Raw genomic sequence first — 57671 nt, forward strand, 5'->3', positions numbered from 1 at the left:
ATTATAAAAGTATTTCATTAATTTTCCGCTTACCTAAAAGCTCTCCTGCGCTACCTACTATCTCTCGTTTTCAGTGGGGCAAAGATACTATCTTACATCAACACAAAACAAATTTATTTAACATAAATTTCATAATAGTGGAAAAGTATATCATTTAAAATACTGATATAAAATCAGTTAAATATGAACTTGTAGTTTTCCACAACAACAGGAAAGGAAGAAAAAATTAAAAATAGCGCTTGAGTAATGCTTTGTATATAAAATATCCTATTAGACAACCTATGGTATCCGCTATTATATCTAAGGTCTCCATAGATCTTCCTAGTTTCATTTCTTCTTGCAGGATTTCTGTAAGGAAAGCATATATAAGGATGATCTGAAGAAAGTAAATAAATTTTATTTTAGGGAAGGCTGAAATGAAAGAAAATCCAAGCATGGCAAATATGGATACATGCAGGAATTTGTCAATTCCATCGAACATAAACCAATATTCATGGTTTTCTTCTCCCGGCTTAAGAAGCATATAAGTAAGAAATGCCCAATAAATGGGCAAGATCTTACTAAATATTTTTGAAATTTTATCCAATGATAGCTTGGTATTCTTCGGCTGAAAGCAATTCAGAATGATCTGCACCTTCAGTAATTTCCAATTTGATGATCCATCCGTTTCCATAAGGATCAGTATTTAATAATTCCGGTTGGTCTTCCAAGTCTGAATTAAATTCAATTACTTTTCCTGAAATAGGTAAGAATAAGTCTGAAACAGTTTTTACTGCCTCTACACTTCCGAAAACGTCTCCTCCGTTTAACTCGTCGTCTACAGTATCTACATCTACATATACGATGTCCCCAAGTTCTCCCTGAGCAAAATCTGTAATTCCGATAGTAGCTGTATTACCTTCGATCTTAATCCATTCGTGATCTTTAGTGTACTTTAATTCTGATGGTGTATTCATTTTTCTATTTTTATATTGTACAAATTTATTCAAAATTCTATAAGGTTCAAATATTAGTATAAAAAATGTCCCTCTATTTTTAAGGGACATTTAATTTATACTGATTATTTTAGAATCCTCCTGAATCGCCAAATGTAAATGTAGCTGAAATTCCGGCTCTGATTGTGGAAAGCGGGAACGCTGTTGAGATTTTATATTTGGAGGTCATTTGCTCATAGAACACTCTTAGATTAAGGTTTTCTGAAACATTATAATCTGCAGACAGTTTAATGTTTAATAACTTCTGTCCACCAGTTACCTGGGAATCATCAAGCAAAATATTGGTAATACTCGTTTTGCTGTCTCTTAAAGAGAAGTCTCCTCTGATATTAAGATCACTTCCTTTGGCTTTGCCTCTTCCCCTTACATTCGTCATACCTAATCTAAAGTTTCGAATGATATATCCTACTCTTACTACATATTCGGTATTGGCATCTTCTGTAAGGGTATGGTTTACCAATCCTAATAACAGCATTCTGTTTCTGTTGTACTGCAATCCGAACTGCATATTGTTTCTCATTGTAACATCTATCCCGACAAGTGGTGAGAACGATTCTACATATCCTACCTGAGAGAATGTAAACGGATTGAAGAAATCGCCATTAACGTCCAGTGTATTTCCTGTGTTCAGACTATTGAAATAATCAATACTTGACTGGATTCCTGTAGCCGTATACGTCGCATTATAGGCATGCAAGATATCGAATTTAGAAAACTGCCCGTTGACAATCGGGATATTTCTAAGTCCTGAATAGGTAATTCTCCAGTTCGGTATAGGCAGTCCTGCTTTTTTGGCATCTCCGATCTGTTTTGGAGATTTCCCTTCTACCGCGGCTCTGAATGCCGGAATCAATACATACGCATTGGCAATACTATGTCCTTCGGTAAATCCATCGGCTCCAAGTGTTCCTCCCAGTTGTTGCGATATGACTTTGGCATTTTCTCTGATAGCCTGATAAATTGCCTGTCCTTCTTTAAATGAAGTTTTAAGAAGTACTACCGAGTTAGAATATGTTATCTGGTCATTCGCAAAAGCAAAATTATGATCTGCGGTATTCAGGTTTTGGATATTATTAAATCCTGATTGCGAGAAGTTCCTGTTATAATTATGTAAAGCATTAATATCAATCCTAAAATCATTAATCGGAACGACCTGTAAATTAGCTCTCAGCTCTTTGGTTGACATCCGGACGTAAGGATCTGTCATGAGATCATTGGTACTCACCCATCCTCTTTCAATAAGTGTTCTTCTTATATCTGCCTGTGAACCTAAAAGGAATCCGGCTGTAGGACCGCCTAACGTTTGTCCGTAACCATACCAGTTAGGAGCAGAAAGCAATCCAGGGATTACAGTACCGTTGTTTTCAGAGTAATTAATATCCAACTGCTTGAATGAAGTCATGAAGAATGCTATGCTCTGAAGCGGTGTCAATCTATTTTTAAACTTGTATTTTTTGTATTTATACCTGTTCTTTTCCCAGGCCTGAGTATATACATTATTCAGAGAGTCGATTTCCTGTTTACGTTTCTGCAGCTTGGTAGAAATATTTTTGAAATATTTAAACTGGCCGAAGAACTTAGGAATATCTGCCGTAGCCGTAGCCTGAATAACATTGGTATTTTGTCCAATAGATCCTAAACTTCCTTCCGGGCTTGAAAGCAACGCCGTAGATCTTGCATTCCAATTATAGGTAAGCCCATACTGCAATTCTGCATCAATGAAATCCATATATGGAAGGTACTGGAACGGTAATTTATAGGTCAATTGTACTCTATGATTATATAGCACCGGTCTTCCTGCTCTGAAAACATTTCCGAAGATAGAATTGTTATCCATTGTATTTACATTCACATTATCATTAAGCGTTCTCATCGTGGAATTGATGTCCAGCTTTAATGATTTTGTAAAATTGAAGCCAACCCCATACTGCCATCCAAAATAGAAGTTCCTGTTTTTGATCGCTGCGAAATCTTCTCCAAAGTTTCCATTTAAGATAGCATCAATATTTCTAAATTCAAGCTCATTGTAGTTTCTGTCAATTTCCGTTCTGAAAGATAGTCTTGTCGGAATCGGATTGATATTGAATTCTTTGATCCATCTCAGATATTTGGTAGATTTGGCCGTATCGCTGATCATTTTATTGAAAGGCTTAATTACCCAAGGTTTGAAAGTATAATTATAATCTATATACCCTCTCAGATACTGTCTGTAATTTCTTTTCGTATAAATATCTCTATAGAAATCATCATTATAAACCGCAGTCACCGAAACGTTTTCTATATCATAGAATTTAGGCTTCCTATTTTGGTTCATTCTTTCCTTGTGCATGTTCACCACTCCAATACTTCTTTGCTGGGTATAGGTTCTGGCCACTTTTTTAAGTTCTTCCCTGTTAGCCGCTTTTTTGAACTCAACATCCGTATCCAAAGGATTATATTTCGGATCTTCGATGGTTTGTGAGTAAGAATAGTTCAATGGAATTTTCACACCACTCTTTTCAGGAAGTAACTTATCCACATTGATCGCTGTATTAATACTGAATGCAGACTGTGTAGACTGATTTCTTTCCGCAGGTTTAGAATCTATATTTCCGAAACCTACGGAGGTATAAGATGCATTGGTATTCACTGTTGCAAAATCACCAAGGTTGAAGTTCAAGCTTGCATTTCCTGCATATCCGCCATCGTTTTCAATTTCCGAAAGACGGATTTCATTGATCCAAAGTACCCTGTCTATTGTTCCTCCGAATCTGCCTTCTGCATTTCTTACCCCCACCATAATGGTTGTAATATTTCCAAGACTCGGACGTCCCTTGATATAGATCTTTTTAAAGGTATCTCCTCCTTCAAAAACAGGATCTAACACTCTTTCGATAATATCATTCGGAGAATTCTTATCTCTTCTGATCTTAGCATCCACAAAGTTCTGAATGTCAAAATCCACTTCGTTTTCAAACGGCCAGATTTCCATAGGTGCCGTTGCGGTTCTCGGAGTAAGTTTCAATGAAGCTTCATATTCATAATAGTTGTCTGTAGCATCGCTACCGAAACGGATAAAGAATTTTGTTTTCTCATCAATCTTACCAATATTCAAATCTCTGTTTTCTGGATCCTGAGCATGTACAAAAAGTTTTAATTTTTTATATCTTCTCATATCCAATGAAGTATTTTTGAATACCCCTCTTGCTTCATTGGTTGCTAAAGAAGTTGCCTTTAAATATAATGATGCTTCGTTCTGTCTTTGTGCTCCTGCATTTCCACTAAGAACCTGTCTGTCGATTCCAGGAGGAAGTACATAAGGTGGCTGGTTTAAAGCATTTTCTTCAATATTTACACTTCCGATCTCAAAATTATTTGGTAGAACATCTGTACTCCCTTCATCTGTAGCAGGGTCAGGTATAGTGGTTCCAAGTTGATATTTTGCAATATTCTTCGGATATCTTCTCCAGTCTGATCTTACCAAATCCATAGTCCCGAATCTCAGTGTAGAAGTTTGTTCAAATCCTGCTAACATTAACCTCGCAAATCTTACATTATTCAATACTTCCGCACTATGATCTCCTTCAGCTCCGGCTTCATTATATTTTGAAACAGGGATTCTGAATAAATACCATTTTACCTGAGAAGTATTTCCGTTCTGGAACTGTGCCTGAACCGTTTTGATATCAACAATATTGTTGTCACCCAGCACTAAGCTTGCAGGATCCAGCTTTACTACATATTCGTTATAGTTTTCACTTTGATCCAGGTTGTAATCTTTATTGATATCTTCTGCATCCGGAGTCTGTGAAGAAACTTCAAGAGAATTGCTCTGAGAATTACCTTCAGGATTTCTGAAGTATTTGTATCTCTGAATAACAGAAGATGCCTGGCTGCCGGTAAATTTATCCGACATATAAAATACGAAATCATCTACAGCAGGGTCAGCAATATTGGTAACCGGGTTTACAAAGGTATTTCCGAACCTCATCGCTTCCTGGTCAGAGCTTAACCCGTCATATCCAAGATCCTGATTGGTTCTTTCCTGTCCTTCACTTGAGAAAGCATAAAGAATAGGCGGTTGTTTTGGTTGTACTCCCCAGTTTGAGTTGGTAGTAGATGATTGTAATGAAGGAGTAGGAAGTCCGTTTTCATATTGCATCAAACCGTCTTTCAATATGTCTTCAGAAACGTTTCCTAGTTGTAACAATAATCTTGGGCTCGATCCTAAAGTTCCTCCATCAGCATAAGGGTCCATTAACCAGAATTCAACATATTCAATATTGGAGTTGATAAAGTTGGATACGCTGATTGGTCTCATGATACCTCCCCATCTTTGTAAAGGTGTTTCTGAACCGGGGTTAACATTATATGGTCCTTTCTCCTGGGGGAAATAGGAAATATCAAATGTATTGGTGAATGTTTGTTCACCGGCAACAAAATCTCTGTTGTTATAAATTTCAGAGTATTGTACTCTTCTTGAAGCGTGGTTGGAGACTGACTGAGGGGTAATTCCGGCAGGGGCTTTCCCTCCCACTCCCCAGAATCTCGGGTCAATATTATACCATGATAATAGTCCTCTTCCGTAACCACTCGTGGTATCATCATTTGGTGGCAGCCCGTTAAAAGGAGCTAGTGAATTTTTCTCAGGTCTGGATGCAAGGCTCCAGGCGGCTGGTTCTTTTAACGATATTTTAGAAGTTGTTTGTTCGAAGTCATCAATATAAGACTGATCATTGGTTCCTTTGTTAAGTCCAGGCAATAAATAAGCAGCTTCCATTTTGAAGTTCACATTGGACGGTGCTTCAGTATTTATCAGTGGGATTTTATCTGTAAGCCTTGTCAGGAAGGGAGCTTGATTATTATACATCAAATTAATCCCGGCCATTGTATTATTTACAGCTTCCTGTCCGTAATTTACTTTCTGGGTAAGCGGTGATTCGGAATAATTGACAACTGTACCCCCCAAAATGAAGTTCTCGCTGAATCTTCTTTCGAGATTTAATCCTAAGAATCTTTTTCTCTGAGTATTAAATGTTAATTGGTTTTCTAATGAGATATTAATGGCTTGTCCGGATTGTTTTACCTGTTCATTAATGATGGTCACTGTTCCAAGCATATAATCCACAGTATAATCAACTCCTTCTGTTAACTGTACTCCATTGGCGGTAACTTTTACAGATCCTTGCGGAACGTTTACAGCACCAAGGGAGATTCCTTGTCCTTGTGTTCCTTTATATCGTCCTTCCATTGTATAACGCTGCGCCAAGTTATTGGAAGAGGCTACCTGTTTTTGTTGTGAATAAAGATCACTGAACACATATTGGGGATTACTACTTCCTAAAACACTTGCCATGTAACTACCGAAAGGCTGAACTTTAGTAAAGATGATTTTTCCGGTTTCCGGCCTGATGGTAATTCCGTTAACAAAGTCAAAAATACCATCTCCCATTGTACCGCCATTATTTTGCAAGTCGCCATTCAAATTCAGACGGTCCCAATTTAAAAGCTTCAATAAATTGGTGTCCTGAACAGAAGTATTCGGGAGATAGTTTACTTTACCTCCTGTTTGTGCATCTCTGTAGAATACATTAAGGATAAAGCCATCCTGATTTACCTGACCGGCATCCAAAGGATAGATATTCTTCATCATCAATTGCCACATCGGCGAGGTAATCTTAGTCGTATTATTCGCTTTTAGCACTTTAGTAACCAGAACAGGGCTTTCCTCCGAGAATTCCCCTACTTTATAAACCTGGTTAGTTCCGTTCACCGTATATGAGTAGGAAACTGCCAAAAGCTGGTTATCGTTCAGCTTCTGGTTCAAGGAAATGTATCCTAACTGAGGCTGAAGGGTATATTCGTTGGCATTTAATCTTCTTGCTTTTTTATTGAAAATAAATTGTTCTCCGTTATCATAGGTTTCGGGTGTTCCTGAAGCATTTGGGAAAGATTGCCCCTGTAACACGTTGGCATAGTTTACCCCTGCATCTCTAGGGGTTCCCATTGTTGTGGAAATACTTGAATAGAGACCGTTTTGTGAGTTATCCGGAAGCCCTGAAGTTCCGTCTCCCAAATCTCTGATCCCGACAATACTTTTCTGATATGCCAAATTACTGTTTCCCTGGTCCAAAACCCAAACTTCCAAACGGGTAATGTTGATTTTGGAATTGATCTGAGGATAGTTCAATAAAGCATTATCATAACTATTTAAGAAATAATGTCCTAAGAAGTAGTGTTGGTTATCTTCATAATCAATCGCATTGATTTTAAAGTTATTCATTACCCCACCTCCCTGAACAACAATATTACGGGCTTCACCCTGTTGTTGTGAAAGTACTAATGTTCCGTATGTTTTTCCTAATTGAAATTCTGTCTTAACCCCGAATAAGGATTGCGAACCACGGATTAAGCTGGTTGAAAGCGGCATGTTTACGTTACCAAATTCAATTCTTTTAATGATCTTATCTTCGCCGCCTGCTCCGGGAGAATTGATATCTCCAAGTCCTTTAGTCTGCAGGTCTTTCCAGCTTCCTTTTGCCTGCCATACAAGGTTCATCCTGTTTTCGAAGGCAAAACCACTTTGGGTATCATAATTGGCTTTAAGCTGTAGGTTTTCTCCTACTTTTCCTAATAAACCCAACTGAATTCTCTGGTCTATATCAAACGTAAAACTCTTCCTGTTCTGAGGAAGAATTAACGGGTTATCTATTTTCTGGTACAATCCGGCAAAGTCAAATGAGGCATATCCTGAAGGAATAATTTCAATTTTATTGCTCCCGAATATGGTTTCGAAAAGTTTGTTACGAATCGTTAATGAAGGAAGCAATCCTTTTTTCTGGGCATCGCTCTTATCTTTTCTGAAAAGAAGACTATACCTGTCTGATTTTTCTTTGTAATAAGCCCTAGCCTGGTTCGCCAGCATGAATTCTTTATATTCTTCAGGAGACATTGCCGTAGGAGGACCTGTGATGGTATTACCGATCTTGGGATACACATAGTACATTCCTGTTTTGATATCATAATAGGCTTCATACTGTGTGGGATCAGCCAACTGATAATCTTTTTTTATAATCGCCGTGTCACGTACCTGCTGCGCAAAAGCGCTTACTGACATACATAAGAACGACAGGAACAAAAATATTTTGAGGTACTTATTATTTGCCACCAAATGTTAAATGTTTTTTAAAATTTGTTTTACCAACTCTTCAACAGAAATATCAGGATTTTGCTTGATTATACGATCTGCAATCTTTTCGCTCATTCTTTTCGGAATCCCCAAAACTTCTAATGCAGATAACGCCTCATCCTTAATTTTATTATTTACAAATGTAGAAATATTTTCCTCCGGATTGCTGAATTTTTGGACTTTATCCTTCAAATCCACTATTATTCTTTCCGCAGTTTTGGCTCCTATTCCTTTGGCTTTTTGAATCAGCGCACTATTACCGGAAAGTATGGCGGAAGCAATCTCATCAAGGCTTAAAGTGGATAATAGAATAAGCGCAGAAACAGCGCCTACGCCGTTAACGCTTATTAACAGATTGAACATTTCTTTTTCTGAACGAGTGTTAAACCCGAAAAGCAAATGGGCATCCTCACGGATAATTTGCTGGATAAAAAGAAAAGTTTCTTTATTTAAAACGAGTTTCTGAGATGTCATCAGACTGATTCCTACGTAGTAACCAACTCCATTGACGTTGATTACAGCATAGGTAGGCGTAAGTTCCTGAACAATACCTTGTAGTGAAAATATCATATTAATTTTTAAAACCACCCAAATATAGTAATTTAAACTAATTAATATTTTCATTTCACACAGGAATGATTTTTAACTTAATTTCTAATGTGATTTTCAAGGATTTCCTATAAAACAAAAAGACTCCAAAATTTGGAGTCTTTTTGTTTTATATTCTGAGTTATCTTATTTTTTTTCTCTTCTCTGAGCGTCGAGAACGGCAATGGTAGCCAGGTTCACGATCTCATCAACACTAGAACGCATCTGCAATACGTGTACAGGTTGTTTCAGCCCCATCAAGATAGGTCCTATCACTTGAGCCACTTTCATTCCCCTGATAATTTTGTAGGATAAATTAGCACTTTCCAGGTTCGGGAAGATGAATGTATTGGCAGGAGTTGTTTCCAGTTTTGAGAAAGGATAATCACTCAAATGGTCTGCATTCATAGCAAAATCCGGCTGAATTTCACCATCCACAACCATTTTAGGGTATTTTTCATGAAGGATGCTTACTGCTTTGGCTACTTTTTTGGAAGTCTCCGAAATGGCAGCAAAATTCTCAAAGCCAAGCATCGCAATTCTTGGCTCGATTGCGAAAGATTTAACGGTAAATTCCGCCATTTTAGCAATATTTACCAAATCTTCTGCACTTGGATTATGATTGATGGAGGTATCTGCGAAGAAAATCGGTTTTTTCTCAGACAGGATCATCATCATAGCTGCAACCTTATCCACTCCTTTATCTTTTTCAATAATTTCTAAAACAGGTCGCAATACGGAAGTATAATTTTTTGAGAAACCAACGATTAATCCATCCGTATCTCCATGCTTCAGCATTAAGGGCCCGAAATAATCCCTTTGACGGACATATCTTTTGGCTTTGTACTCATTCATTCCTTTTCTCTGACGAAGTTTCCAAAGGGTTTCCCTGTATTTTTTCCTGTTTTCTTCTTGGTCATCATCATTAGGATCAATAATCGGAACATTCAGACTGATTCCGAAACGTTCCATCTGTTCTTTGATGTATTTTTTCTCTCCTAAAAGAATTGGATGGGCAATTCCTTCTTCATATAGAATTTGAGCTGCTTTCAATACATTGTATTCTTCTGCATTTCCCAAGGTAATTCTCTTCGGATTGGATTTCGCACGGCTTTGCATCATTCTTACCAGCTTCTCATCTCTTCCCATTCTGTCTAAAAGATGATTTTCGTATTCTGCAAAATCTTCAATTGTTTTTCTTGCAATACCACTATCAATAGCTGCTTTTGCAACGGCACTTGAAACTTTGGTGATTAATCTGTTATCAAACGGTTTTGGGATGAAATATTCTCTTCCGAACTGTAAATTCTGAACATTATATGCCAAAATCACCGCTTCAGGAACCGGTTCTTTTGCCAGATCAGCGATCGCATGAACTGCCGCCAGTTTCATTTCTTCATTAATTCCTTTTGCCTGAACATCCAATGCGCCACGGAAGATATACGGGAATCCTAATACATTATTTACCTGGTTAGGATAATCGCTTCTTCCTGTTGCCATGATCACATCAGGACGTGTTGCAATAGCAAGGTCATAAGCAATTTCCGGATCAGGATTCGCCAATGCAAAAACAATCGGATTTTCATTCATGCTGTTCAGCATTTCCGGCGTCATTACATTTCCTTTGGATAATCCTACGAAAACATCCGATCCCTTTACGGCATCTTCTAATGTTTCAATATCGGTATTGGCAACGAAATCCAGCTTTTCGGGGGTAAGATTTTCTCTTTTATGATTGATCACACCTTTGCTGTCGCACATCAGGACATTTTCTTTTTTAAGGCCTAATGCCACATAAAGTTTAGTACATGCAATGGCGGCGGCTCCTGCTCCATTGACTACCATTTTCACTTCATCAATTTTTTTGTTGGCGATCTGCAATGAATTGATTAATGCTGCAGCCGAAATAATAGCTGTTCCATGCTGATCATCATGCATCAAAGGAATATCCAGCTCCTCTTTTAATCTTTGCTCGATGTAAAACGCTTCCGGTGCTTTTATATCCTCAAGGTTAATCCCTCCAAAAGTCGGAGCAATTCCTTTTACAATGTCAATAAATTTATCCGGATCTTTTTCATCAATTTCAATATCAAAAACATTGATATCTGCAAAGATCTTAAATAAAAGACCTTTTCCTTCCATGACCGGCTTTGAAGCTTCTGCTCCGATGTCACCCAATCCAAGAACTGCTGTACCATTTGAAATTACAGCCACCAGATTTCCTTTTCCGGTGTAATCATAAACCGTTTCGGGCTTTTCATGAATTTCCATACACGGAACAGCCACTCCCGGAGAATATGCCAATGACAAATCTCTTTGGGAAGAGTGTGGTTTGGAAGGAATGACTTCTATTTTTCCTTTGGGTTCGGTTTTATGGTAATCTAACGCGGCCTGATTGAAATTCTTTTCGTCGCGGTGAGTTTTACTTGACATAAATTTTGTTTTTTATTAAAGGATATATTTAATATGGTAGTTGACTAAGCTCTCTATAGGTTTCTGTACAACATGCCCCACATTTAAATTAAGTTCTGCAGCAGCAGAACGCAGTATATTTTCGTAATAGTATGCGATGGAACCAATAAAATTGATTTCAGCGTCTTTTGATTCTTCATAAGGCAGGACCTGGTAGTCGAAGAAATTCATCATTTCATCAAAAACCATTTGTTTAAAGTAAGGATGTTCTTTTCTTTCTACCACAAATTTATTGAAATCTGCCAAATAAGCATTCGGTCTGGTGGTATGATACATGTTTTTTAAAGCCTCATCAATGGTTAACTGATAAGTATCTTCGAATTCCCGGTGAAGATCTTCAGGAAGTTTTTGCATAAAGTATCTGCGTACCAATTGTTTTCCAATGGCACTTCCGCTTCCTTCATCTCCCATAAGGAACCCTAATGAAGGTAGTTTTATTTTTAATTTTTGTCCGTCAAAATAGCAAGAATTAGAACCTGTTCCCATAATGCAGACAATAGCCGGTTTCCCGTTATAAGCTGCATATGCTGCTGCCATAAGGTCTTCTTTCACGGTTATGGACGCATTTCCGAATACTTTACTCAATTCTTCTTCTATGGTTTCACAGTTTTTCTGAATACCACATCCGGAGCCGTAAAAGAAAATTCTGGTAATGGAGTTTTTAACCGTAGCTAAACTATTATTCTTTTCTATTTCGGGAACTATAAGTTCTTTGTTGATAAAATTGGGATTAAAACCTATGGTTTCCGTTTTTAAAAAAACTTTTTTGAAATCATCCAATATTACCCAATCTGTCTTGGTAGAACCACTATCAACAATAGCAACCATATTTTACATTTTAATTTAAGGATGCTAAATTATGAATTTATCTTGAAAAAGAGCTTAACAAACCCTTTGGAAGCGACATCATTGTTTTATATCAGTTTTTTCTTTGTTGAATTGTATCAGCCAGTCTTCTATTTCGTCTTCAAGATAGGAGGTCTGAAGAATCATGGCATTAATAAAATCATCGGGAACAGGTTCTCCCTTAGAATTTTCAAGGTTCCAAAGTTCATTGGACATATTTTCATACTCTGAATATACTCGTTTGAACCGGGTATTTTCTCTTTCCAGAGCTTCAATATTTTTTTGTTGGAGCTGGAATTTTCTGTATTTGTTTTGACGTTTCATACAAATAGTAATATAAAAGGGTTACAAAAAAGGTTTTGGTAGTACGTTCAAACACGCATTACAAGATAGAAAAAACCATCAACACAAATAGTTGAAAATGAATTTATTATCAGGTATATTTTACATCATTCTGAAAACTAAATTTAGAAATATTTTTGAATCTGAAAAAATATTTAACAACTTTTTTTACTGTTTAACATATAGTTATAAATTTGCACATCATATCACTTGAATGAGAGAATTACTAATACGCCAGAAACAAATTTTATTCTTCATTATTGCAGGAGGGCTCAGTGCTGTTGTAGAGATCGGAAGTTTTAAGATCTTCAGCACCTATCTTCCTCATCTTATTTCTCAGGAAACAGATTTTCATGGCATACACTATCCTTTGAGTAATATATTCTCTACGAGTTGTGGAATCATCACCAATTATTTTCTAAGCATCTGGTTTGTTTTTGAAAGGGGGAAACATTCCAAAAGAAAAGAGTTTGCTTATTTTATGATGGTCTCTTTTATCTCGACCTTGCTAAGCCTTGCTTTTTTCCAAATATTTTATAGCTGTATATTTAAAGACAATATCAATTTAATTTTGTATACCTTGAGCCCGGAAATGATCAGTAAGATCGCTGCTATTTTATTGGTTTCCGTCCTTAATTATTCTGTAAAGAAGAAAGTAATTTTTAATGGTTGATTTGTGGTAAAGATTTTAAATTATCTCTGGAGATTCTGGCTGCTGGTGTTAGCCTTTGTACTAACCATCATTTTAGGAGTACCTGTTTATATTCTGTCTTTCAGTAAAAGACACTATAAATATGCTTATCAATTTATCCGCATCTGGTGTTACGGGATGTTCTATGGGATGGGACTTCGTTATGAGCTGATCAACCTTACGGATAAAAAAATCGACAAAAATCAGCAGTATGTAGTTATCTCCAATCATACTTCTATTATGGATATTATGCTCCCCTGCATTCTATTTCCCAATCATCCTCTTTGCTATGTGGGAAAAAAGGAGCTTGTAAGAATTCCTATTTTCGGGACCATCTATAAAAGAATATGTGTGATGGTAGACAGAAGCAGCGCAAGAAGCCGTGCGGATGTTTACAGAAGATGTGCTGAAAAGATGGAGGAAGGCAATAGTATTGTAATTTTTCCTGAAGGTGGTGTTCCTGATGATACTTCTATTATACTGGATGATTTTAAAGACGGGGCGTTCATTTTATCTTCTAAGCATCAATCTCCTATTGCCGTATTTACTTTTGTCGGACTCAAGGAAATGTTCCCGTTTGATAATTCCAAAGGATATCCGGGAAAGGTAAAAGTATATTTCAATGATATTATTGAACCTACTGAATTTCCGAAAGAATCAAGATTGTCTTCTTTTGAGACAATAAAAAATACTTTAACAAATCATTCTTTTTAAAAGAATTAATTATATTTGTTTAAACTAACTGTAAAAATATTTATGGAACATCACAACGAGCAAACCAAATGGTCTCAATTTATATCATTGGTTATTGTATTTTTCTTCTGGGGTTTTGTTGCTGCAAGTAATGATATTCTGATCCCTGTATTCAAAAAAAGTTTCACACTTTCGCAGGTACAGTCACAATTGGTAGCGTGGGCATTTTATGTTGCTTACTTTGTGGGGTCTCTCATATTCTTCATCATCTCATTAAAAAGTGATATCCTGCAAAAATTCGGGTATAAAAAAACCCTTGCTGCGGGATTAATTATATCAGCTGTGGGAGCTTTTCTATTTGTACCGGCTGCCACTTCGCAAAACTTCTGGTTTTTCTTAACGGCACTGTTTATCGTAGGTCTCGGGTTTTCCGTCCAGCAGATTGTCGCCAATCCTTTAGCCATCAAAATGGGGAGTCCAAATACGGGAGCACACCGATTAACACTTGCCGGAGGAATCAACTCTTTGGGGACAACCATCGGGCCAATCTTATTGGGAATAGCCCTTTTCGGGACCGGAAGTGAACATACTGAACTATCGTTGGATGACGTAAAACTACCTTTCATTATTTTAGGAGTAGCATTTATTTTAGTAGCCATTTTCATGCTGTTTTCTAAGATCGAAGATCCTGCCAAGACAGAAGAAAAGAAAATAGAAGCCGGAGAGGAAAAATTCAATCTATTCAAATACCCTCAATTGGTTTTGGGAATGATTGCCATCTTCATTTATGTAGGTGTTGAAGTTTCTATTATCAGTAACCTTCCCGCTTTACTTCATACCCATGAATTCGGAAATGTTTTGGAACACAATATTGCTCCTTTCATTTCTTTGTATTGGGGAAGTTTAATGATCGGAAGATGGAACGGAGGGATCAACGTTTTTGATACTTCAAAAACAACGAACCTGATTTTAAAATTTGTAGTTCCATTTATTGCATTCGGAATTATTTTAATAGCAAATACGCTAAGCGGTAAAGATGTTTCGGCGTTCTATATTTATCCGATCTGGATCATTATTTTTATTCTGATGAGCTTCATTGGAGGGAAAAATGCAGGAAAAACTTTAATGATTTTTGGTGTTGCCGGAGTTATCATGATGCTTTGCGGATTATTTTATCCGGACAAAGAAATTGCAAAATATTTCTTCATTTCCGGAGGCTTGTTCTGCTCTATTATGTGGCCTTCAATTTTCGATTTAGCCATTGCCGGTTTGGGGAAAAATACAGGGAAAGCATCTTCTTTCCTTATCATGATGATTTTGGGAGGTGGAATTATTCCTTTATTACAAGGGTGGATTTGTGACTTCGATAAAGCTAATCCAAGCGGAATTATGGGAATCACGTATACTCACTTCTCCTATATTATTCCTGTATTCTGTTTCTTGTATCTGGCCTTTTACGGATTTATCACTCCGAAGATATTGAGGAAACAAGGTGTTGCTTTAAGTGAAGAAAGTTCTGGCAGTGGGCATTAATAGTATGAAAACATATAAGAAAAAAAGATTTTGGGCAGCTACTTTAGTTGTCCAAATTCTTTTGTTCTATGTCTTCTCGATGTCAGGGATTATGATCTCTCTTTTTGAGAACTTCTTCGAGGTTCAGAAATGGGCTCATCAAATACTATTTGCATGGATTCCATTTTCGATAGGTGATGTGATGTATATCCTATTGGGTCTTCTTATCCTCTATTATTTAGTTAAATGCTGTAAAAAAACCTCCAGAAGCAATGCAGTTTTAAAGCTTCTTTTCATCATCAATATTTTTTATTTCATTTACCAGGTATTTTGGGGTATGCTCTATTTTCAGACCCCGATTATCAAAAAGCTTTCACAGCAGCAAGAGCCTGATCTGAATAAAGCAAAACAACTGGCATTACGATATCTCGATCAATGCAAACTAAGCCGGGAACTGGTAAAAGAAGATAAAAACGGAGTTTTTGTGGTGACCGATTTGCAGGCGGTTCAAAGGGAAATCCTTGCTCAGCAGCAAAAGCTTCCGAAATATATCTCAGACAAGAAAGGGCTTCAGATTAATGCTTTCAAGCCCAGTATCTTCAAAAACGTAATGAGCTTTACCGGCATTTTGGGATATTATAATCCGTTCACAGCCGAAGCGCAGTATAATGCCGAATTGCCATCTACATTCATTCCGTTTACAACGGCACACGAAAGTTCGCATCAATTAGGATTTGCCAGAGAGCAGGAAGCCAATTTTATCGGTTACCTGATGGGAGTACATTCTGAAAATATTGAGCTGAGATACAGCACAGAATATTTTACATTAAAAAGTCTTTTGCGCTTTATTATTGAAAAGGATCCTGACTTTGTAGAATCGGTTCTAAGGAATTATTCTCCTGCCATGAAAAGGGATAGATTATATGAAAAAAGCTTTGTCCTGAAACATCAGGGATGGCTGGATGACTTCTTCGGTATGACCAATAATCTTTTTCTGAAAAGCAACCAGCAGGAAGGCTCCATTACTTATTCTTACTTCATTGATTTGTTACTGAATTACGAAAATTGATAAAAACAAAAGAATCGTACCAGGCGATACGATTCTAAAAACACAAATGATGAAAAAAAATTTATTACCTTGACTTGTTCCCTCATTCAAGGCGATGTAAAAGTACAACATATTTTATAAATACAAAAACATTTTTCGCCTTTTTTAAAACTTTAAGAAAACTTTAAGATTTTTTAAGTTCTGTTGAGTTTAATCACCTTTAAATGACTTATTTATAATCTATTAAACTTGTAAAAGATATTTATATTTGACTTATTTTTAATGTATTTCTTGTACGAAATCAAACAATTGTTTAAAAATGTGTTAATTTTGAAAATCACCGTTATTTTTTCAGGAAAATTTCAAAAAAAATTGTTTGACAACTCTAACTTTTATAAAAAAATAATCCATTTATTGTATTATTGGCAATTCAATATAGCTATCGGTAAACCACTTTATCTCTAAAGGATCTTTTGCATCCGCAATCGTCTCATCACTTACATCTTTTCCTGATCCGTAGTTCACCTGGTATTCCGGAGTTTTATTGACTCCTAACAATACGATCAGCCTGCTGCCCTTCGGTATCTTTTTACCAACGAATGTTGGGTTATCAATAGAAATGGTTTCCACTTTACCTGGTTTCAACAGATGTCTTTTTTCGCGGTTCCTGGTATAGCTGGCTCTTCCTAAGTAATTTGACAGGTAAAAAGCTTCATGATCAGGTTGTATTTGGATCAGGGATATGATAATATCCATATCTTTTTTATTGATCTCAGCTTTAAGCTTCGCCTTAAATGCTCCGTTAAGGATAAGGTCTTTATCCAAAATATCCGTTTGATATACAACGGTATTATTAACTCTCAGGCTATCATTCTTTCCGTATTTGTAATAAATACTTTTCGTATCTCTATCTTTGAAATCAATGATCTGCTTGACAAAGTCATTTTTTGCAGGCTTTACCTTCAGCAACGGCTGGGCTGCATCCGGGCCTTTGGCAAAATAAAGTTTCAACGTATTGTTATGGCTCGCTTCCAGGCTCGGGAAGTGTTGCCATTCATTGGTGTCCATGATCTGAACATTTACTTTATCCTTTAATAATTCAGGTTTCTTTCCATCTTTCATAACATAGTCAAACCAGGAAAAAGCAAGGTCACTGATATTGATTCGAGCCGCCTGATCCACGGTGTAGCCCCTTAATACGTTAGTAGCGTAGCTTTGAGCACCGCCATGATCATAAGGGCCAATAATCATATAATGATTGGGATTCTTATTGTATCTATAGTATTCTTTAAAGTAATATAAAGCCCCTAACTGATCTGCGTCATAAAATCCTGTAGTGGTAAGGACCGGGATATTAATTTTCCCGAACTCTTTTTTATAAGGGACCATACTCTTCCAGTATTTATCATAACCCGGATGGTCTAACCACCGTTGAAAGATCTTATTTTTCTTACCTTCAAAAGTATCCAAAGCCCTGAACGATTTTCCGCTCTTATACCATGCCGTATTTACGGAATCCCATTTCTTATAGTTTCTAAAACCCTCTTCATCGGTAAGATTATTGGTAGTGACATAGGAAATCCATTGCAGCATATAACTCATAAATACATTATTGGTCATAGGATAATCGATACCAATTCCTACAGCAACCTGAGGAATTACGGTTTTTAAAGCCGGATGCATTCTTTTGGTAGCGGCCCACTGACTGAAGCCCAGATAACTTCCTCCGATCATCCCTACCTTACCGTTATTCCAGCTTTGCTTACTTATCCAATCGATAACATCATACAAATCCTCTGCTTCGTGTTCAAAAGGTTCTATTTCATCGGTACTGGTTCTTTTTCCTCTTGTATTGACTACTACTCCTACGTAATTATAGGCTACCGCTCTTTTGCCTAATGCCCCGTCATAATTTCCGGCATAAATATTATTAGTCAATATAGCCGGTAAAGGCTGATTATTATTCCTGCTTCTTGTTACCGTTACACTCACAGTTCCTCCTTTTTTGGTCTTCAAATCCGTAGTCTCCACTAAATATTTTTCCTTTTCTTTACGGGCCAATAGATCCTTCACTCTTTGCTGAATTCCGGAAGAGATTTTATAATCCAAATAGCTGAAGCCTAAGCCTGTTACCGAATTAAGACTGATACTATCGTTTTTTAAAGATTCAAGCGTTTTTTTGAAATTATCTTTACGCATCATGATATTTTCAGCAAATACATCCGCAATACGGAATGAATATTTATCCGGTAAGGTAGCATACTTTATATCGAACGCTTTATCCAATGCCCCCGAAAAATCAGTTTTCTCATTTTTCTCGATGTCTTTGGCCATTGCATATATTTCATAATTGATGAATTTTATGGAAGCACTGTTTTTATCAGCAAAAGCTTCGCGGTATGCCTGTATTGTGGCTACTGATTTTTTGTAATTGCCTGCCAGAATATCAAATTTGAATGCCCTTTCGAGAGAATCCAATCTTTTAGGCTTTTTATAATTTTCAGAAATTTTAGAGGCTATTGTTGAAATATTTTTTTCAAGATTAGCAGAATCTGTTAAGGCTACCTTCGGCCAGAAGAATTTTTGAGCTGAAAGCAGGTTCATGAAGAATAAGGCTGCAAGGATTAATTTTAGTTTCATATTAATATGTATAAAAGGTGTTTATCAAAAATTTGCTCTGTTAAATCAATATTATGTTATCGATTTCTTATTGTTTCTACTATTATTTTTTAAAGACAAAACAAATTTAGTTATAAATTCACTCTGTAAATCAGCTTCATGTAAATATCTCACACTAAAATGAAAAAATATTTGTTTTTTTAAAACATCTCCGTATTTTAGTTTAAAAAAATCAACATGACTTTTGATAAACTCATTCACTATCTTAAACTGGACAAACAGGAATTTCTTTTCCAATTTAATTCGCATCCGAATTATCCTTCTGCACTGGCTTTTAGCGATACTCTAAATTTCATGGGCGTAAGAAATGATGCTTATGAGCTTGACAAAGAGTACTGGGATGAGTTGCCCGAAGAATTTATTGCCATTGTAGAAAACTCATTCTCATTGGTGAAAAAATCCGGGAATAATTATTCGGTTTATTCTGATAAGGCTAAAACTTTAAACCGGGAGGAATTGCATAAAAAATCTTCAGACTTTGTTCTTCTTTTTGAAAAGGATGAAAAATCCGATCATAAATCCATCAGCAATTTCAAACCTTTTATATATGCCATTTTTGCCCTTATAGCAATCTATTCAGTAATCAGCCTGAGTTGGTTTGAAACTGTTTTTACGGTCCTTTCAATCGCCGGGGTCTATATTTCTTTGGAAATCTTCAATCAGAAATTCGGAAGTACATCCACCGTTATTGGCAGTATTTGCGGGGAGACTTCTACCCAGCAGACTACAAATTCCTGCGACAAAATCATTACCCAGGATAAAACCAGCTTTTTAGGGCTTAAATTTTCGGATCTTTCTTTAATTTATTTTATCGGAATTTCAATTTTGAGCTTGTTTTTACCCACCACAGCATTTGTTATTAAAGGATTTACACTAGTCTCCATTATTGCTATTGGGTATTCATTATATATTCAGGCTTTTGTAGAAAAAACATTTTGCAGGGTTTGCCTTTTAATTATAGCTATTCTCACTGCGCAATTATTGATCAGCTTTTTATTTTTTGAAAACTTATTTTTCAGCATATCCACACTTTTATTAGCTGTTATTGTATGGGTGGTGGTATTTTCTGCCGTATTGTCTCTTAATAAAATTCTTACAGAGAAAGAGATTTTAAAAAAATCCAATGCCAAGAACTTGAGATTCAAAAGAAATTACGAGTTGTTTAAAAGAGAACTTACAGAAAAAGAAAAAGTTTACTTTACGGATAATCATACCTTATCATTAGGAAACAAAAATTCCAGGCTGCACATTGCAGTGGTTTCTAATCCATATTGCGGCTTTTGCAAGGGTGCACATGAAATTCTGGAAGGACTTCTCAAAAAATATCCTAATGATATTTCGGTTCAGATCAGATTCAACTATACTTCTGAAAAAGCCAATGAAAAGTATACCGCTCTGGTTTCGGATCTTTTCACCATTTACAAAAACAAGCCTGAAAAAGAATTCCTGGATGCCGTAGAAAATTGGTTTGAATATAAGGATGAAAATAAAATAAAAGAAATAGCAGGAACGAATTCCGTTCAGGAAGACCTGAATCCATTAATTCAAATTGGTAAGGAGAACAGCAATGCGGGGATCAACTTTACTCCGGTATTTGTGATCAATGGCTATCAATTCCCAGACAAATATGACCGTGAAGATATTTGGTACTTTATTGATGAGCTCATGGAAGATGAGGAATTATAAAATAATTCAAAAGTAAATAAAAATTCACTACCTTAGGAAAAATTACAAAATAACTCACATACACCAATCTAAAAAGTTTATTATGAAAAATCTAAAAAAGATTTCTAGAGAAAACCTTCGAATCATCAACGGAGGACTTAGAATGTGTCCGCAAGATGGAAACTGCGGATCAGGATGGTGCTGTTCCAACGGCGCATGCAGATTAATATCCGGAGCAAGTCCATCTACTTATTTGTGTGATGCCATTCCGGTATAATTTATTTCACCAGTACATTTTAAACCAAGTTATTATTATGAAAAATCTAAAGAAACTCAACCGAAATCAACTAAAAGTGGTTACAGGAGGTATTGCTTGCCGGGTTGATGATTACTACTGCCCGGGAACTTCTGTATGTTGTCTGAATGGCGGACCTTTTGATGGCCTTTGCAGAACACCTGAGCAAATGGCAACCCAGTGCCCTTGAAAATAAAAACTAATCGCAAACATCAATAATTACTATGAAAAATCTTAAAAAAATCACCAGAGAAAATCTTAAAACCATTAAAGGAGGTATTACCATGGAATGCGCCCAGACGCAGGCTTCTGCAGTGTATTGTATTCAGAAAACACCACAATGCCCGCCGGATCCGGACGGTTTACTTTGTGTATATGCCTGCAATAAATGGTGTTATATATAATAGATTGTAAAACTTTATCCAAATTTTATTAAATTAGAAATGTCGTCATATTTTTTGGCGACTTTTTAAATGACTATACGTTTTGAAGAAATTTCCTTTTTATAAACAGCCCGATACCAAAGACTGTGGACCCACATGTCTTAGAATTGTCAGTAAATATTATGGCAAAAGTATATCCCTGCAACAAATCCGGACCCTTTCCGAAACTACCCGGGAGGGAAGTAGCTTGTTGGGTCTGAGTGATGCCGCAGAAGATTTAGGATTTCGATCCTTAGGCGTTCAGATAGATTTTAACACCCTTGCAGAAGAAGTTTCTTTTCCGTGTATCGCACATTGGAACAAGAATCACTTTGTGGTTGTCTACAAAATTGATAAAAACAACAGGGTTTATATTTCAGATCCGAGCTATGGGCTTATCACTTATACCCGAGAAGAATTCATAAGATCATGGATCGGGGAAAATGCCAATGAGAATACAGAAGAGGGAATTATCCTGATCCTTGAAACTACTCCGGCCTTCTTTCAGACAGAATTTGATGATGCGGAAAGTAAGGCCAGCTTCTCTTTTCTATCTAAATATTTATTAAAATACAAATCACTTGTTATTCAACTTGCCGTAGGACTTTTGGCGGGAAGTTTATTGTCTCTGATATTCCCGTTCCTTACACAAAGTATTGTGGATGTAGGAATACAAAACCAGGATCTGAATTTTATCTACTTAGTTCTATTAGCTCAAATCATGCTCTTTATAGGAAGAATGGGCATTGAAGTGATCCGAAGCTGGATTCTTCTCCATCTTTCAGCAAGAATCAACATTTCCATTATTTCTGATTTCTTTATCAAGTTGATGAAGCTCCCAATCAGCTTTTTTGATACCAGAATGACCGGGGATATCATGCAGAGAATTAATGATCATCACAGAATCGAACAACTTCTCACCAGCTCTTCTTTAAATACTCTATTCTCGCTGGTTAATCTGATTATTTTCAGTATCGTCTTATTATTCTATGATTACAGGCTATTTATTGTCTATCTGGTTGGGGCAGTTCTGTATGTTGGCTGGATCAGCTTTTTTCTTAAAAAGAGAAAAGAGCTGGATTATAAAAGATTTTCCCAGGTTTCCCAGGAGCAAAGTAAAGTGATTGAACTTATCAATGGGATGCAGGAAATTAAAATGCATAATGCCGAAAAACAAAAACGCTGGGACTGGGAATTTTTACAGGTAAAGTTGTTTAAAATAAGAATTAAATCTCTTTCCCTTGAACAGTGGCAGTCCGTAGGAGGAAATTTCATCAATCAGATGAAAGATATCCTGGTAAGTTTTCTGTCGGCAAAATTAGTCTTAAGCGGCAATCTTACATTAGGGATGATGCTTTCCGTACAATATATTATCGGACAGCTTAACAGTCCTTTACTTCAGCTGATTGATTTCATCAAGCAAACCCAAGATGCCAAGATTTCCCTGGAAAGATTAGGAGAAATCCACGATAAGGAAGATGAAGAAAATAAAGACGAACAATATGTTTCTGAAATTCCTAAAAAAGATATTGAGATTGAAAATGTTTCATTCCGTTATATCGGGTCGGACGTTTTTGTCTTTGAAAACCTTAATTTAACGATTCCTTACCAGAAAACGACAGCTATTGTGGGAGCAAGCGGAAGTGGAAAGACAACACTTTTGAAATTATTGATGAAGTTTTACGAACCCAATGACGGAGATATTAAAATTGCCAACACAAGGCTCAAGAATATTTCACCAAGAAACTGGAGGGATCATTGTGGTGTGGTTATGCAGGAAGGTTATATTTTTAATGATACAATCGCTAATAATATTGCAGTAGGTGAAGATTATATTGACAAGCAAAAGCTACGGAAAGCTGTAGAGATTGCTAACATCAAGGATTTTATTGAAGGGCTTCCTCTGAGCTATAATACTAAGATTGGAAATGAAGGTGTTGGTGTCAGTGGTGGGCAGAAACAGAGACTGTTTATTGCAAGGGCAGTTTATAAATCCCCTGAATACATTTTTTTTGATGAAGCAACCAGCGCTCTGGATGCCAATAATGAAAAAATTATTATGGAAAACCTTGAACAGTTTTTCAAAGGTAAAACCGCTATCGTTATTGCTCACCGCCTTTCAACGGTAAAGCATGCTGATAAAATTATTGTTCTGGACAAAGGAAAGGTTGTAGAGGAAGGAAATCATGCTGAACTGGTAGCTCTGAAAGGCGAATACTACAGATTAGTAAAAAATCAACTGGAATTAGGAAATTAAAAAGATATTTTTTCTTATTTTTATTTTATTAACCAAATTCAAAATGTATTTATTATGAAAAATTTAAAAAAAATCTCAAAAGAGGAATTGAAACAAATCAAAGGTTCCGGATTAGTATGCTCAACCGGTTATTACTGGTGCAAATACACGCAAAGCTGTATTTCTGAGGAAAGAGTTTGTACTTATATTTTATAAAACATCTATTATGAAACTCCTCAGGAAAGTCTCACGACAACATTTAAAGGATGTATACGGAGCAGGTCCCGTACAACCTTCGCCATGCAATTGTTTCTGCTATGTAAACGGAATCAAGGTATGGAATGCATGCAACCAGTATTGTCCGGGTGGAGAAGTAATACCGGGCGTCGAGCCGGGAAACCATCCTAACTGCAGTTACAAATTACCATTGTAACTATTTTGAAAAATTCAATCAAAATCCTCATGATGAGGATTTTGATTTTCACCCCTTAAATTTCACATGGAAAAAGATATTTTAGATAATATAGAACTTCGCTCCGAAAGTGTACAGGATATACTTACACAGCCTCCTCATTGGATGATCCGCTGGGGAAACACCATTATATTTATTATACTTTTACTGATTCTGGTTATGAGTTATATTATAAGGTATCCAGAATTTATTCCGGCCCCGATTATTGTAACCTCACAAAACCCACCGGAAAAGCTGGAAGCCAGAACGAATTCTAAAATTGAAAAAATATTCATTAAAAATCATCAGGAGGTCAAAAAAAACCAAATTCTGATGGTCATGCAGTCAACAGCAAACTATAAAGATGTATTAGAGCTGAAAAAGCTTGTGGATTCTCTTACTCCCGATCAGTTACGTAATTTTCCGATCCGCGAAACATCCAGATTCAAGCTTGGTGAATTGCAGGGAGATTATAATAATTTTGCCAAAGCATTCCAGGATGAGGAGCTGTTTACAAGGTTACAGCCTTATGCGCCGGAAAACCTGGCGGCCAATCAAAGCCTTTCCGAATACCGGGTTAGAATTGCTACTTTAAAGCAGCAAAAAAATCTTGAACTGGCAAAATATGAATTAACAAAGAAAAGTTATCAACGTACACAGGATCTTTATAATCAAGGGGTAATTTCTGCCGTTGAGCTGGAAAATGAAAAAATAAAATATCTTCAGGCACAACAAAGTGTAGAGAATATCAAACTTTCTTTGTCTCAGATTGAAGAAAGTATTTCCAATCTTAATAAAACAAAAAGTGGAACGGCTATTAACAGTGAGAAAGATAAAATTACCTATTCATCACAAACCTTACAATTGTTTGAGCAACTAAGAAAATCATTGAAACAGTGGGAGCAGAATTATCTGATAATTTCTTCCATAGATGGTCTTGCCAGCTTCCAGCAATTCTTTGGAGAAAATCAGTTTGTAAAAACCGGAGATGCCATTTTATCGATTTTACCTAAAAATAAAGAAACATTGGTAGGCAGAATGTTGGTTCCGGCAACAAATTCAGGAAAGATTGTTCCAGGTGAAAAGGTGCTGATCAAACTGGATAATTACCGTTTCCAGGAATATGGTATTGTGGAAGGCAAAGTACAGAATATCTCTCTTTCTCCGGATAAGGATGGAAATTATTATGTAGATATTATACTTCCTAAAGGACTTAAAACGAGTTACAACAAAAATCTTCCTTTTGATAAAGAATTAAAGGGTAATGCTGAAATTGTAACGCAGGATTTAAGACTTATTGACCGTTTCTTCTATCAGATCAGAAAACTTCTTGGATATCAAAGTTAAAAGAGTTTTTAAAAATTATATAAAAAATAAACCGCAACAGAATCTGTTGCGGTTTTCATTTTGTAGCGAAGACGGGATTTGAACCCGTGACCTTTGGGTTATGAATCCAACGCTCTAACCACCTGAGCTACCTCGCCGTTTTGGTGGTGCAAATATATAAATTATTTGTTTTCCACCAAAATTATTTTAGCTTAAAATATTCCAAAACATCGCCTACATGGTCTGGTTTGCTGATTATCTTATTGTTAGCATCTAAAATAAAATACGATGGTGTAGCATGGATATTGTAGGTATCTGTATAACTGCTGTTCCATCCCTTTAATTCGGAATCGTTGATCCATGGGAATGCAGCAATTTTTTTAGTATAAGAATCTTTATCAGTATCTAATGAAAAGCCTATAATCTGAATATTTTTGGTTTTTAAATCATTATACTTCGTCAGAAGTTGGGGGAGCTCACTTTCGCAATGTGAACATGTAGACGACCAGAAAATAATAATCTTCTTATCGGCTTTTACATCATAAAGTGATTTTGCTGTTGAATTGACCGCTGATTGAAATTTATAATTAGGAAATGCCGCCCCCAGCTCTACATTGGCATTAGCTTTAAGGGTTGAAGCAAGCCTGTCGGTAATAGTACATTTAAGATTTTTAGCAAGGCTGAGATACTTGTCCTTAAGCTCTCCCATCTCATAGACATCAAAAATATCAATCAGTTCAGATAAAACAGTTTGCCCACGAGGTGTTTCTACTTTTAATCTATCTAAAAGTTTGTCTACAGATCCCCCAACATTCGCATTGCCACCTGCATTAAGATAAGCAACCAGCACAGGTCTTAATAGCGATGATGTTTCAAGCATATCCCCGGATTTATCCAGGAAGTTGATAATATCATCCTGGCTTGCTTTATTAGTGCTATTATTAGATAAGAACTTATTATAATTTGTATTATAGTAATAAATGAACGGATGTTTTGTCTGGTCTATATCTTCTAATCCTGTTGACAATCTCCCTATTTCTGTCTTTAATGCTTTTCCGAATTCAGTATTATCTTTATAATATTCTTTGATTTGAGTTAAAGCAGGTAAAATCAATTCCTTTTTCTGAGATCCCTCCTGTAGGCTATTCATGAGATTATTTACTTCATCCTGATAAGCTACATCTTTGATCTTATTATTTTGTACATCCAGCTTTATATTTACATTCTTATTCTCAGAAATAAAACTAACGGAGTTATTGGTGTTGGGGAAGTAAACTTTCATCATCCCTGCATAGTTCTTAGGATACTTAAAAGTCCAAACATTATTCTTACTCTGCTCTTTGGTAACAATAATATCCTTAGATCCGTTTAAAGTATATAGAATGGCATCTTGTTCCTTGAAATCTGCAGGTCCCTGAATCGAAACTGTGAATTGTGCCTGCAATGTTAATGCAGATAATACTGCTGATAGTATATAAATCTTTTTCATAAGGTAAAAATAAAAAAACTCCCTGACTAATCAGGGAGTTTAAAATATTTTAATAAAATTTTATATTTTTTGTCTTTTTATCTTTTTCGCAAAAAATACGATGAACAAGATAGCTACGCCTGATAATGCATATATATACATATCAACTGGTGATGCAGGTGCTCCTGGCCCTACTACACCGCCCCCTCCCGGATTCGTAACGGCTTGTGCATTTATTATCGAGACTGCTGAAAGAAAAAAGGCTGACGTGACTAGTTTATTGATAGTTTTCATTAGATTTTTATTTTAAGATTTTAGTGTTAACAGTTTCTCCTTTATCAGAAACAATTTTTACAACGTATGAGTTTTTAAGTGAACCATCCAGTTCAATTACAAAATCTGCAGAAGTATTAACTGCTTTTTTAGAGATAACTAGTTTACCGCTCATATCATAAACTTCAATATCTGCTTTTTTCCAGTTCGGGTCAAATCTAACAATATAGTTAGTAATATCCGGATTGTAAACTACCATTGTTCTTGAAGGCTTAACAGAAGGCGTCTGAGTTGCCAACACATTGTTAGTAGGCTCTCCATAATATAGATCATATTCACTGTTGGTAACCGGAACCGTGTCTCCTTGTTTAGCTTGCATCACAGTGCCGTTAGGCGCTTTATAATAAAAACCAACACCTGAAGATAATTGATGTGTTCCATTAGCAACCAAGGCTGCATTTTCTCTAATTTCAAATTTATAGGATTTAATATTAGAGCTATAATTTACTAATTTAACATTCTTTCCTAAGAAATTGTTTTCATTAGCTTCGTTAATATATAACCAGTAAGAGGAAGTATAGTTATAATCATAACCTCCTGTAGGAGCTTCTTCGAATGTACCTAACGTGTTAAATGCCGAAGCAGTAAACTGAGTGTTAGTATCCGCAGAATGTCCTGTAGTACCGTCAGGATAAACAACATAGTATGTTCTGTCTACTTCTTTTCCATTAGCATCAAGCGCAATAATACCTAATTGTTTTACAGTACCTGTTTTAGCTGTAGCGCTTTTATTAGCTGTTACATTATAATCTGTAGTAGCAGATCTGCTGTAATAATTAAATCTTCTTAAATTAGCAAGATTAAGAGAATTAGCAACACTGTTGTCATTTAGCTTAATGGCAAAAGTACTAAAAGGTCTTACCATTAAGTAATCCACATTTCCTGTAGGAACTCCTGCAGAGAAAGTAACGGCCTGATAAGCAGCTGAGCTAGTTCCTCCGGTTGTAGAACTTACAATTCCGGACGGCTCAAATCTTATTCCATAGATATTGGTCAGGTTAACATTATCACTAATACCTGTTGCCCCAGGTTCAGCTGTCCCAATTAAAGATAAATCCAGGTTTGTAAAGTATGGATTGGAAAACTGATACCAGTTCTTACCATAATTGCCTTGCCAAGCGGTTCCGCCAGCAGCCATGTGAAAGCCATCCTGAACGTAGGAATAATACTTTTCATAATATTGATTCACATTGCTACCACCTGTTCCAAAATTAACAGCTGCTCCTGCATTCTGTAAAGTAATCGGTGCATTGGCAAAAGAACCGTCATCAGAAACTGGACGTCCTTTTACCGTTCTTGTTATGGTTGATAAATCAAGTCCCGAACCTCCTACCATCCAGTAAGCATGCGCCGGAGCGGCATCACCGAATTTATATGGACCGGATATGTTAGGTAAATGAACAGCCACTACATTTGTATTGTTATAATACAAAATATCATTTTTAGAACCTCTTGCGGTTGAAAATGTTTTACCGAGTTCAGCATTCAGGGTTGAGGGAGTTTTCATATAGAATGGCATACCCATCTGCTGATAATCTCCATGTTTTACTTGTCTAACCTCCTGATCTACGATTCCGGTAATATTAGCCTGGGGAATACCTGTAATATATAGCTGTCCATATGTGTAAACCGGAGTAGCTGTGGAACTATTTGTATTCATAGAGGCAAACGCAGTAGGCTCATTAAGTTTATTAATGAAATTTCCTCCTCCGGTTGCTTCGGTTTTATCAACGTTTGAAGCATCAACTGTTTTGAAAAGATCTGTCGCGCTACCGGCAACCATGATGTTTCCATGGTTCTCAATAACACCGTTTCCTTTCATTTGCATGCCTCCACCACTATAAACTAGCGTGCCTTTACTCACATACATATTAGCATTAGTGTCAACATGACATAATATCTGCGCCTGAACAGAATAACTAATTGCTAAAAGACCAATAGCAAATAAACTTTTTCTCATTGTATATAAATTATTTGTGTGTTAATACAATCTTCACCCGCAAAGGTATAATTTTTTTTAAAGAAAAAAAAATATTCTTTACTTATTAACAAAAATATTATCTTCCGTTAATACGATTTCCTTTTCTTCACCGATAGAAAACATATAATCCTCAAGCACTTTTTCTGTAGTTCCTCTAAGACCCCTTGCTCCTAATCCTTTTTCAATTGTTTCCTCTACGATTTTTTCAATTGCTCCGTCAGTGAATACCAATTTTGTGCCATCCATCTTAAACAACTCAATAAATTGATTTACAATTGAATTCTTCGGTTCCTTCATAATTCTTACCATCGTTTCCTTAGTAAGTTTATCCAGGTAGGTAATAATTGGAAATCTTCCTAAAAGTTCGGGAATTAATCCAAATGAACGCAAATCAATCGCATTAATATTCGTTAATATATATTCTTCTTCATCTACCTTATTGATTTTTTCGGCACTAAAGCCAATAGCCTGTTTATTAAGTCTTCTTTCAATGATCTCTTTGATCCCGTCAAAAGCTCCCCCTGCAATGAAAAGAATATTCTGGGTATTCACCTGAATGTATTTCTGATCAGGATGTTTTCTACCACCCTGAGGCGGAACATTTACGATACTTCCTTCCAGTAGTTTCAACAAACCCTGTTGTACCCCTTCTCCCGAAACATCTCTTGTAATACTTGGATTATCAGATTTTCTGGCAATTTTATCAATCTCATCAATGAAGACGATTCCTTTTTCTGCTTTCTCTACATCATAATCTGCCACCATAAGCAATCTGGACAGGATACTTTCAACGTCTTCCCCCACATATCCTGCTTCGGTAAGAATTGTTGCATCCACAATACAGAACGGAACATTGAGCTCTCTTGCAATGGTTTTAGCCAACAGGGTTTTTCCGGTTCCGGTTTCACCGATCATAATAATGTTTGACTTTTCAAGCTCTACTTCCCTGTTTTCATCCTGAGCATGAAGCAGTCTTTTGTAATGGTTGTAAACCGCAACGGACAACTGTTTTTTTGCCTGGTCCTGCCCGATTACGTATTGATCAAGAAATTCTTTGATTTCTTTTGGCTTTTTAAGCTCATCTATCGTTTCAGCAGGAGAGAACCCATCTTTGGAGACACTATCTTTTACAATGGAGTGAGCCTGCTCTATGCAATTTTCACAAATAAAACCATTCTGCCCGGAAATCAGCATCTGCACTTCATTTCTTTTTCTCCCGCAGAAAGAACATTGGTTTGCGTTCATATTCTATAATATAATTATCGTTTAAAGAAAATCGTAAAAAATTTCTTTTTTACGATCTCCTTAATTTTTAAGAATTAATGATTGAGTTTTGAATTTCTGTATACTCTTCACTCGTTAATTTCAATCTTTCGTTTCTGAAGTTCATGTCTTCCATTTTATTCAGCGGAATCAGATGGATGTGAGCGTGAGGAACTTCCAATCCCACGACTGCCACTCCTACTCTTACGCACGGAATGGCATTTTTTATTTTCTTGGCCACTTCCTGCGCAAATCCCCAAAGGTTTTTATATTCTTCACTTTCCAAATCGAAGATCAGATCAACTTCTTTTTTAGGAACGACTAGTGTATGCCCTTTCACCAAAGGCATTGCGTCTAAGAATGCTATAAAGTTTTCATCTTCCGCTATTGTATAGGCTGGAATTTCCTTGTTGATGATTTTTGTAAATATAGTGCTCATCCTTTTTCTTTTAATGAGAAATTAGAATTTATACGTAGAATTATAATGTAATTTCCAGTACTTCAAAAGACAATTTATTGCCATTAGGTAAAGTAATTTCAGCTGTTTCTCCTACCACTTTTCCCAGTAAGCCCTTTGCTATGGGTGTATTCACAGAAATCTTACCACTTTTCAGGTCACTTTCATTATCCGGAACCAATGTGAAAACCTGCTCCTGTTTGGTGGCATTGTTTTTCAGCCTCACGGTTGTTAAAATAGAGACCTTTGAAGTATCCAGTTGGCTTTCATCTATAATTTTAGAAGTGGCAATAGCGTCTTTAAGTTTAGAAATTCTCATTTCCAACATTCCCTGTGCTTCTTTAGCAGCATCATATTCCGCATTTTCAGATAAATCCCCTTTATCTCTTGCTTCTGCAATCTGCTGGGTAATTTTTGGTCTTTCTACAGTTTCCAACTGTTCCAGCTCAGCTTTCATTTTCTCTAGTCCCTCCTTTGTTACGTAGCTTGCCATAATTTTAAGAATTTAGTTTTAGTATAAAAAAATAATCCGACATTTGCCGGACAATGTTTTCGTTTAATAATCGTTTAATTTTTACAAATATATAAAAATTTAAATTGAAATGAAAAAAACTTTTTCAATCTTATCTATTTTCACATTACTGATAATCAGCAATTTAAGCATAAATTCATGTGGCAGTACCGATGATACCGTAAGTTGTTTTCCGAATACTCCCATTAATGTAACTTTAAACCTGAATCTGCCCGCTTATAACGCTTTGAACCAGGTCGGAGGATGGATTTATGTAAATGAACAACAGTCTGGAACCAGAGGTCTGATTATTGTGAGGGCTTCTGATACCAACTTCAAGGTGTATGACAGAAATGCACCCCATGTTTGTCCGGATAGCAACACGACACTGGAAGTTAAAGATAACATAAGTATTATTTGCCCAAAGGATAATGCAACCTGGATTCTTCTTACAGGACAACCAACGGCCGGATCCTCTCTTCCTCCTAAAACGTATCCTTATAATTATGATCCGTCCGGTAAAATTTTAGCGGTGTATTATTAATATGAAAGCAGTTATACAAAGAGTTTCAGAAGCCAGTGTAAAGGTGGATGGAAAAATTGTTGGTGAAATTAATAAAGGTTTGATGTTATTGATTGGCATTGATGAAGCTGATGAAAAAACCGATGCAGACTGGCTGGTTCAGAAAATCCTGAATTTAAGGATTTTTGGTGATGCTGAGGAAAAGCTTAATCTTTCTGTACAGGATATTTCAGGAGAAATTCTCTCCATCAGTCAATTCACCTTGATCGCAGATTATAAGAAAGGAAACCGCCCGTCTTTCATAAAAGCTGCCAAACCAGATAAGGCTGTTCCTTTGTTTGATTATTTTAAAGAACAGATTGCCAAATCCGGGTTGAAAACCGAAAGCGGTATTTTTGGAGCGGATATGAAAGTGTCTCTGATTAATGACGGACCCGTTACCATTGTAATGGATTCCATTACAAAAAATTAAAAAATTAGTTCAATGTCTGGACCCAGTTTCTTTTTCTCAGTTTTGCTGGTAGTTTTGTTTTCCATTTCCTGTAGTGCCCAATCCCGGGATGAGCTTTTAAAAATGAAGCTGGATTCTGCTTTTTCAGGTGTATTTCATGATAATGAACCCGGAGGAAGCATTTTTATTCAACAGGGTGAAAAAGTTTTATATGAAAAATCTTTTGGCCAGGCAAACCTGAAAACTAAAGAAAAGTTTACAAGCAAAACCATTTCGAATACAGGATCTATCACCAAAACATTTGTAGCCTATGGGATTTTAATTCTTCAGGACAGAAAAAAACTATCTGTTGAAGATCATCTATTGAAATTCTTTCCTGACTTCAAAAATAAAAGCATTGCTGCTAAAATAAAATTAAGGCATCTTTTGACCCATACTTCCGGACTTCCCGATATTAGAGGGGTGGAAAAGGACAGTGTATTTTATTTAACTGCAAAAGATGAAGAAAATTTCCGACCTTTGAAGCTTACGGATTCTTTGAACTTTGAGCCCGGCTCAAAATGGGAATATTCTAATCCTGCCTACAATGGATTGGCTTTAGTTATAGAAAAGACAAGTAAAATGAAGTGGCAGCATTTCATTGACTCAAATATTTTCAAACCCAGCGGAATGAAAAGCAGCAAAATAACTGATGGCAAGTACCCTGATAAAAATGTAGCTCATGGTTATATTTTTAAGAATGATCAATACCAGGAATATGATTACGGTGAATACCCAACTTTTACAGCTGCCGGAAATGGAGGAGTATGGAGTTCTATAGAGGATTTAAGGAAATATATAAAAGCCATTCAGAGATGTAAAATAACTCATTGTGATATAATAGAATCATCACAAACGGTGCAAGCACCTGAAAACTGGAAAAAAGAAAATCCTATGTTTCATTCCGGTGTATGGTTTGTACATAAAGGATTCTATGCTGAACAAAAAACTGAGGAATCAGTAGATGTCATAGAACATGCAGGAGATCAGGGAGGGTTCAAATCTCATTTGATTATGATCCCTGAAAAGAATATTTCCATAATCTGGCTTACCAACAATAATACATTTATCACAGGACATATCCGCAGAATATTATTAAAATTAAAATATATTGATTAAGGTCATTATGACAAAAAATAAAGCTGCCCCGGAACCGGGGCAGCTTTATTTTTATTATTATTTTATAATACTATAAACTATTGAGCAGGAATACTGCTAAAATTAAGTGCTATTTTAAGGTTCATATCAGAGGTGGTCTGATTTCTAAGTTCATAAACCGTTCTTACCGTAAGTCCGTTACTTTTTACAACATTATCCAGGTAGCCTGTATCATTAAGATCTAGGTTAACACTTGATGAAGTTGTAGAAATATCATTACGTGAAGCGACAAGCTTTTCTCCCGTTCCGCCTGAAGAAATATATACTTTGATAGATTTCAGAGCGCTCAGATTTCCGCCTGATGGGGAAACTACAGATACTTTTGCATCTGAAATCCTTACATCTTTAATTTGTGCATTATTGTTTCCTCCAAACCAGGTTTGCACATTGGTAGCTGTTGCTGTGGATGACACTTCCTGATTAGCCGGTACTCCTGTGGAAATCAAAACATTTGCAGTATAAGGGAAAGTATTCTGAACCAGGGACTGAACCGTACCACAACTTACTAATGCTACAGAAGCTATTGCTGCGGTTAAAATTATATTTTTCATAATAGTAATTCTTTTGTGAAATACCTTACAGAAATTGTACCAATTATTCCACACTTACCGAAAAACCTCCTTTTGTATTTCCGGAAGCCATATTGCTTTTCCCAATGATCAGCCAGACTTCTCCATTTCCGGGAATTTCGTAAGTAATCTCTCTTCCGAATGGTCCGTCATATTTACCATTGGGAAGTTTTATCTGATTGAAGCGGATATTAAAATCTTTTTCATGGGTCGTAATTGTAGCTTTAAGAGAGGGCTGGTTATAGTTGGTAATTTTCAAAACCAACTCCTGGTTTTCCTTAGTGAATTCTTCTCCCAAGGTAAACGGAAGTTGTGACGCATCTGCTGTTCTTATGATTTGTCCTTCCTTCTCGGTCCTCATAACTCCCTGGCGCAGCACTTCTTTTGTTGCCGGTGCATTGTTTATGATTGAATCCTTTTTCTTCAAAGCGGCCGAATCTAACTGAGATTTTGGATATGGTTGTTCTGTTACCGCCATCGAATCATTAGTAACGGTTTCTGAAACAGGGATTTCTTTTTTACAGGAAATGATTATTAATGGGATTAACAATAACGCTTTTTTCATATTACTTTATTTTAGTTTTTACATGCCAAAATTGTTCCATATATTCAGGAGGTTTTGCTAATGGTATTGAGCGGAACCATGATATTCCCCTCCTTTTTAATTATTTTGATCATGAAATACATAAAATTCAGCATAATCCCCATCAATACCGTTACTCCCCACGTTTTCGTGTGTTCCAGAGGGTAGATGAACCTTACAATAATATCATTGAACAATCCAAAAGGATTATTCAGAATATCCCAGCTATTCCATCGTAAGAACCGTCCAAGATAAACTCCGAAGCTGCTCAGGAACAAGAAGAAAACAACGATTAAATTAATGACCTGTTTTTTAAAATAGGCGGAAAGAAATTTTTCAATATCATTCAGACTTACAAAACCACAGATGAGTCCGGTCCAGGCATAAGAAAGGATTACAATGAGATCATACCAGACCGGTATACCAGCCCTGACTTTCAGATGGAAAAGATCCGTTAATATATAAGGAGAGTTGGGAAAGAACAGAACCCAGGCTATCACCATGAGCATTAAAGAAGTTTTACTTTTTATCTGAAAAATCAAAGCAAAAGAAGTAATTATCAAAGGAATCCAGGCGAGGAATAAATTCCAGTTCAGAAAGAAGAACACTTTAGTGTCGCTTACATAATACCTGAATATGGAAAGACTAAAACAAAATAAGGTCATCAGTATAAGAAGCAGGTTGATTTCAAACCTTTGATGCTTTATCAGTTTTTGTATCATTATTTACAGCAATTTATTTAATTGTTTGATAATACCCTATTTTAGAAAGGAAACTTTCATTTTGTTGTACTTTTACTTTATCAAGAATTTCCTTTTTCAGTTTGTCATCCTGTTTTTCTTTCGCATATTTCAAGAGCCCTTTGTCGTTGAAATTAATCTCTCTTTTATGATAATCGAGTACAAAATCTTTTCGCTTCATATTCTGGGAAGTAATGATCCCACCCCAATTGATATAGCTGCAAACCAGAATGGTTCCATACAAATACCAAGTCATTGTATTGAAAAGATAGGCATTTGTTTTCTGATATTGAATCTTAATAAAAGTAGCCACTAATCCTATTAATGATAAAATCAGGAATGCATATACTCCGAGTCTTTTATAAGTGAACCCGTAATTAATAATATACTCTGAATTTTTAACAGCTGCCGAAAGAATAAGAACCGCATTCAGTAAGATCCAGATTTTAGCTAAGATTTTCAATTTTCCTGCTTTCGGATCAAAATTGAATCCCGATTTGAAATAGAACATAATAACCATTATTGCCATCGCAATGGACATGATCACTGCGATAACCCTTTCATGGGTTTCATCCGAAAGCTGGGCGGGGCTTTTTATGACTTCATAGAACTGCTCATAATTATAAGTGATAATGAAGAAGATCAATAGGACATTCAACACAAAAAAGGAAATGACACCGCTCATTCTTTCCGAATCAAGATCAAGAAAAGAATAGGTGGATTTCTGGATTTTGGCTTTTTCTCCAAAGTGATCATTCAAAATAGGGTTTTGTTTATAGATGTATTTTTCTACCAGATAGCTCCAGAAATTAAATGCTATAAAGAAACCTAAAGCAGTAATGCAGATCAATTGCCAGATATTGACATCCAATTCAATATTTTCGAAAAGGTGGGCAAAATGCTCACTTCCTACGGAATAGATTGCAAAGAAAATGGCTAAAAGGAATAACGGAATAAGAACGAATGCCAGAATTTTCTGCCCTAAACCGGACATATTCCTTTTAGGCAGCCAATCATCAAAACTGAAAAATCTACAGATAAATGTAAAACAGTTAACAATGAAGACAGGAATCAAAAGAAGTATTTTCATCCTCCTGTTTTTTGATCTGTAGCCCAGTAATAAGAGTGAGCTTACAACCGCCAAAAATGAAGGAAAATCTCCATACCACGCAAAAGCAGCACTGGAAAGTACACTCGTCGCAAAAAGAAACAGAAAGGTTTTTGTCCGGTTCTTCTCAGGGGTTCTGAATAGCGTAAGTAAAGCGTAAATCGTTCCTAAAACTCCAAGGTTAAGGCCAACATTCTCGTCGTAAAATAATACAACAAACAATGCGGTTGTAAGAAATATATAATGATGTGTTTTCATAATGTACTTTTAAAAGTGGGTAACTGTATTTTTCTGTAGTATAAAATCTTTCAGATGTTCAAAATTCTGCCAAAGCAAAGCTTCAAAATCCCAGTCATAAAAGGGTCTCATTTTTTGGCCTTTTTTGTATGCTCTTGTGTACATTCCGATATATTCCGGTAAAATCAATGTTCCTAAGCAGATGGCAGCAAGAAGGTGGGCGTTCATTTTCCCATTTCCGAGAAGGAGGAACTGCATTGCGATTTCGTCTTCGAAGTTGGTGCCACATCCCGTAATCAGGTGATGAACATCGTGATTTTCCATTTTCGGGATCATAGTAAAACCATGTTTTTTATAAAATTCTCCCAGTTTTCTTCCCAGAGAATCTGCCTGAAATTCGAGCAGTTGTTTTTCATTGAACTGCCATTGTCTCTTTTTCTTTTTGAAATATTTTCTGTACAGCCTTTGAGTGTGTTCGTACACAAAAAGCAGGAAGCGAACTCGTTGTTTTTTCATAATTTATTTTTTAGTTTATGTTAATAGTGAATAATATTGATTCCAATAAATGCATATAAAACGGCAATAGGAATATTGACCAGCATACAACATACTCCTCTGACACAGGAATCTAAATAGGGCTTATTAAAAGCTCCGTATAACAGTAATCCTACTGCAGCCGTTAAGTTGATCACTGTGCCGAATGTGAGAAGGAGAATCCCTCCTTCCACGAAGCCTTCCCAACTCGTTATCATATACCCAAACAGACAAATACTTCCCAGAAGGAATGATCCCCAGAAAAAAAACTTTCCGACAAATTCCATTTCAGAATTTTCCATCATTTTACATATTAACTTCCTGCAAACGGAGTCCCGAAAATCCCTACCGCCAGTTCCATCCAAATTAAAATCAGCACGATCAGAATAATCCCGCAAATAATTAATTTGGAAGAAAAGCTTTTATTTGAGCTCACCACAAGATTGATGATGAATGCCGTTCCGAAAAGCAAGATCCCGGCAATGATAAAATCAAATAACGACCAGTTAAACCCTTCAATAAAAAGATTTCCGAAAAAAGCTGCCGCCAAAAGCAAAGCAGGGATCGCGAAAGTCAAAATGCTAGTTTGTTTCAGTGTTTTCATATTTTAAGTATTTTAGTTGTAAAGTACTTTGAATTACAAAGTTTATATTCAAAAAAATTTTTCTTTATTTACCTAATAATTTTTCCAATGCGTTTAAATGTTCCGAAAAAGCTTCTCTTCCACTTTGGGTAACCCTGTAGGAGGTCTTGGGCTTTTTCCCCACAAATTCTTTTTTAACTTCAATATAATTGGCTTTTTCCAACGCCGTACTATGACTCGCCAAATTACCATCCGTGATCTCCAGCAGTGCTTTCATTTCCGAAAAATCAACCCAATCGTTGACCATAAGAACAGACATAATGCCTAATCTTACGCGACTTTCGAATTCTTTATTGAGTTGATTTATTTTGATCATAATCAGAATGTAGGTTCCAGATTTTAAATTAAACTTCTAAAATCTGCAAATTTAAATTTTATTTATATTTCTTGTGCATGATTAATCCATAGACAATATGCAAGACCCCAAAACCAAGAGTCCAGGCCACCAGCCCCCAACCTAAAAAGAAAAAGGAAATGAGACCCAGAATAATCTGGCAATATCCTAAATACTTAATATCAGTCAGCGTATATCTTTCTGCACTTACCAGAGCCAAACCGTAAAAAATCAATGTAGCAGGTGCCACTAGTGCAAAAAGGTGATGATATAATAATCCGAGACAAACTACTCCACCTGTAAACAAAGGAACCGCAAAGGTGACTAAAAGACGTTTTGTTGTAGCGTCCCAAATTTTCAAGCCTTTTCTTTTGCTTTTATTAGCGGTGAAAATATAACCGCTCAAAACAGCAGTAATTAATATCAGAGTTCCGGCGACAACGAGTTCTTTAACTAAGGAAAGGCTGTATACATTGCTTTCCCCATCAAAATAATCAATCCCTTCTCTTTGAAAAACAAAATAGACATACACGGCTCCGATAATTGCAGCAAGACCTGCAAAAACACCCGACAATCCACTCAAAGAAATAAATCTGGAAGAACGTTCCATCATGGAACGGATATGTGACAGATCTTCGTGATAGTTTTTTGAATCCATATAAAGAACTTTGAAATACAAAGTTATAATTAATTTTCAAATTTCAAAATTATTTTTCAAAATTTTCATGATTAGTTTTCTACTCATCATCAGGAATTCTTAATTTTAAGAAACTAATATTGAATATCATGAATAAAGAGGTTTTACGCTCGCTAATTTTCAGACATCTGGACGGAATCGTTACGGCTCCCACTGTAGCTTCTCTTATCAAAAAAGATATTATTTGCTACATGATAGATAAGAAGGAAATCAAATTGCAGCAGCTTGCAGAAACTTTTAAGGCTCATGACGGATATCTTAATGTGGCATTACGGACCCTGGCATCACAGGGGTTTTTAGACTACACCGTAGATCATGAAAAAGATGAAATTGTCCTTTCCGTGAATCACAACACGCATTATTTACAAAAATATTCTCCGCTTTATCTTAAAGTGATTTCGTTTCAAAAAAAGTCCGTTGATATGAGGAATCAGATTACGGAAGCTTCTTTTATTGAAGAATTTGCTGAACTTACCCTTGCTCTAAAAAATAATTTCGGAATTACATTTACTGAAGATTCCGGCGAAAAAAAGATTCTGGAACAGATTTTAAAACATATTGAAGGATGTATTATCGGTCCCATTATCGTTTACCTCGGAATGACAGGAATGTTTCATAAATACTTTATGGAGACTTCTTTTCAGGCAGCCGAATTCCACAAGAACTCCGAAAATTTTGAAATCATACTGGATTTTCTTACTCATTTGGATTGGTTTAAAAAATCGGGTGATAACTATAAGTTTACAGATACCGGGATTTATTTTGCCAAAAGAGCGACTTCTTATGGTGTTACGGTTTCCTATCTTCCTTTGCTGAATAAAATGGATGATCTTTTGTTCGGGAATGCATCTAAAATAAGAGAGATCTCCGAAGGAGAAGATGAAATCCATGTAGACAGAACCATGAATGTCTGGGGAAGCGGCGGAGCACATTCGAATTATTTTAAGGTGGCCAATGATTTTATTATTGAAATTTTCAACCAGCCTATTCATTTGCAGCCTAAAGGTGTTCTGGATATGGGTTGTGGTAATGGAGCTTTCATCCAACATATTTTTGAAACAATAGAAAGGTACACACTTCGTGGAAAAATGCTTGAGGAATATCCTTTATTTCTGGTAGGTGCGGATTATAATCATGCAGCCTTAAAGGCGACAAGGGCTAACCTTATTAATAATGATATTTGGGCAAAGGTGATTTGGGGAGATATTGGGAATCCTCAACAATTAGCTGAAGATTTAAAAGAGAGCTACGAAATTGAGCTTACAGATTTACTTAATATCAGAACTTTTCTGGATCATAACAGGGTGTGGAAAACGCCCAACAATACCCATCCTGAAAGAATAAGTACATCAACAGGTGCATTTTCTTATCGCGGAAAAAGACTATCTAATAACCTGGTCGAAGAAAGCCTGAAGGAGCATCTGGAGCTTTGGTTGCCTTATATTCAGAAAAACGGACTTTTAATGATCGAGCTGCATTCGTTAGCTCCGGAATTAACAAGTAAAAACATTGGTAAAACAGCTGCAACAGCCTATGAAGCGACACATGGATATTCAGATCAATATATACTGGAAATTGATGTTTTCAGAAAAGTTTGTTTGGAAGTGGGGCTGAGTATTGATAAAGAATTTTCAAGAAAGTTTCCGGACTCGGAATTGGCTACCGTTTCCATTAATTTATTGAAGGCATAAAAAAACCTTGCCTGTAACAGACAAGGTTTTAAAAATATTAAAATTTGAATAAGAATTACAATGGATTCTGTTCAATAAGCGGATTGGCATTGATCTCTGCTCTAGGGATCAAATATTGCCATCTGTTATCTGTACTTGGAACAGTCATTACGTTATTAACCACAACGGAAGAATGATTAGCTCCTGTTCTGTCTAATCCCTGGTTCAATCTCTTCAGGTCGAAGAATCTGAATCCTTCACCCCAAAGTTCCATTCTTCTACTGTTCAGAATTTCTGTAATATACGCTGCCCCTGTGGTAGTAGCACCGGTATAAGAAGGATTTCTGTTTGCAGTAAATGCATTGAATACTACTTTTGATCCTGCTTCGTCACCTGCTTTAGCTTTAGCTTCAGCTTCGATAAGATACATCTCCGCAGCTCTCATATACGGAACGTCTAATCTACTGTCCGAAGTACTTACAGATAAAAATTTCTGACTTGTATACGGGAATTTTGAATAGGTAGTTGGTAATCCAAGTGCAGTGTGTTGTCCGGTAGGATCCACAACTTTAGTTCTTACATCCGTGGTAGGAAACATGGCAAAAAGTTTGCTGTTAATTGCCTTAGGATTCTGTCTGATATTGGTAGAGTTATAATTTCTTGACATATACGCTCCAAAGTTCCCGAAATAGTCAGTTTGATCTGCTATAATAGTAGCTCCCCACATCCATTCTCCGTTTCCTTCCAGGTTATTGAATCCTGAAGTATATGTTGCGTTACTCATTAAAGCAAAGCCAACTCTGGCCTCTTGAGCAGAAGATGCTGCTAAAGCATAGTTACCTTGAGTAAGGGCTACTCTGGCTCTTAGACCTAATACCACCTTATTATTAAAGTGAGATTTTGTTGGTCTTGTATTGCTTAATCTTGATAATGCTTCTGCAATATCGCTATTGATTTGAGTATAAACTTCTTCTACTGTATTTCTTGCTAAAGGAACCTCATTGGCAACTAATCTGATAGGAACTCCTAATTGGTTGTTCGTTGTACCAGGAACGTATCTTTTTCCGTAGATCTGAACCAACATATAGTAACTGAATGCTCTGAAAGCATATGCTTCAGCAATAGCCTGTTTAATAGTGGCCGCATCTGCCGCATTAGGTGCAGGAACGTTGGGTCCGTTGGCAATAACAAGATTCGCATTTCTGATCAAGGCATAGTAGAACTGGAACGGATAAAAATCATTAGATCCATTTTCATTTACCTGATCCTGCCATCTTACGGTAGAAACATACCAACCGTTTCCTGTAGAAGGAAAAACCAAATCTTCTCCTAAGGCATCCATCATAATCATGATACCTCCCTGTCCGTTTTGCCCCTGGCTGCTGTTTTGTCTGTAATACATATCTCTATGCATACCGTTGATAATAGCCATTAAGTTGGAGGCACTGGAATAAGCCGACTCCTCAGAAACCGCTGTAGTCGGGTCGGTTTCAAGATAATCACTACTACAAGATGAACTTAAAGAAAGTATCAATAATGCAGAGGATAATATTACTATTCTTTTATATTGTCTTTTTATAATATTTTTCATAATTCTTAATTTAAATTTAGAATGATAAATTAAATCCTATTGTAACAATTCTTGCAGGAGTATATCTATTTGTAGTTGTACCATTAAAAGACTGAGCAGGCTCTAATCCTTTTCTCGCGGTTTTACTCCAGATATTTTCCCCTGACAATAACAGTCTTAATGATGTTAAACCATACTGTGAAATACTTTCCGGGCTGAAGCTATATCCTAGGGTAGCCTGTCTGAAAGTAATAAAGTCTGATTTCACCAACCATCTGCTGGATGCTGCATTAGAATTTGTATACGTTGAAGAGTTTAATGCAGGCACATCTGTAATTTGTCCAGGCGTTGTCCATCTGTCTAAAATATCCTTACTTAAAGCTCCTCCCTGAGAATAACTTGACATCAAAGACTGATAGTTGGAATCATACGTCATACCTCCTAACTGATAGGTAAACATGGTTGATAATGACCATTGCTTATAGGTGATTGATGTCCCGAAGCTACCAAACAGGTCAGGAATAGCTGTTCCTGAATAGTCATATTTAGCTTTGTTAAAATTAGTCGTTACCTGAGTGCCATTCACTGTTCTGATATCAGAAGCCGTAGTACCGGCATAAGCATCAGCAACTAAGAACAATGGCGAACCATCGGCAGGATCTACCCCATACCATTGTCTCAACCAGTAATCATACACTGAATGCCCCACTGAAACTTTCTTAGTTCCGTTGATGATCTCTGTAATCCCTGCTGATAATTCCGTTACTTCATTTTTAAGAGTAGATGCATTGGCATTGATATTCCATGTAAAGTTATCATTTCTAACAACATCAGCACTGATTGCAAATTCAAAACCTCTGTTATACATAGTACCCACATTTTTACTGATACTGTTTCCTGGGACACCACCAGATACAGGAAGTGGAACAGGGAAGATAAGATCATCGGTAACTCTGTTATAATAATCTACCGAACCTGTAATTCTATTATTCAAGAAACCAAAATCCAATCCTAAGTCAGTTTGCTTATTGGATTCCCATGTAATGGAAGGGTCTGCTAAGAAACCAAATAAAATACCCGGTTCCTGTGCATTGTTATATCCCAGGCTATAAGTACTTTTATACATATAGTAGCTATTGGTTCCATCATTTCCTACTTCCCCATAAGAACCTCTTAACTTAAGCTCACTAATTGTACTTGAAGCACTTAAAAAATCTTCTGCCTTAATTCTCCATCCTGCTCCTACTGACCAGAATGAGTTCCATCTTACATCTTCTGCAAATCTTGATGAGGCATCCCATCTGATGGAACCTGATAATAAGTATTTGGATTTATAATCATAATTCAATCTTGAGAATACACTTTCTTTTCTGTAATTATCCGTTTGAGAAGTTACAGTGGTAGGTGTTACGAAATTGATCAATTCATCATTATCGTCAACCGTTTGTCCTTGTTTGTAGGCATTGAAGTACTCATACATGTATTTGTAATTTTCGTGCCCTAATAAGAATTCAAAGTTGTGTACTCCAAATTTACGCTTATAGTTTAATAACTGATTCCAGGTAAGCGTTTGCTCTGTAAAGGTTGTTTTCTCAGCCGCACCTGCAGGAGCAGCATCACCGATAAGCTTGTTTACATATCTGCTTCGTCTGTTATTTCTGATATCATATCCTACGTTGGTGGATAATGTTAAATACGGATCAACTTTAAATTCAGCATACGCTCTTGAGATGATATAATAATTTTTAGAGATATCTTTATTCAAAAGGGTTTCCTGGATTACGTTTCTTCCTGCCGCAGCGTCAGCTCCTCTTGCACTTCCCGCATCATACACTATATTTCCTGCTGCATCATATAAGGTCGCAAAGGTATTTGGATCGTGTGCGTATGGGCTATATATAGGTCCCATTGTTCTTGTCCAGCTATATGGATTGATATAGGAAGAGTTATTATCTGCTCCGTCAATAGAATTATTTCCGTTGGAAGAAACTCCACTGATACTTGTTCCTAACTTAAGCCAGCTTTTAATCTGAGAATCCACTTTTAATCTGGCATTAAATCTTTCAAAATCTGATTTTGCCAAATATCCTGTTTCATTAGTATAGCCTACAGATGAAAAATAGGTAGTTTTATTAGTTCCACCGCTGTAATTCAGTTCGTAACTCTGTCTGAAACCTGTCTTCATTAATGGTCCCTGCCAGTCAAGATCAGTATATTTTAATTGAGCGTTCGGGTTTAAAATACCATCCACAACTAATTGATTATCTGCTACGTTGAAAACATTAGTTTTCAATACTCCTGAAATCAAATTGGTCGTTGCGTAAGCATTTGCAGCAGCAACAGTCGTACCTGGAACAGATGTTAAACGACCGTTTCTCATTGCCTCCCAGATTAATGGATAATATTGATATACATCCACTCTATCATATTCCGGAATGGATCTTCCTACATATCCCGTACTCATATTAAAGTTCAGGACGTCTGTTCCTTTTCTACCGGATTTGGTTGTAATTAATACGACCCCATTAGCTGCCGCAGAACCATATAATGATGTTGATGCAGCATCTTTAAGAATATTAAACGAGGCGATATCATTCGTGTTAATTGCAGATAGAGAACCGGTATAAATAACACCGTCTACAACATATAAAGGAGACGTTGAAATTCCATACGATCCGATCCCTCTGATCTGAATACTAGGAGCACTTCCCGGCTGACCCGTTCCTGTAGATACTTTCACCCCAGGACTCGCTCCGTCTATCGCCTGTCCAATATTGGAAATCGGACGATCAGCAAATTGTTTGGCTTTAATTTCCGTGTTGGAACCAACCAATGTTTCTTTTTTCTGAGAACCATAAGCAACAATCACTACCTCATCAATTTGCTTTTCAGTAGTTGTAGTATCCTTATTAGTCCTCTGTGCTTCAACTACTTGCCCGCCTGCAAAAAACAGAACAGCAGTAGTTATTAACGACAATCTTAACTTCATATTAACAAATTTTAATATTAAAACAGCAAAAGTGTTAATAAATATTAAGATATACAAATATTAGTTAATAATTTAACATATTACCATAGATACTATGCGTTACATTGATTATATTTAAAAAAATAAAATATTTATTAATAGTTCAATATGAATGAAACAAAAACAATTAAAAATATAAAATTATTGATAAATTTCAATAATTTTATTCAATATATTGTGAATAAATCACATGTAAAAATTCTAATTTCTTTCAGTTAAAAAGGCGACCTCTCACGAGAATCGCCTATGAAATATTAAAATTTGAATAAAGAGCTACAATGGATTCTGTTCAATAAGCGGATTGGCATTGATTTCCGCCCTAGGAATCAAATATTGCCATCTGTTATCGGTATTAGGAACTGTCAACAGACTATTCGTAACGATGGAAGAATGATTAGCTCCGGTTCTGTCTAATCCCTGATTCAGCCTTTTAAGGTCCAGAAATCTGAATCCTTCTCCCCAAAGCTCTATTCTTCTGCTGTTCAGGATTTCTGTAATATAAGCAGCTCCGGTAGTAGTTGCCCCCACATAAGAAGGATTTCTGTTTTTTGTAAATTCATTAAATACTAATTTGGATCCTGCTTCATCACCTGCTTTAGCTTTAGCTTCAGCTTCTATAAGGTACATTTCAGCAGCTCTCATATACGGAACATCTACTCTGCTATCTGAAAGACTTGCTGATAAAAATTTCTGACTTGTATAAGGGAATTTTGAATAAGTTGACGGCAATGCAAGTGCAGTGTGTTGTCCGGTAGGATCCACAACTTTCGTTCTCACATCTGTAGACGGAAACATAGCAAAAAGCTTACTGTTCATGGCTTTAGGGCCTCCCTTAACACTTGTGGAACCAAAATTTCTGGACATGTATGCCCCAAAATTACCAAAAACATCTGACTGATCCGTAATAATAGTAGCTCCCCACATCCACTCTCCGTTTCCTTCAAGGTTATTAAATCCTGAGGTGTATGTTGCGTTATTCATTAAGGCAAACCCTACTCTAGCCTGTTGAGCAGAAGATGCTGCCAATGTATAATTTCCTTGAGTAAGAGCAACTCTGGCTCTTAACCCCAAAACCACCTTATCATTAAAATGAGATTTTGCCGCTCTTGTGCTGCTTAATCTTGTTAACGCTTCAGCAATATCCTTATTGATCTGGGCATATACTTCCTCTACTGTGTTTCTGGCCATTGGAGTTTCGTCAGCTAACACCTTTAAAGGAACTCCTAACTGACTGTTTGTTGTATTAGGTACATATCTTTTTCCATAGATCTGAACCAACATATAATAGCAAAACGCCCTGAAGGCATAAGCTTCCCCGATGGCCTGCTTAATAGTGGCCGCATCTGCTGCATTAGGTGCCGGAACGTTGGGTCCGTTGGCAATGACAAGATTCGCATTTCTGATCAAGGCATAGTAGAATTGGTAAGGATAAAAATCAAAGGTTGCATTATCATTTACCTGATCCTGCCATCTGACTGTTGTGATATACCAACCACTGGATGTGGAAGTAAAAACCAGATCTTCTCCTAAGGCATCCATCATGATCATAATTCCACCCTGCCCGTTTTGCCCCTGGCTTTCATTCTGTCTGAAATACATATCCCTGTGCATCCCATTGATAATCGCCTTAAGATTGGAGGCACTGGAATAAGCCGTTTCTTCAGAAACAGCCGTTGTAGGATCTGTTTCAAGATAATCACTGCTGCAAGAGGTATTAAAACATAAAACAAACAGTAAAGAAGATAACAGGGCAATTTTTTTATATTGTTTTTTTATGATACTTTTCATAATCTCAATTTAAATTTAGAATGATAAATTAAATCCTATTGTAATAATCCTTGACGGTGTATATCTGTTCGCCGTACTTCCATTGAAAGTTTGCACGGGTTCCAATCCTTTTCTCGCCGTTTTACTCCAAAGATTTTCTCCCGACAGCAATATTTTCAGGGATGTTAATCCGTACTGTGAAATACTCTCCGGATAGAAACTATATCCTAAAGTAGCCTGCCTGAAAGAAATAAAATCCGACTTAACCAGCCATCTGTTTGATGCCGCATTTGAGTGTGGAGCCGTCGAAGAGTTTAGTGCCGGTATATCTGTAATTTGTCCGGGCGTTGTCCATCTGTCTAGAATATCTTTGCTTAAAGCTCCTCCCTGAGAATAACTTGACATCAAAGACTGATAGTTGGAATCATACGTCATACCTCCTAACTGATAGGTAAACATGGTTGATAATGACCACTGCTTATAGGCGATCGATGTCCCGAAGCTACCAAACAGGTCTGGAATAGCCGTACCTGAATAATCAAATTTAGCCTTAGTATTATTGGTGGTTACCAAAGTACCATTCACTGTTCTGATATCAGAGGCGGTAGTACCCGCATATGCATCGGCGACTAAAAACAGAGGTGATCCATCGGCAGGATCTACCCCATACCACTGTTTTAACCAATAATCATATACGGAATGTCCAACGGATACCTTTTTAGTCCCACTAATAATTTCTGTAATTCCGTCTGATAATTTGGTAACTTCGTTTTTTAAGGTTGATGCATTAGCATTAATATTCCAGGTTAAATTTTCATTCCTGATAATATCCGCGCTAATAGCAAATTCAAAACCCCGATTATACATGGTACCTACATTTTTAATAATACTGTTTCCCGGAATACCGTTGGATACAGGCGACGGAACCGGAAAAATAAGATCATCGGTAATCCTGTTATAATATTCTACGGAACCTGTAATTCTGCTATCAAAGAATCCAAAATCCAATCCTGCATCCGTTTGCTTATTAGCTTCCCATGTAATGGAAGGGTCTGCAAAGAAATTAAATAAAATGCCTGGTTCCTGGACATTATTGTATCCTAAAGCATAGGTACTTTGATACATATAATATTCATTAGTCCCATCATTTCCTACCTCACCGTAAGATCCACGTAATTTAAGTTCGCTGACTGTATTTGATTTTCTCAAAAAATCCTCTGCCTTGATTCTCCACCCTGCCCCTATAGACCAGAAGGAATCCCACCTTACATCTTTTGCAAATCTTGATGAGGCATCCCATCGAATGGATGCAGAGAGTAAATATTTGGATTTATAGTCATAGTTCAGCCGTGAGAAAACACCTTCTTTTCTATAATTATCAGTTTGTGATGTCGCATCCGTAATGGTTACAAAGTTGATCAGATCATCATTATTATCAACAACCTGGTCTTTTTTACTTGCAGAGGAAAATTCATATAAATATTTATAATTTTCATGTCCCAGCATAAACTCAAAATTATGCATTCCAAATTTTCGCTTGTAATTTAAAAGCTGATTAAAAGTCAGGGTCTGCTCAGTAAAGGTAGCCCTTGTAGCATTCCCGGCAGGAGCCGCATCTCCAATAATCTTATTTCCATATCTGTTCCTCCTGAAGTTTCTGATATCATAGCCTACATTGGTAGATAAGGTTAAATACGGATCAACTTTAAATTCCGCATAGGCTCTCGAAATAATATAATAGTTTTTGGTAATATTTTTATTGAGAATCACTTCCTGAATGACATTTCTTCCGGTTGCAGCATCAACCCCTCTTGCGCTTCCCGGATCATACATAATATTTCCATCGTCATCATACAGAGTTGCAAAAGTAGTGGGATCGTGTGCATATGGGCTATATATCGGGCCTATTGTTCTTGTCCACCTGAAAGGGTTCTGAAAGGCATTATTACTCTCTGCTCCATCTACTGCATTATTACCATTGGAGGCAACCCCGCTGATACTGGTACCCAATTTAAGCCAGCTTTTAATCTGTGAATCAACTTTTAACCTGGCAGTAAATCTTTCAAAATCCGACTTGATTACATATCCTGTTTCATTAGTATAGCTCACTGAAGCAAAATATGTGGTTTTATTACTCCCACCACTGTAATTCAATTCATAATTTTGTCTGAAGCCCGTCTTCATCAACGGTTTTTGCCAGTCCAGGTCCGTATACTTTAGTTGGGCATTGGGATTAAGTATACCATCGACCACCAATTGATTATCCGCCACATTAAAAACATTTGTTTTCAGAACTCCTGAAATTAAATTGGTTGTTGCATAGGTGTTGGCTGCTGCAAGACCGTCTGAAGGATTAGTCGTCAATCTTCCGTTCCGGATCGCTTCCCAGATCAACGGGTAATATTGATGTACATCTACTCTATCATATTCCGGAATAGATCTTCCTACATATCCTGTACTCATATTAAAGTTCAGAATGTCGGTTCCTTTTCTACCGGATTTTGTTGTGATCAGTATGACTCCATTCGCTGCTGCTGAACCATATAAAGATGTAGAAGCAGCATCTTTCAATATATTAAAGGAAGCAATGTCATTTGGATTTATTGCGGATAACGAACCGGTGTATACCACACCGTCTACCACATATAAGGGTGCTGTAGAAATGCCATAAGAGCCAATACCCCTAATCTGAATACTGGGAGCACTACCCGGCTGCCCTGTACTGGTAGCCACTTTTACACCAGGACTGGCTCCGTCTATAGCCTGTCCGATATTAGAAATCGGACGATCTGCAAATTGCTTCGCCTTAATCTCAGTATTAGACCCTACCAGTGTTTCCTTTTTTTGAGTACCATAAGCCACTATAACAACTTCATCAATCTGATTTTCTTTAGCCGCCGTATCTTTCTTTTTACTTTGTGCATCAATCATTTGTCCTGTAAAGAACAAAACAGCAGTAGTTAGAATTGACAATCTTATTTTCATCATATTAATTAAATTTTTAATATTTCTAACAAGTATGTTAACAAATAAAATTGTTAAAATTCTCACCTTTAATACACTTGAGAGCTTCCGGGTTAAATCCGTTTCCCATGTTTTTTGTTTCAGAAAAATGAGTATAACACTCTAATACTGTATAATTTATAAAACATTTATTTTTTGAAAAAATAAATGGAAACATGTAATTTTTCATCATAATTAATTTAAGTCATGTTTTTATGTAAATTGCTTTAACAGCTACATTCAGGCAGCCTACTTTCGAAAGTAATCATTGAATACAAGAAATGCATTACTGCAATTTAACTGCATTTCCACAAAATTCTAATTTTCAATACAATACGTAAAAAAATACTTAAAGCGCAGTATAAATGCAGTATAAAAACAATTATAATATGAATAAACACACCCGTTACAACTGGTGATAAAGTGATATTTAAACCACGGGGCCTTATAGAAATGAAGTTATTTTGTAATTTTTTAAGCAATCCAAGTGTATTTCGGTTTTAACCGTTACAGTGTAAACTGGTTGGAAAGTTGTGGGTCAATTTTTAATTTGTTTCTTGTAAGAATCAACAAACCCTGCTTTCTCAGGCAGGGTTTTAAGAATTTTCAATAAGCACATCTATTTACTTCAGCTCAGAATAAATAGAACCATTTATATCCGTATCAGGAACTGTAATAATCAGAAGGCATTCAGACAATACATATTATTTTACTCTTAATCTTTCTTTAATGGCTTCAATATTCTTTTTTGCAGAATCTTCCAGAATTAAACTTGCGCTCATATGAATTCTGGCAGGCATCAGCTCATTGAAATGATCTGTACCTTCCCAGGATACTTTCTTGATTAATGCTAATGCATCACTGCTCCTTGAAGCTAGGGTCTGTAAAAATTTTTCCAGCTTGCTATCCATTTCTTCAATATTCTCAGAAACGGAATGATACACATTATGCTGTTCTGCCCATTCAGCTGATCTGAAATCGGCATCAATAGCCATTGCAGAAAATTGAGATTTCCCCATTTTTCGTTCAACATAAGGACCAATAACAAACGGACCAATTCCTAAATTGATTTCTGTTAAAGCTAAAGCAGAATCCTTAGTAGCAAAACAATAATCTGCTCCACAAGCAATTCCTACTCCTCCTCCTGTTGTTTTACCCTGAACTCTTACCACTACAATCTTACCACAGTTTCTCATCGCATTCAAAACTTTGGCAAAACCACCAAAGAATTTTGTGGAAGTTTCCAATTCTTCAATAGCCAAAAGCTCATCAAAGCTCGCTCCGGCACAGAATGCTTTTTCGCCTTCACTTTTGATCAGGATTGCCTTTACTTCCTCTTTAGCCCCTTCATCTAAAATAGTTTGAGCCAGTTTTTCTAAAATAGCCCCGGGAAGAGAGTTGCTTTTTGGTGTCCCGAAAGTAATCTCCGAGATATTATTTTTCAGTTCTGATACTACGAATTCGTTCATTTTTAGATTTATTTGAATGGATACAAAAATACTAAATACACAGCGTTTAAAGAAATTAAAGTATATAAATTGGCTCTTTAAACTACTTTGTTATTACTCCGTATAAATACTAAAAATATAATTTGGTCACTTTTACTCTATTCTCATTTTTTATCTGATGCTACATTTGTAATGTTCATTTCAAACATGAAGCTTCAACAACTGAACAAAAGGGAAAATCCGAAAGCCCTTGAAAAGTGTAGGAAAATTTAACTTTAAAAATCAACACCATGTCTTATCCATTAGTTAAAATCACAAACTCCACCAATTACATTGCAAGCGGTAAAGTATCCTATATGAGTATTTTCTGTTCCGATGACGATTACAGCGTTACACCTAATACTACCTGGGAAGCAAAAAGCAGAGGAGTATGCTTGCTTACAGAAATCTCAGCAACTATAAAAACGCCAAACGGAGAGGTAGTAGCTACTCCTTACACTTCATCAGGAACATCGTACAGCAATTTTGCCATACTACAAACAGGACCGAATTCTTTTGCGGTTACCAGAATAGTAAATTTAAGTGAAGATCAGGTTCCTGAAGATTATGTAGAACCTACTGTACAACAAAAATAAGTATGGTAGTCCATAAACTTTCAATCAAAAAACCATCAGCATGCTGATGGTTTTTTATATAGCCCATATTTAAGCTCAACCTGATTACGTAGAAATACTGAATCCCCAATTTGGTATTTTCTACTCTACCCCTACCTTGGTATATGTTGTTACTTTGGTCTGTCAATAGATCACAGACTTAAGGCAAATGGCGGAATCCGAAAAGCCAACAGAGTAGGAAACTTATAACTGAAAAAATATATTATCATGGACGAATTTATTGGAATTGTAAAATTATTTGCAGGAAACTTTGCTCCTAGAGGATGGATGTTTTGTAACGGAAGTTTATTAAGCATCTCTCAAAACTCTGCATTGTTTTCCATATTAGGAACAACTTATGGTGGAGACGGGATCACCACTTTCGCACTACCGAATCTGACAGGCCGCATGGCGATAGGCGCCGGAACACAAAGCGGGAAATATTATCCTTTGGGAATTTCCGGAGGTAGTGAACAAACTACTCTTCTTTCGCAAAATATGCCAAGCATGGGGGCCGGATTTCAACTAAAAGTGGCTAATAAAAATGCTACTACCGCTACTCCATCTGCTACCACATCAATTGGTATTACAGGAACACAGAACGGTAGAGATTTCACAGCTGTACCTAGTTTTGTAGACAATGCAAACCCGGATACAGCAATCAACCCTCTATCAGTATCATTTACCGGACAAGGTATTCCGATTAATAATATGCCTCCTTATCTGGGACTGAATTACATCATCTGTGTAGAAGGTATTTACCCTCCAAGAAGCTAAAACTTATTTAAAACCCTAAACTTTAAATCATGAAAAGTACTATATTTTTTAGTATTTGTAGTCTTCTCATCTCCATATTTTCTTTTGGGCAGACTAGTACGGAATTGTTTGAAACAGAATCACACAGCAGCACGAGTTTTACAGATAACGGGGTGATTTTCAATATTATTTCCCAGGTTAGCACTTTTGACATACAGGGGAATTTTCCCGGAACAGGATGGAATGGAACTGCCATTGATAACAGATATATTGATAATTCAAATTTTTCAATGAGCGGTGCTTCATTCAGTATCAAAACAACTTCTAATTTATTCAAAGTCAATCGATTCTGGGTATTTCTTTCAAACATAGCGTTGAATCAGGCCGTGACCGGAACATTAACTGTAACAGGTAAACTGGCGGGAGTAACGAAATTCACGCAAACCAAAACGACAGGTTTTGCAACCTCATTGGGATCAACAAACGGTTACACTTTAATTGATCTCACCAATCTGAATGGTCAAAATTACACTAATATCATTATTGATGAACTGCAAATAACAGCGGGAGGAAACTATACTTACGTAGGATTAGATGCATTGGTATGGGTGAAAGATTCAGGAATTGTTTTAGCAACCAATGAAACAAAAGCTTCGAAAAGCAAGCTAAGCATGTATCCGAATCCTACTAAAGGGCCCTTCATCATCAAAACTGATGAAAACAGCAAGGCTGAAATATATGACCAGGCTGGTAAGATGGTAAAATCATTAGAGGTAAGACAGGGAGAAAACAGAGCAGATATTTCCGAACTTCCTACGGGAACTTATCTGATCAGGACTCTTTCAGGATCTTTCAAAATTCTCAAGCAATGAGTTTTACAAGAGAATCAGAATAGATTGTACCGATTCTATTACATAAATGATAAACCACCCTATGTGATGAAGGGTGGTTTTACTTTTTTAATTCCAGAATGTATTTATCTATATACAACTGTTTTTCTTTTGATTTGTATTGCTGAATATATCTTGGATGTTCTAAAACCGTCATTTTATCAAACAGCTTTTCTCCGGCATTTAATTGAGAGATAAAATCTGCATTCTTTTTGCCCAGAATAAAGACTTCTGAAGTATCAAGCCCTAAGCTGATGTGTTTCTTTAGTGAATCAATCATGAAATCTTTTACCTCTTCAAACAGTCTTTTATCATCATAATAATTGGCATTCCGCCAGCCATTTTTCGATTTTCTTACAATGGCTAATGGAAATGGTGAATTGATATAACAGTCTCTGTAAAATTGTTCAACGCCTCCATATTCCCTAATCATATCATAGATGAAAACCGAAGACACTTCATGAGTGTAGGCAGATTTCATTGTAATCCCACAGTCACTTTCAAGACGTTTGGTATCCGTGAAGGGAACTCCGGTAACTCCTGCTCCATGTCTGCTGGGATTGATTCCAACGATGAATTTTCTTTGATGGGAATCATTGTAATATTTATGATAAAATTTCTGCATCACTTCCATAGTTTCGGGATTATCCAGGTATGGATTTAAAACCTCAAATCCTTCCGGTAAATTTCCTGAGTATTTTAGATTTCTGTTGAACGCAATGACTTTATCCGCAAAAGTTTTCATTAGACTATAATTAAAAAACAATGTAGCAATTTATTACTAAACTGCTACATGATGATATTGAAAAAATTTCATTTGAATTAAATCAATCCAAACTGTTCAAAATGATGCGTAAAATGTTTTTTATGCATCAGTTCCCACATTTCTTTGTTCAGTTTTCCGAACACAAAATTCATATGTTCTGCCTGCGGATTTTCTCTATAGTAAATTGAATACCTTTTTAAAGTATCCATGAAAGACTGTTTTGCCGCTTCAAGATTTTTATGTCTCAGCTCTAATAATTTTTCGTCTTCAGCTAAGAAAGGTGCAGGGAAATCTTTTGGCATTTTTCTGTGATTATATAAAGAATCCTGCCATTTTTCCAACTGTTCTTCAGGGGTGAAGCATTTGTCTGCTTCCGGTTCTCCCAAACTTACCATGACCCCATGCTCCAAATGCTCGATCATTTTTTGAGGAGACATTTTGCCCCATTTTGGCTGAGTGTTTTCCGTTAATCCGTTAAGAATCTTTTCGATATTTTTCACTTTCAGATCAATAAAAGGAGATTGCTTAGCTACCAGTGTCAAAATTGTAGCTACACAAACGACTTCTTCTCTTTGATTAACGACTTCAACCAACCATTTCACTACTCCTGAAGGAATGTTCCTTCCTTTTACTCCTCTGTTGATCTTTTCTTTCGCCGTTAAATACACTGTGATCGTATCACCTGCGTAAACAGGTTTAAAGAATGAACAGTTTTCAAGTCCGTAATTGGCGATAACAGGTCCTTTTTTCCCTGAAACGAATAATCCCGCTGCTGCAGAAAGGATAAAATATCCGTGAGCAACCGTTTTATCGAAGATAGTTCCCGTTAAGCTTGTAGCATCTGTATGCGCATAAAAATGATCCCATGAAACATTGGAGAAATTCACGATGTCTGCATCTGTAACCGTTCTTCCTGCTGTTTCCAAAGAATCTCCAACTTCTACCTCTTCAAAGTATTTTTGGAATGGATGTTTATCTGAATATTTTTTCTCAGCACCCTGCTGATAAATTTTAGTAATAGCCGTTAAAATATCCGGTGAACCTTGAATCGCTGTTTTCTGTAAAAAGAAATGAAGACCGTTCAAACCTCCCATTTCTTCACCGCCTCCTGCTCTACCCGGACCTCCGTGCATTAAGGTAGGAAGGGGTGAACCGTGACCTGTACTTTCTTTGGCATTGTCTCTGTTCAACACAAAAACCCTTCCGTGTTGAGAAGCCATTTTCCAAGAAGTTTCAGCCACAAATTCGTTATCATAAGAAATGATTGAACCTACCAAACTTCCTTTTCCTCTTTTTGCCAAAGCCGCAGCTTCTTCCGCATCTTTATAAGGCATCAGGGTGGAAACAGGACCGAAAGCTTCTACATCGTGAGAAATATTTTTTTCGAAAGGTTTATCGTTCAGGAATAATTTCGGACTCATAAATGCTCCTTTTTCATAGTCTGCATCTACCAATTCATGTTTTCCGTCATAAACAAGTTCTGTTTCTGCTTTCAGGATATCTATTTTTCTAAGAACCTCATCATATTGTTGTTTTCCGACAAGAGATCCCATTCTGGTTTCCCTGCTTAATGGATTTCCTATTTTGGTCTGATCTAAAGCTTTAGACAAAGCACTTTGAACATCTCCTACCAAATGTTCGGGAACGATAATTCTTCTGATCGCAGTACATTTCTGACCTGCCTTTGTTGTCATTTCATTACGGACTTCTTTGATGAACAGATCAAATTCCGGAGTTCCCGGCTTTGCGTCCAATCCAAGGATTGAGCAGTTTAATGAATCTGCTTCCATATTGAAACGCACTGCATTTCCTGCAACGGATGGTAAAGATTTTAACTTTCTTCCCGTAGTCGCGGAACCTGTAAATAATACGGAATCTCCATCCTGAACATAATCCAGAATATTTCCCGGCTCGCCGCACACTAACTGAAGTGCACCTTCAGGAAGAAGCCCGCTTTCAATCATATCCTGGAAAACCGCATTGGTTAAATAAGATCCAAAAGGAGATGGCTTTACAATGGAAGGAACTCCCGCCAATAATGACGTTGATAATTTTTCCAACATTCCCCAAACCGGAAAGTTGTAGGCATTAATTTGAATGGAAACCCCTTCACTTGGAGTCAGGATATGGGTTCCTAAATGCGTTCCGTTAGCCGATATTTTTTGAGTATCTCCATCTACCCAGAACGGTGTATTCGGAAGCATTCTTTTTGCCAATCCCGAATAGGTGAAGAAAGTCCCGAAACCTCCTTCAATATCCACCCAGGAATCAACATGGGTAGCTCCTGTTTTATATGATAATTCGTAATATTTTTTCTTTCTTTCTAAAAGGTAAAGCGCTACTTTCTTCAACATTTCCCCGCGATCGTAGAACGTCATGGAAGACAGGTTTCTGTATCCTACTGTTCTTCCGAAATCAAGAGCCTGCTCAAAATTAATACCCTCCGTGTCCGAAACAGCTACCTGTTCTCCATTAACGGCATTGTACAAAGGAATTCCGTTTCCGGTTCCTTCCATCCATTGTCCGCAGATATAATTTTTTAATTTTTCCATATAGTTATTTACTTTTTATTTTATTTTGAAGTTGTAAGGCCTCTTCTAAAGTATAATTTTTAAATACAAAGTCCTTCCCTAAAAGACCTTGAGCGTAATCTTCTAATGTTTGTCCGAAACCGACTTCCTCTCTTAATGCATTTACATTTTTAAAGTCTTTAATTGGCCAGATTATCCATACTATTTCTGTTTTACCGTCTTTTATTGTTTTAAAAGAACGTGCCTGAGTCCCGTAAATCTGTTCCTTCTCTTCCTGTACGAGTTGCCTGTCGAGCATCATGGCATATAATCTATAAGGAAGTTCCTTTTCCTCTGCCGCTTTTTTAATCAGTGGCATATACTGATTGATCTTTGGTGAATGTTGAATAATCAACCAAGCTGTTTTATTTTCCGGCTCTCCCACCAAAGATTTTCCCGGATACCCATACTGAGCAATAATCTTTTCAATTTTTGCCAGGTTTTCTGCATCCTGCTGATTCATGATTTTACCTAAACCTACAGTAGCATCTT

At 36.5% G+C, this 57671-nt stretch carries 50 protein-coding genes and 1 tRNA gene (1 of these 51 running past the window's edge); 19 read left to right on the plus strand and 32 right to left on the minus strand.

The window, feature by feature from the left end; translation table 11 throughout:
• Positions 1 to 226: 226 nt before the first annotated feature.
• From BCF58_RS11920 to BCF58_RS11950, 7 genes are all read right to left on the minus strand, one after another.
• A complete protein-coding gene (locus BCF58_RS11920; RefSeq protein ID WP_170149018.1) occupies positions 227 to 553 on the minus strand; it encodes a VanZ family protein in 327 nt (108 codons plus the stop codon).
• A gap of 25 nt (positions 554 to 578) precedes the next feature.
• Positions 579 to 956: a glycine cleavage system protein GcvH gene (gene gcvH / locus BCF58_RS11925; RefSeq protein WP_121462065.1), complete on the minus strand. Its 378-nt coding sequence runs from the start codon at positions 954 to 956 to the stop codon at positions 579 to 581.
• Between the two features lie 109 nt (positions 957 to 1065).
• The gene (gene sov, locus BCF58_RS11930; RefSeq protein ID WP_121462066.1) at positions 1066 to 8091 is read right to left on the minus strand and encodes a T9SS outer membrane translocon Sov/SprA; all 7026 of its coding nucleotides are present in this window, start codon (positions 8089 to 8091) and stop codon (positions 1066 to 1068) included.
• A gap of 57 nt (positions 8092 to 8148) precedes the next feature.
• Entirely contained in the window at positions 8149 to 8733 is a 585-nt protein-coding gene (gene ruvA / locus BCF58_RS11935) for a Holliday junction branch migration protein RuvA (RefSeq protein WP_121462067.1), read from the minus strand.
• Between the two features lie 165 nt (positions 8734 to 8898).
• Entirely contained in the window at positions 8899 to 11184 is a 2286-nt protein-coding gene (locus BCF58_RS11940) for an NADP-dependent malic enzyme (RefSeq protein WP_121462068.1), read from the minus strand.
• A 15-nt stretch (positions 11185 to 11199) separates the two neighbouring features.
• The gene (locus tag BCF58_RS11945; protein ID WP_121462069.1) at positions 11200 to 12051 is read right to left on the minus strand and encodes a BadF/BadG/BcrA/BcrD ATPase family protein; all 852 of its coding nucleotides are present in this window, start codon (positions 12049 to 12051) and stop codon (positions 11200 to 11202) included.
• Positions 12052 to 12129: 78 nt separating this feature from the next.
• Positions 12130 to 12393, minus strand: a complete 264-nt coding sequence (locus BCF58_RS11950) for a hypothetical protein (RefSeq protein WP_121462070.1) — start codon at positions 12391 to 12393, stop codon at positions 12130 to 12132.
• Positions 12394 to 12625: 232 nt separating this feature from the next.
• Here BCF58_RS11950 and BCF58_RS11955 point away from each other — a divergent pair, with 232 nt between their 5' ends.
• Genes BCF58_RS11955 through BCF58_RS11970 form a run of 4 tightly spaced genes read left to right on the plus strand, consistent with a single transcriptional unit; the run spans position 12626 to position 16376 of the window.
• On the plus strand, positions 12626 to 13084 hold the full coding sequence (locus BCF58_RS11955) for a GtrA family protein (RefSeq protein ID WP_121462071.1): 459 nt from the start codon (positions 12626 to 12628) through the stop codon (positions 13082 to 13084).
• A gap of 3 nt (positions 13085 to 13087) precedes the next feature.
• Positions 13088 to 13816: a lysophospholipid acyltransferase family protein gene (locus tag BCF58_RS11960; RefSeq protein WP_121462072.1), complete on the plus strand. Its 729-nt coding sequence runs from the start codon at positions 13088 to 13090 to the stop codon at positions 13814 to 13816.
• A 42-nt stretch (positions 13817 to 13858) separates the two neighbouring features.
• Entirely contained in the window at positions 13859 to 15328 is a 1470-nt protein-coding gene (locus tag BCF58_RS11965; protein WP_121462073.1) for an MFS transporter, read from the plus strand.
• Positions 15324 to 16376, plus strand: a complete 1053-nt coding sequence (locus BCF58_RS11970; protein ID WP_121462883.1) for a DUF3810 domain-containing protein — start codon at positions 15324 to 15326, stop codon at positions 16374 to 16376. Before BCF58_RS11965 ends, BCF58_RS11970 begins: the two co-directional genes overlap by 5 nt.
• Positions 16377 to 16766: 390 nt before the next feature.
• Here the strand turns inward: BCF58_RS11970 and BCF58_RS11975 are convergent, their stop codons facing one another.
• Positions 16767 to 18995, minus strand: coding sequence for a CocE/NonD family hydrolase (locus tag BCF58_RS11975; protein WP_228434796.1), 2229 nt, complete (start codon positions 18993 to 18995; stop codon positions 16767 to 16769).
• A 216-nt stretch (positions 18996 to 19211) separates the two neighbouring features.
• On the opposite strand from BCF58_RS11975, the gene BCF58_RS11980 reads away from it, so the two are divergent.
• From BCF58_RS11980 to BCF58_RS11995, 8 genes are all read left to right on the plus strand, one after another.
• Positions 19212 to 20720, plus strand: a complete 1509-nt coding sequence (locus BCF58_RS11980; protein ID WP_121462074.1) for a vitamin K epoxide reductase family protein — start codon at positions 19212 to 19214, stop codon at positions 20718 to 20720.
• A gap of 82 nt (positions 20721 to 20802) precedes the next feature.
• Positions 20803 to 20976: a bacteriocin-like protein gene (locus BCF58_RS17440; protein WP_170149019.1), complete on the plus strand. Its 174-nt coding sequence runs from the start codon at positions 20803 to 20805 to the stop codon at positions 20974 to 20976.
• A gap of 37 nt (positions 20977 to 21013) precedes the next feature.
• Positions 21014 to 21184 (plus strand): bacteriocin-like protein, encoded by a 171-nt coding sequence (locus BCF58_RS17445; RefSeq protein WP_170149020.1) that lies wholly within the window; start codon positions 21014 to 21016, stop codon positions 21182 to 21184.
• 34 nt (positions 21185 to 21218) lie between these two features.
• Positions 21219 to 21398: a bacteriocin-like protein gene (locus BCF58_RS11985; RefSeq protein WP_121462075.1), complete on the plus strand. Its 180-nt coding sequence runs from the start codon at positions 21219 to 21221 to the stop codon at positions 21396 to 21398.
• A gap of 82 nt (positions 21399 to 21480) precedes the next feature.
• Positions 21481 to 23673, plus strand: a complete 2193-nt coding sequence (locus BCF58_RS11990) for a peptidase domain-containing ABC transporter (RefSeq protein WP_121462076.1) — start codon at positions 21481 to 21483, stop codon at positions 23671 to 23673.
• Between the two features lie 54 nt (positions 23674 to 23727).
• A complete protein-coding gene (locus BCF58_RS17450; RefSeq protein WP_170149021.1) occupies positions 23728 to 23868 on the plus strand; it encodes a bacteriocin-like protein in 141 nt (46 codons plus the stop codon).
• Between the two features lie 10 nt (positions 23869 to 23878).
• On the plus strand, positions 23879 to 24085 hold the full coding sequence (locus BCF58_RS17285; protein ID WP_147462059.1) for a hypothetical protein: 207 nt from the start codon (positions 23879 to 23881) through the stop codon (positions 24083 to 24085).
• A 66-nt stretch (positions 24086 to 24151) separates the two neighbouring features.
• Positions 24152 to 25450, plus strand: coding sequence for an HlyD family secretion protein (locus BCF58_RS11995; protein ID WP_121462077.1), 1299 nt, complete (start codon positions 24152 to 24154; stop codon positions 25448 to 25450).
• A gap of 63 nt (positions 25451 to 25513) precedes the next feature.
• Here the strand turns inward: BCF58_RS11995 and BCF58_RS12000 are convergent.
• From BCF58_RS12000 to greA, 7 genes are all read right to left on the minus strand, one after another.
• Positions 25514 to 25587 (minus strand) — tRNA-Met (locus tag BCF58_RS12000).
• 44 nt (positions 25588 to 25631) lie between these two features.
• Complete coding sequence (locus tag BCF58_RS12005; RefSeq protein ID WP_121462078.1) at positions 25632 to 26918, minus strand: TlpA family protein disulfide reductase; 1287 nt, start codon at positions 26916 to 26918, stop codon at positions 25632 to 25634.
• A gap of 60 nt (positions 26919 to 26978) precedes the next feature.
• Positions 26979 to 27191: a signal peptidase gene (locus tag BCF58_RS12010; protein WP_121462079.1), complete on the minus strand. Its 213-nt coding sequence runs from the start codon at positions 27189 to 27191 to the stop codon at positions 26979 to 26981.
• 7 nt (positions 27192 to 27198) lie between these two features.
• Positions 27199 to 29190, minus strand: a complete 1992-nt coding sequence (locus BCF58_RS12015) for a T9SS type A sorting domain-containing protein (RefSeq protein WP_121462080.1) — start codon at positions 29188 to 29190, stop codon at positions 27199 to 27201.
• A 78-nt stretch (positions 29191 to 29268) separates the two neighbouring features.
• Positions 29269 to 30456, minus strand: a complete 1188-nt coding sequence (gene clpX, locus BCF58_RS12020; RefSeq protein ID WP_121462081.1) for an ATP-dependent Clp protease ATP-binding subunit ClpX — start codon at positions 30454 to 30456, stop codon at positions 29269 to 29271.
• Positions 30457 to 30523: 67 nt separating this feature from the next.
• A complete protein-coding gene (locus BCF58_RS12025) occupies positions 30524 to 30913 on the minus strand; it encodes an HIT family protein (RefSeq protein WP_121462082.1) in 390 nt (129 codons plus the stop codon).
• A 40-nt stretch (positions 30914 to 30953) separates the two neighbouring features.
• Positions 30954 to 31424 (minus strand): transcription elongation factor GreA, encoded by a 471-nt coding sequence (greA, locus tag BCF58_RS12030; protein ID WP_121462083.1) that lies wholly within the window; start codon positions 31422 to 31424, stop codon positions 30954 to 30956.
• Between the two features lie 109 nt (positions 31425 to 31533).
• On the opposite strand from greA, the gene BCF58_RS12035 reads away from it, so the two are divergent.
• From BCF58_RS12035 to BCF58_RS12045, 3 genes are read left to right on the plus strand one after another with little or no spacing between them, the layout of a single operon-like run.
• Positions 31534 to 31986 carry a hypothetical protein gene (locus tag BCF58_RS12035; protein WP_121462084.1) on the plus strand — a complete coding sequence of 151 codons (453 nt, stop codon included), beginning with the start codon at positions 31534 to 31536 and terminating at the stop codon, positions 31984 to 31986.
• 1 nt (position 31987) lies between these two features.
• Complete coding sequence (gene dtd, locus BCF58_RS12040; protein WP_121462085.1) at positions 31988 to 32437, plus strand: D-aminoacyl-tRNA deacylase; 450 nt, start codon at positions 31988 to 31990, stop codon at positions 32435 to 32437.
• Positions 32438 to 32449: 12 nt separating this feature from the next.
• Positions 32450 to 33574 (plus strand): serine hydrolase domain-containing protein, encoded by a 1125-nt coding sequence (locus BCF58_RS12045; RefSeq protein ID WP_121462086.1) that lies wholly within the window; start codon positions 32450 to 32452, stop codon positions 33572 to 33574.
• Positions 33575 to 33651: 77 nt separating this feature from the next.
• On the opposite strand, the gene BCF58_RS12050 is transcribed toward BCF58_RS12045, so the two are convergent.
• The 9 genes from BCF58_RS12050 to BCF58_RS12090 all read right to left on the minus strand — a co-directional run bounded on the left by BCF58_RS12050 (position 33652) and on the right by BCF58_RS12090 (position 39019).
• A complete protein-coding gene (locus BCF58_RS12050; RefSeq protein ID WP_121462087.1) occupies positions 33652 to 34164 on the minus strand; it encodes a hypothetical protein in 513 nt (170 codons plus the stop codon).
• Between the two features lie 43 nt (positions 34165 to 34207).
• Positions 34208 to 34747 carry a hypothetical protein gene (locus BCF58_RS12055; RefSeq protein ID WP_121462088.1) on the minus strand — a complete coding sequence of 180 codons (540 nt, stop codon included), beginning with the start codon at positions 34745 to 34747 and terminating at the stop codon, positions 34208 to 34210.
• Between the two features lie 44 nt (positions 34748 to 34791).
• A complete protein-coding gene (locus tag BCF58_RS12060) occupies positions 34792 to 35487 on the minus strand; it encodes a DUF1361 domain-containing protein (protein ID WP_170149022.1) in 696 nt (231 codons plus the stop codon).
• 13 nt (positions 35488 to 35500) lie between these two features.
• A complete protein-coding gene (locus BCF58_RS12065; RefSeq protein WP_121462089.1) occupies positions 35501 to 36871 on the minus strand; it encodes a DUF4153 domain-containing protein in 1371 nt (456 codons plus the stop codon).
• Between the two features lie 9 nt (positions 36872 to 36880).
• Positions 36881 to 37366, minus strand: coding sequence for a Coq4 family protein (locus BCF58_RS12070; protein WP_121462090.1), 486 nt, complete (start codon positions 37364 to 37366; stop codon positions 36881 to 36883).
• Positions 37367 to 37386: 20 nt separating this feature from the next.
• Positions 37387 to 37689 carry a hypothetical protein gene (locus BCF58_RS12075; protein WP_121462091.1) on the minus strand — a complete coding sequence of 101 codons (303 nt, stop codon included), beginning with the start codon at positions 37687 to 37689 and terminating at the stop codon, positions 37387 to 37389.
• Positions 37690 to 37697: 8 nt separating this feature from the next.
• On the minus strand, positions 37698 to 37988 hold the full coding sequence (locus BCF58_RS12080; RefSeq protein ID WP_121462092.1) for a hypothetical protein: 291 nt from the start codon (positions 37986 to 37988) through the stop codon (positions 37698 to 37700).
• 64 nt (positions 37989 to 38052) lie between these two features.
• Positions 38053 to 38343, minus strand: a complete 291-nt coding sequence (locus BCF58_RS12085; protein WP_121462093.1) for a winged helix-turn-helix domain-containing protein — start codon at positions 38341 to 38343, stop codon at positions 38053 to 38055.
• 58 nt (positions 38344 to 38401) lie between these two features.
• Positions 38402 to 39019, minus strand: a complete 618-nt coding sequence (locus BCF58_RS12090) for a hypothetical protein (RefSeq protein ID WP_121462094.1) — start codon at positions 39017 to 39019, stop codon at positions 38402 to 38404.
• Positions 39020 to 39147: 128 nt separating this feature from the next.
• Here BCF58_RS12090 and BCF58_RS12095 point away from each other — a divergent pair, with 128 nt between their 5' ends.
• A complete protein-coding gene (locus BCF58_RS12095) occupies positions 39148 to 40749 on the plus strand; it encodes an AprA-related methyltransferase (protein ID WP_121462095.1) in 1602 nt (533 codons plus the stop codon).
• A gap of 55 nt (positions 40750 to 40804) precedes the next feature.
• On the opposite strand, the gene BCF58_RS12100 is transcribed toward BCF58_RS12095, so the two are convergent.
• The 5 genes from BCF58_RS12100 to BCF58_RS12120 all read right to left on the minus strand — a co-directional run bounded on the left by BCF58_RS12100 (position 40805) and on the right by BCF58_RS12120 (position 51565).
• The gene (locus BCF58_RS12100; protein ID WP_121462096.1) at positions 40805 to 42319 is read right to left on the minus strand and encodes a RagB/SusD family nutrient uptake outer membrane protein; all 1515 of its coding nucleotides are present in this window, start codon (positions 42317 to 42319) and stop codon (positions 40805 to 40807) included.
• Positions 42320 to 42335: 16 nt separating this feature from the next.
• The gene (locus tag BCF58_RS12105; RefSeq protein ID WP_121462097.1) at positions 42336 to 45287 is read right to left on the minus strand and encodes a SusC/RagA family TonB-linked outer membrane protein; all 2952 of its coding nucleotides are present in this window, start codon (positions 45285 to 45287) and stop codon (positions 42336 to 42338) included.
• Between the two features lie 312 nt (positions 45288 to 45599).
• Positions 45600 to 47114, minus strand: coding sequence for a RagB/SusD family nutrient uptake outer membrane protein (locus tag BCF58_RS12110; RefSeq protein WP_121462098.1), 1515 nt, complete (start codon positions 47112 to 47114; stop codon positions 45600 to 45602).
• A 15-nt stretch (positions 47115 to 47129) separates the two neighbouring features.
• Complete coding sequence (locus BCF58_RS12115; RefSeq protein WP_228434797.1) at positions 47130 to 50081, minus strand: SusC/RagA family TonB-linked outer membrane protein; 2952 nt, start codon at positions 50079 to 50081, stop codon at positions 47130 to 47132.
• Positions 50082 to 50800: 719 nt separating this feature from the next.
• Positions 50801 to 51565, minus strand: coding sequence for an enoyl-CoA hydratase/isomerase family protein (locus tag BCF58_RS12120; protein ID WP_121462099.1), 765 nt, complete (start codon positions 51563 to 51565; stop codon positions 50801 to 50803).
• Between the two features lie 269 nt (positions 51566 to 51834).
• Between BCF58_RS12120 and BCF58_RS12125 the strand changes: the two genes are divergently transcribed.
• The 3 genes from BCF58_RS12125 to BCF58_RS12135 all read left to right on the plus strand — a co-directional run bounded on the left by BCF58_RS12125 (position 51835) and on the right by BCF58_RS12135 (position 53825).
• Entirely contained in the window at positions 51835 to 52179 is a 345-nt protein-coding gene (locus BCF58_RS12125) for a hypothetical protein (protein ID WP_121462100.1), read from the plus strand.
• A gap of 246 nt (positions 52180 to 52425) precedes the next feature.
• Positions 52426 to 52974: a phage tail protein gene (locus BCF58_RS12130; protein ID WP_121462101.1), complete on the plus strand. Its 549-nt coding sequence runs from the start codon at positions 52426 to 52428 to the stop codon at positions 52972 to 52974.
• A 29-nt stretch (positions 52975 to 53003) separates the two neighbouring features.
• Positions 53004 to 53825, plus strand: coding sequence for a T9SS type A sorting domain-containing protein (locus tag BCF58_RS12135; RefSeq protein ID WP_121462102.1), 822 nt, complete (start codon positions 53004 to 53006; stop codon positions 53823 to 53825).
• Between the two features lie 79 nt (positions 53826 to 53904).
• Here BCF58_RS12135 and BCF58_RS12140 read toward each other — a convergent pair whose 3' ends face one another.
• From BCF58_RS12140 to BCF58_RS12150, 3 genes are all read right to left on the minus strand, one after another.
• Positions 53905 to 54588: an SMUG2 DNA glycosylase family protein gene (locus BCF58_RS12140; RefSeq protein ID WP_121462103.1), complete on the minus strand. Its 684-nt coding sequence runs from the start codon at positions 54586 to 54588 to the stop codon at positions 53905 to 53907.
• A gap of 77 nt (positions 54589 to 54665) precedes the next feature.
• The gene (gene paaZ, locus BCF58_RS12145) at positions 54666 to 57161 is read right to left on the minus strand and encodes a phenylacetic acid degradation bifunctional protein PaaZ (RefSeq protein ID WP_121462104.1); all 2496 of its coding nucleotides are present in this window, start codon (positions 57159 to 57161) and stop codon (positions 54666 to 54668) included.
• A 4-nt stretch (positions 57162 to 57165) separates the two neighbouring features.
• A protein-coding gene (locus tag BCF58_RS12150; RefSeq protein WP_121462105.1) for a DUF6624 domain-containing protein crosses the window boundary here: on the minus strand, positions 57166 to 57671 show its 3' portion. It continues 199 nt past the right edge of the window; only the last 506 of its 705 coding nucleotides appear in the window; its start codon lies off the right edge, out of view; its stop codon occupies positions 57166 to 57168.

It is taken from the genome of Chryseobacterium defluvii (assembly GCF_003634775.1).
Taxonomy (GTDB): Bacteria; Bacteroidota; Bacteroidia; order Flavobacteriales; family Weeksellaceae; genus Chryseobacterium; species Chryseobacterium defluvii.

Bases quoted from the DNA above. Each gene is read 5' to 3' on its own strand.
- gcvH (WP_121462065.1), bottom strand. From the start codon at position 956: ATGAATACACCATCAGAATTAAAGTACACTAAAGATCACGAATGGATT.
- sov (WP_121462066.1), bottom strand. From the start codon at position 8,091: ATGTCAGTAAGCGCTTTTGCGCAGCAGGTACGTGACACGGCGATTATA.
- ruvA (WP_121462067.1), bottom strand. From the start codon at position 8,733: ATGATATTTTCACTACAAGGTATTGTTCAGGAACTTACGCCTACCTAT.
- BCF58_RS11940 (WP_121462068.1), bottom strand. From the start codon at position 11,184: ATGTCAAGTAAAACTCACCGCGACGAAAAGAATTTCAATCAGGCCGCG.
- BCF58_RS11945 (WP_121462069.1), bottom strand. From the start codon at position 12,051: ATGGTTGCTATTGTTGATAGTGGTTCTACCAAGACAGATTGGGTAATA.
- BCF58_RS11950 (WP_121462070.1), bottom strand. From the start codon at position 12,393: ATGAAACGTCAAAACAAATACAGAAAATTCCAGCTCCAACAAAAAAAT.
- BCF58_RS11955 (WP_121462071.1), top strand. From the start codon at position 12,626: ATGAGAGAATTACTAATACGCCAGAAACAAATTTTATTCTTCATTATT.
- BCF58_RS11965 (WP_121462073.1), top strand. From the start codon at position 13,859: ATGGAACATCACAACGAGCAAACCAAATGGTCTCAATTTATATCATTG.
- BCF58_RS11975 (WP_228434796.1), bottom strand. From the start codon at position 18,995: ATGAAACTAAAATTAATCCTTGCAGCCTTATTCTTCATGAACCTGCTT.
- BCF58_RS11980 (WP_121462074.1), top strand. From the start codon at position 19,212: ATGACTTTTGATAAACTCATTCACTATCTTAAACTGGACAAACAGGAA.
- BCF58_RS17440 (WP_170149019.1), top strand. From the start codon at position 20,803: ATGAAAAATCTAAAAAAGATTTCTAGAGAAAACCTTCGAATCATCAAC.
- BCF58_RS17445 (WP_170149020.1), top strand. From the start codon at position 21,014: ATGAAAAATCTAAAGAAACTCAACCGAAATCAACTAAAAGTGGTTACA.
- BCF58_RS11985 (WP_121462075.1), top strand. From the start codon at position 21,219: ATGAAAAATCTTAAAAAAATCACCAGAGAAAATCTTAAAACCATTAAA.
- BCF58_RS17450 (WP_170149021.1), top strand. From the start codon at position 23,728: ATGAAAAATTTAAAAAAAATCTCAAAAGAGGAATTGAAACAAATCAAA.
- BCF58_RS17285 (WP_147462059.1), top strand. From the start codon at position 23,879: ATGAAACTCCTCAGGAAAGTCTCACGACAACATTTAAAGGATGTATAC.
- BCF58_RS11995 (WP_121462077.1), top strand. From the start codon at position 24,152: ATGGAAAAAGATATTTTAGATAATATAGAACTTCGCTCCGAAAGTGTA.
- BCF58_RS12005 (WP_121462078.1), bottom strand. From the start codon at position 26,918: ATGAAAAAGATTTATATACTATCAGCAGTATTATCTGCATTAACATTG.
- BCF58_RS12010 (WP_121462079.1), bottom strand. From the start codon at position 27,191: ATGAAAACTATCAATAAACTAGTCACGTCAGCCTTTTTTCTTTCAGCA.
- BCF58_RS12015 (WP_121462080.1), bottom strand. From the start codon at position 29,190: ATGAGAAAAAGTTTATTTGCTATTGGTCTTTTAGCAATTAGTTATTCT.
- clpX (WP_121462081.1), bottom strand. From the start codon at position 30,456: ATGAACGCAAACCAATGTTCTTTCTGCGGGAGAAAAAGAAATGAAGTG.
- BCF58_RS12025 (WP_121462082.1), bottom strand. From the start codon at position 30,913: ATGAGCACTATATTTACAAAAATCATCAACAAGGAAATTCCAGCCTAT.
- greA (WP_121462083.1), bottom strand. From the start codon at position 31,424: ATGGCAAGCTACGTAACAAAGGAGGGACTAGAGAAAATGAAAGCTGAG.
- BCF58_RS12035 (WP_121462084.1), top strand. From the start codon at position 31,534: ATGAAAAAAACTTTTTCAATCTTATCTATTTTCACATTACTGATAATC.
- dtd (WP_121462085.1), top strand. From the start codon at position 31,988: ATGAAAGCAGTTATACAAAGAGTTTCAGAAGCCAGTGTAAAGGTGGAT.
- BCF58_RS12045 (WP_121462086.1), top strand. From the start codon at position 32,450: ATGTCTGGACCCAGTTTCTTTTTCTCAGTTTTGCTGGTAGTTTTGTTT.
- BCF58_RS12050 (WP_121462087.1), bottom strand. From the start codon at position 34,164: ATGAAAAATATAATTTTAACCGCAGCAATAGCTTCTGTAGCATTAGTA.
- BCF58_RS12055 (WP_121462088.1), bottom strand. From the start codon at position 34,747: ATGAAAAAAGCGTTATTGTTAATCCCATTAATAATCATTTCCTGTAAA.
- BCF58_RS12060 (WP_170149022.1), bottom strand. From the start codon at position 35,487: ATGATACAAAAACTGATAAAGCATCAAAGGTTTGAAATCAACCTGCTT.
- BCF58_RS12065 (WP_121462089.1), bottom strand. From the start codon at position 36,871: ATGAAAACACATCATTATATATTTCTTACAACCGCATTGTTTGTTGTA.
- BCF58_RS12070 (WP_121462090.1), bottom strand. From the start codon at position 37,366: ATGAAAAAACAACGAGTTCGCTTCCTGCTTTTTGTGTACGAACACACT.
- BCF58_RS12075 (WP_121462091.1), bottom strand. From the start codon at position 37,689: ATGATGGAAAATTCTGAAATGGAATTTGTCGGAAAGTTTTTTTTCTGG.
- BCF58_RS12080 (WP_121462092.1), bottom strand. From the start codon at position 37,988: ATGAAAACACTGAAACAAACTAGCATTTTGACTTTCGCGATCCCTGCT.
- BCF58_RS12085 (WP_121462093.1), bottom strand. From the start codon at position 38,343: ATGATCAAAATAAATCAACTCAATAAAGAATTCGAAAGTCGCGTAAGA.
- BCF58_RS12090 (WP_121462094.1), bottom strand. From the start codon at position 39,019: ATGGATTCAAAAAACTATCACGAAGATCTGTCACATATCCGTTCCATG.
- BCF58_RS12095 (WP_121462095.1), top strand. From the start codon at position 39,148: ATGAATAAAGAGGTTTTACGCTCGCTAATTTTCAGACATCTGGACGGA.
- BCF58_RS12100 (WP_121462096.1), bottom strand. From the start codon at position 42,319: ATGAAAAATATTATAAAAAGACAATATAAAAGAATAGTAATATTATCC.
- BCF58_RS12105 (WP_121462097.1), bottom strand. From the start codon at position 45,287: ATGAAGTTAAGATTGTCGTTAATAACTACTGCTGTTCTGTTTTTTGCA.
- BCF58_RS12110 (WP_121462098.1), bottom strand. From the start codon at position 47,114: ATGAAAAGTATCATAAAAAAACAATATAAAAAAATTGCCCTGTTATCT.
- BCF58_RS12115 (WP_228434797.1), bottom strand. From the start codon at position 50,081: ATGATGAAAATAAGATTGTCAATTCTAACTACTGCTGTTTTGTTCTTT.
- BCF58_RS12120 (WP_121462099.1), bottom strand. From the start codon at position 51,565: ATGAACGAATTCGTAGTATCAGAACTGAAAAATAATATCTCGGAGATT.
- BCF58_RS12125 (WP_121462100.1), top strand. From the start codon at position 51,835: ATGTCTTATCCATTAGTTAAAATCACAAACTCCACCAATTACATTGCA.
- BCF58_RS12130 (WP_121462101.1), top strand. From the start codon at position 52,426: ATGGACGAATTTATTGGAATTGTAAAATTATTTGCAGGAAACTTTGCT.
- BCF58_RS12135 (WP_121462102.1), top strand. From the start codon at position 53,004: ATGAAAAGTACTATATTTTTTAGTATTTGTAGTCTTCTCATCTCCATA.
- BCF58_RS12140 (WP_121462103.1), bottom strand. From the start codon at position 54,588: ATGAAAACTTTTGCGGATAAAGTCATTGCGTTCAACAGAAATCTAAAA.
- paaZ (WP_121462104.1), bottom strand. From the start codon at position 57,161: ATGGAAAAATTAAAAAATTATATCTGCGGACAATGGATGGAAGGAACC.